Here is a 56,079-nt window from a genome sequence, read left to right as displayed (position 1 = left end):
CCCGGCGCCAGGGAAGACTTGACCCAGGGCTTGCGGGTCAGGCCAAGGCGGTTGGCATTGCGTGCCAGCAACCCGGCGGCAATCACGTTGCGCGGGTTACTGGTGTTAGTGCAACTGGTGATGGCAGCGATGATCACCGCGCCGTCGGGCATTTGCCCCGGCACTTCGGTCCACTGCCCGGCAATGCCCTTGGCCGCCAGATCGCTGGTCGCAACCCGCGCGTGAGGGTTGGACGGACCCGCCATATTACGCACCACGCTGGACAGATCAAAGCTCAGCACGCGCTCGTACTGGACGTCTTTGAGGCTATCGGACCACAGCCCGGTTTCCTTGGCGTACAGTTCTACCAGGGCGACCTGCTCGTCTTCGCGGCCGGTGAGCTTGAGGTAGTCGATGGTCTGCGAATCAATGGAGAACATCGCCGCCGTGGCGCCGTACTCAGGGGCCATGTTGGAAATGGTCGCGCGGTCACCCAAGGTCAGGCTTGCCGAACCGGTGCCGTAAAACTCCAGCCAGGCGCCGACCACTTTCTGCTTGCGCAGGAACTCGGTCAGGGCCAGGACCACGTCCGTGGCGGTGATGCCGGGCTGACGCTGGCCCGTCAGTTCGACGCCGACAATGTCCGGCAGGCGCATCCACGAGGCGCGGCCCAGCATCACGTTCTCGGCTTCCAGGCCGCCGACACCAATAGCGATCACTCCCAGGGCATCGACATGCGGGGTGTGGCTGTCGGTGCCGACCAGGGTGTCGGGGAACGCCACGCCTTCACGGACCTGCACCACCGGCGACATTTTCTCCAGGTTGATCTGGTGCATGATGCCGTTGCCGGGCGGAATCACTTCGACGTTCTTGAACGCCAGTTTGGTCCAGTCGATAAAGTGGAAGCGGTCTTCGTTGCGACGGTCTTCAATGGCGCGGTTCTTGGCGAAGGCATCCGGATCGAAGCCGCCGCATTCCACAGCCAGGGAATGGTCGACGATCAGTTGCACCGGCACGACAGGGTTGACCTGGGCCGGATCGCCACCGCGCTCGGCAATGGCGTCGCGCAGGCCGGCCAGGTCGACCAGGGCGGTCTGGCCGAGAATGTCGTGGCACACCACCCGGGCCGGAAACCACGGGAAGTCCAGGTCGCGCTTGCGCTCGATCAACTGGCTCAGGGACGCCTTGAGCGTCGTCGGATCACAGCGGCGCACCAGGTTTTCCGCCAGTACCCGGGAGGTGTAGGGCAGGGTGGCATAGGCGCCGGGCTTGATCGCCTCGACTGCCGCGCGGGCGTCGAAGTAATCCAGGCGGGTGCCGGGCAGCAGCTTGCGGTATTCAGAATTCATGGCACAGGGCTCGATCACGGTAGTGGCAGAGGATGGATGGAGAGTGCCGTGGTTCGCAGCGCTCCCCTCCCCCGGTCAGCGACGTTCGATGGGCACGAACTTGCGCTGTTCGACGCCGATGTATTCGGCGCTTGGACGAATGATGCGGTTATTGGCACGCTGTTCGAAAACGTGGGCGGCCCAGCCGGTCAGGCGCGAGCAGACGAAGATCGGCGTGAACAGCTTGGTCGGGATCCCCATGAAGTGGTACGCCGAGGCATGGTAGAAGTCGGCGTTGGGGAACAGCTTCTTCTGTTCCCACATGGTCTTGTCGATGGCTTCGGAGACCGGGAACAGCACGGTATCGCCCACTTCGTCAGCGAGTTTTTTCGACCAGCCCTTGATCACCTCGTTGCGCGGGTCGGAGTCTTTGTAGATCGCGTGGCCGAAGCCCATGATCTTGTCCTTGCGCTCGAGCATGCCAAGGGTGCCCTTGACCGCGTCTTCGGCCGAACTGAAGCGCTCGATCATCGCCATGGCCGCTTCGTTGGCGCCGCCATGCAGCGGGCCGCGCAAACTGCCGATGGCGGCGGTGATGCAGGAAAACAGGTCCGACAGGGTCGAAGCGCACACCCGAGCGGTGAAGGTCGAAGCGTTGAATTCGTGCTCGGCGTAGAGAATCAGCGAGACGTCCATGACCTTGCTATGCAGCTCACTGGGTTTCTTGTCCAGCAACAGGTGCAGGAAATGCGCGCCAATTGAGGGTTCGTCAGTCACGCACTCGATGCGCTTGCCTTCGTGGCTGAAGCGATACCAGTAGCACATGATCGCCGGGAACGCCGCCAGCAGACGGTTGGTCGCGGCCAGTTGCTGGCTGAAATCCTCTTCAGGCTCCAGATTGCCGAGCATCGACGCACCGGTACGCATGACATCCATCGGGTGGGCGCTGGCAGGAATCCGCTCCAGCACTTCCTTCAAGGCTTGCGGCAGGTCACGCAGACCCTGCAGTTCATGCAGATAGGCATCCAGCTGGGCCTGACTCGGCAGATCGCCATAGAGCAGCAGATAGGCGACTTCTTCGAAACGTGCTTCGGCGGCCAGTTCACGGACGTCGTAGCCACGATAGGTCAATCCGGCACCGGCCTGTCCCACGGTGGACAACGCCGTCTGCCCGGCGACCTGGCCCCGTAGACCAGCGCCGCTCAATACTTTTGCTTCAGCCATTGCTGTCTCCAATCTTGAATTTGTTAGGGAATCGGCAATTCATTTTTTCAAACTATTTTGATTTGAAATGCACCCTGTGGGACCGGCTTCAGCCGGGAATAGGCCTTCCCGGCTAAAGCCGGTCCCACAGGGTTACGCTTACTTCTTCTGCGCAAACAACGCATCGAGCTTCTGCTCGAAGGTGTGGTAATCGATAGCGTCGTACAGTTCCATGCGGGTCTGCATGGTGTCGATCACGTTCTTCTGCGAGCCATCGCGGCGGATTGCGCCGTAGACATTTTCCGCCGCCCTGTTCATGGCGCGGAACGCCGACAGCGGATACAGCACCAGGGACACATCCGCGCTACGGAGTTCGTCCACGGTGTACAGCGGCGTGGCGCCGAATTCGGTGATATTGGCCAAAATCGGCGCGCGGACGCGGGCGGCGAACAGCTTGTACATGTCCAGTTCGGTGATGGCTTCCGGGAAGACCATGTCGGCACCGGCCTCGATGCAGGCTTCGGCCCGCTCCAGCGCTGATTCCAGGCCTTCCACGGCCAGAGCATCGGTGCGCGCCATGATCACGAAGCTGTCATCGGTGCGGGCATCGACGGCGGCCTTGATGCGGTCGACCATTTCCTGCTGGGAGACGATCTCCTTGTTAGGACGATGGCCGCAGCGCTTGGCGCCGACCTGATCCTCGATATGAATCGCCGCCGCACCGAACTTGATCATCGAGCGAACCGTGCGTGCAACGTTGAATGCCGAGGAACCAAAACCGGTATCGACATCCACCAGCAGAGGCAGATCGCAGACATCGGTAATGCGTCGCACATCGGTGAGCACATCATCGAGGCCGGTAATGCCCAGGTCCGGCACCCCCAGCGACCCGGCTGCGACGCCGCCACCGGACAGATAGATCGCCTTGAAACCGGCACGCTTGGCCAACAGGGCGTGGTTGGCATTGATGGCGCCGACGACTTGCAGGGGCTGTTCGCTGGCGACGGCGTCACGGAAACGCTGGCCGGGAGTGCTTCTGGTCATTTTTCACCTCGGTCTGGAACGGCCTGGTAATGCCGCTCGATATTGCGTTTGGAAGCGCCGATGTGGCGGCGCATCAACAATTCGGCGAGTTCGCCATCACGGTCGGCGATGGCGTCGAGAATGCGGTGGTGTTCGGCAAAAGCCTGGCGCGGGCGGTTGGGCGTGTTGGAGAACTGAATGCGGTACATGCGCACCAGTTGATACAGCTCGCCGCAGAGCATCTGGCTCAGGGTGCGGTTGCCGCTGCCCTGGATGATCCGGTAGTGGAAGTCGAAATCGCCTTCCTGCTGGTAGTAGCCCAGCCCGGCCTGGAACGCCGCGTCGCGCTCATGAGTGTCGAGGACCCGGCGCAACTCGTCGATTTCTTCAACGGTCATGCGCTCGGCGGCCAGGCGGCAAGCCATGCCTTCAAGGGATTCGCGGATTTCGTAGAGTTCGATCAGCTCAGCGTGGCTCAAGGACACTACCCTGGCGCCGACATGGGGGACCCGCACCAGCAGACGCTGGCCTTCCAGACGATGGATCGCCTCGCGCAACGGCCCGCGGCTGATACCGTAGGTGCGCGCCAGTTCGGGTTCAGAGATCTTGCTGCCGGGGGCAATCTCGCCCTTGACGATGGCTGCCTGGATACGGCGGAAGACGTTTTCGGAAAGCGTCTCCGATTCGTCATGGCCGTTTAACGGGCTTTCTACCTCACCCAACATATTGTCGACACCTTGAAGATCAATACCGACAAATCTAGCCATATCACCCGAATCAGTCAAAGCAAAAATCAACATTGTCGACAATCGTCTAATGCCGGGGCTTTTCAGGAGAAACTTTTATAAACACTTGGGCACCCGCAGAAACTGGCAGCCCGGCACCACCGTGCTAGAATCCGGCCCGCTTCGATCGAGCCAAATGAACGGTATAACCGATCACTATCGAGGGCTGCGCCCCTCACCGCGCCAGGATCTATGAGACTCATAACCCCCTTTTCGCTGCTCTGCCTGATGCTGCTGGCCGGCACCGGCGAAGCCGCCGACAAGACCGTTTACGGCCTGAATGAATACGCAGAACTCGCCGATATCGATCTGCAGGTCGCCGCCAAGCTCGACACCGGCGCCCACACCGCCTCCCTCAGTGCCCGGGATATCACCCACTTCACTCGCGACGGCGAAGGCTGGGTGCGCTTCTATCTGGCCATCGACGACGCCCACCAGCACCCCATCGAACGCCCGCTGCAGCGCCTGAGCAAGATCAAGCGCCGGGCCGACGACTACAGCCCCGATGACGAGAAAAAGTACAGCGCCCGCCCGGTGATCAGCCTGGATGTATGCATGGGCAAAGTTTTACGCACCCTGGAAGTGAACTTGACCGACCGAAGTGCATTCCAATACCCGCTTTTGATTGGCTCCGAGGCGCTCAAGCGCTTCGACGCCCTGGTCGATCCCAGCCTGAAATATTCAAAGGGCAAACCGAGCTGCCCTCCTGTTGCCAGGCCCAAAGAGTAAATCCATGCGTTCTCTCAACCTGCATCTGAAAATCCTGATTGCCGTCCTGGTCACCCTGGGCATCGCCATCACGGCCTATCAGATCGTCGTGCTGGGCATTCCGGTGACCGAAGACGAAACCGACGACCTGTGGAACATCGACGCCAAAGTCGAGTTCGTCGCCAGCGCCAAGGACCCGGTGAAGATCCAAATGTTCGTGCCACCCCTGGCCCGGGATTACATCAGCCTCAACGAAAGCTTCATCTCCAATAACTACGGGGTCAGCGTCAACCGCATCGACGGCAACCGCAAGGTCACCTGGTCGGCACGGCGCGCCAGCGGCAACCAGACCCTTTATTACCGTCTGGTCCTGACCAAGCGCTATAACGGCGACAAGCCGCGCACCAAGGGGCCGATTTTCCGCGACAGCATGGTCATCGACGGCCCGGAAAAAATCGCTGCCGAAGCCCTGCTCGCCCCGATCCGCCAGCACTCGGCGGACGTCGAGACCTTCATCGGCGAAGCCATTAAGCGGGTCAACACCCTCAGCGACGACAACGTCAAGCTGCTACTGGCCGGGGACACCTCGACGCCGAACAAGGCGCGTATCACCGAACTGCTGCTGTCCATCGCCCACGTGCCGATGGAAAAAGTCCACACTATCCGTCTGGTCGCCGACCAGCCGCAGACCCCGGAACTGTGGCTGCGCAGCTTCAACGGCAAGGACTGGCTGTACTTCAACCCGGACACCGGCGCCCAGGGCCTGCCCGAAGACCGCCTGCTGTGGTGGGTCGGCGACGAAAACCTGATCACCGTCGAAGGCGGCAAGAAAGCCACGGTCAACTTCAGCCTCAATAACAGCGAAATGAACGCCATCCGCCTGGCCAAGCTGACCGACGACAACTCCGACGCCGACTTCCTCTCCTATTCGCTGTACGGCCTGCCGCTGCAGACCCAGCAGACCTTCATGATCATGGTGATGATCCCCATCGGCGTGCTGGTGATCCTGATCCTGCGCAACCTGATCGGCCTGCAGACCCTGGGCACCTTCACCCCGGTGCTGATCGCCCTGGCCTTCCGCGAGACCCAACTGGGCTTCGGCATCGTGCTGTTCACCCTGATCACCGCCCTGGGCCTGTCACTGCGCTCGTACCTGGAACACCTCAAGTTGCAGATGCTGCCGCGCCTGTCGGTGGTGCTGACCTTTGTCGTAGTGCTGATCGCCGCCATCAGCCTGTTCAGCCACAAGCTGGGCCTGGAGCGCGGCCTGTCGGTGGCACTGTTCCCCATGGTGATTCTGACCATGACCATCGAACGCCTGTCCATCACCTGGGAAGAACGCGGCGCCAGCCATGCCATGAAAGTCGCCATCGGCACCCTGTTCGCCGCGTCCCTGGCGCACCTGATCATGAGCGTGCCGGAACTGACCTACTTCGTCTTCACCTTCCCCGCTGTGCTGCTGATTCTGGTGGGCTTCATGCTGGCCATGGGTCGCTATCGCGGCTACCGCCTCACCGAACTGATGCGCTTCAAGGCCTTCATCAAGGAAGAGGAAGGCAAATGATCGGCTGGTGGAAGACCTGGAAGGCCCTGGAGGCCAAGGGCATCATGGGCATCAACCGGCGTAATGCCGACTACGTGCTCAAGTACAACAAGCGCAGCCTGTACCCCATTGTCGACGACAAGATCACCACCAAGCTGCGCGCCATCCAGGCCGGGATCCGCGTACCGCAGATGTACGGGGTGATCTCCACGGAAAAGGAAATCGACCGTCTCGACCAGATCATCGACGGCCACAATGATTTCGTGATCAAGCCGGCCATGGGCGCAGGCGGTGATGGCATCCTGGTTATCGCCGACCGCTTCGAGGAGCGCTTTCGCACTATCTCCGGGCGCATCGTCAGCCACAGCGAAATCGAACACCAGATCTCCAGCATCCTTACCGGCCTGTATTCCCTGGGCGGCCACCGCGACCGCGCGCTGATCGAATACCGCGTCACTCCGGACCCGATCTTCAAGAGCATCAGCTACGAAGGTGTGCCGGACATCCGCGTCATCGTGCTGATGGGCTACCCGGTCATGGCGATGCTGCGCCTGCCGACCCGCCAGTCCCACGGCAAGGCCAACCTGCACCAGGGCGCCATCGGCGTCGGTGTCGACCTGGCGACCGGCATCACCCTGCAAGGCACCTGGCTCAACAACATCATCCGCAAACATCCCGATACCGCCCAGACCGTGGACGGCGTGCAACTGCCTGACTGGGACGGCTTCATGCAGCTGTCCGCTGAATGCTTTGAGCTCTGTGGCCTGGGCTATATCGGTGTCGACATGGTGCTGGACCAGGAAAAAGGTCCGCTGATCCTCGAGCTCAACGCCCGCCCCGGCCTGAATATCCAGATTGCCAACGACTGCGGCCTGACCCACAGGACCCAGGCGGTGGAAGCGCGTATTGAGCAACTGGCTCTGGAAGGCCGTACGGAAACGCCGCAAGAGCGGGTCAGGTTTGTGCAGGAGCTGTTTGGGCATGTGCCCCATCTCACTGGCTAAACACCGAGATTTCCCGATCCCGCCCAAGCGGACTACAATCGCCACCCGCGCTCTGCTGACCGATTTTGCCTAAATGCCGACCTGCTCCGTCCATCCGCTGCCCTATCACAGCAACCCCGCCGATTATTTCTCGCGAGTGCGCCATGCGCCGGGTGCAGTGCTGCTCGACAGTGGTCGGCCAGCGGCTGAACGTGGTCGCTACGATCTGCTCAGCGCCTGGCCCGAAGAGCAACTGAGTGTCGACAATGACGAGAGCGGCGCCGGCTTTCTCCAGCGCCTGCGCCAGGCCCTGGCTCTACTGGGCGAAGCGCAACTGCCCGAGCACTGCAAGCTGCCCTTCGCCGGCGGCCTGATCGGCTATCTGAGCTATGACTTCGGCCGACGCCTGGAACCGCTGCCGAGCAAGGCCGTGGATGACTTGCAACTGCCGCAGGCGCGGCTTGGCCTGTACGCCTGGGCCTTGATCAGCGATCACCAACAAGGCACGTCCCAGCTGGTATTTCACCCGAGCCTGGCCGAGACCGAGCAGCAACGCCTGTTAGCGCTGTTCGGTGCACCCGCGCCCCTTGATCAAGCCAGCTTCCAACTCGACGGCCCGTTCCAGACCAGTATCAGTGCTGACGACTACCGTGCCGCTTTTGAACGCATCCAGAACTATATCCAGTCCGGCGACTGCTATCAGGTCAATCTGACCCAACGCTTCCAGGCCAATTGCCAAGGTGATCCGTGGGCAGCCTACTGCGCATTGCGCGTGGCCTGCCCGACGCCCTTCTCCGGTTATATGGCCCTGGAAGGTAATGATGCGGTGCTGAGCCTGTCGCCAGAGCGCTTCGTCAAAGTCGCCCAGGGCCAGGTCGAGACCCGGCCGATCAAGGGCACCCGCCCCCGTGGCCGCGATGCTGCGCAAGACGCCGCCTATGCCGTCGAGCTGCTGGCCAGTGCCAAGGACCGCGCGGAAAACCTGATGATCGTCGACCTGCTGCGCAACGACCTGGGCCGCAGCTGCCGCATCGGCTCGGTGAAAGTGCCCGAGCTGTTCAGCCTGGAAAGCTATCCCAACGTGCATCACCTGGTCAGCAGCGTGACCGGCACACTGGCCGCCGATCACGACGCCCTGGACCTGATTGCCGGCAGCTTTCCCGGTGGTTCCATCACCGGCGCACCGAAAATCCGCGCCATGCAGATCATCGACGAACTGGAGCCCAGTCGCCGTGCCCTGTATTGCGGATCATTGATCTATCTGGATGTGCGTGGCGAAATGGACAGCTCCATCGCCATCCGCAGCCTGCTGGTCAAGGACGGTCAGGTGTCCTGCTGGGGAGGCGGCGGTATCGTCGCCGACTCGGACTGCGAGGCCGAGTATCAGGAGTCGTTTACCAAGGTGCGGATACTGCTGGAAACCTTGCAGAACCTCTGAGTCAATGTGGGACCGGCTCTAGCCGGGAAACCCTATGACAGACGATAGAAATGTATCGCTCCTGCCAACGCCTTCCCGGCTAAAGCCGGTCCCACAGAAGATGCGGACCTTCTGTTACAGAGCCAGATCCCGATTCGACGCCTTGATGAACTCCTTCTTCAGGTCTTCAAACGTATGCACCGCCGGGAATTGCGGGAATTCGCGGATCACGTTATCCGGGGCATGGAACAGAATGCCCGCATCGGCCTCGCCTAGCATGGTGGTGTCGTTATACGAATCGCCTGCGGCGATCACCCGGTAGTACAGGCTCTTGAAGGCCAATACCGACTGACGCTTGGGATCTTTCTGACGCAGTTGATAGCTGATAACCCGGTCGGTTTCGTCAGTGATCAGACGATGGCAGAGCAAGGTCGGGAAGCCCAACTGACGCATCAGCGGTTGCGAGAACTCGTAGAAAGTGTCCGACAGAATCACCACCTGGAAGCGCTCACGCAGCCAGTTGACGAACTCGATGGCGCCGTCCAGCGGCTTGAGGGTGCCAATCACTTCCTGAATGTCGGCCAGTTTCAGGCCATGCTCGTCGAGGATGCGCAGACGCTGCTTCATCAGCACGTCGTAGTCGGGAATGTCCCGCGTGGTTGCACGCAGAGACTCGATACCAGTTTTCTCAGCAAAGGCGATCCAGATTTCCGGGACCAGCACACCTTCCAGGTCGAGACAGGCAATTTCCACAAGACACTCCTTGGTTGAATCAGCAGGCTGAAAAAAGAGGCAGCACTTTAGCCTAGAGACGGCAAGTCGGCCAAATCAGCGAAGGATTTTGTTACCATCGTCGGCATATCGAGCGCTTAAGCGCCGCTTCTCGACCAGGAAACCGCCTGATGAACCAGCCATTCGACGTCGCTGAACTCGCCGCGACTTACGCCAACCAATCCCCCCAGGACATCCTCAAGCTGGCCTTCCAGCATTTTGGCGATGAGTTGTGGATCTCCTTCAGCGGCGCCGAAGACGTCGTGCTGGTGGACATGGCCTGGAAAATCAACAAGAACGTCAAGGTCTTCAGCCTCGACACCGGCCGCCTGCACCCGGAGACCTATCGCTTCATCGAGCAGGTGCGCGAGCAGTACAAGATCGCCATCGAGCTGATCTCGCCGGACCAGACCAAGCTGGAGCCTTTCGTCAAGGAAAAGGGTCTGTTCAGTTTCTACAAGGACGGCCATGGCGAATGCTGTGGCGTGCGCAAGATCGAGCCGTTGCGCCGCAAGCTGTCCACGGTGAAAGCCTGGGCCACCGGCCAGCGCCGCGACCAGAGCCCGAGCACCCGCAGTGAAGTGGCGGTACTGGAAATCGACGGCGCCTTCTCGAGGCCCGAGCGCCCGCTGTACAAGTTCAACCCGCTGGCGCAGATGAGCAGTGAAGACGTGTGGGCGTATATCCGCATGCTGGAACTGCCATTTAACAGCCTGCACGAACGCGGCTTCATCAGTATCGGCTGCGAACCCTGCACCCGTCCGGTACTGCCGCGCCAGCATGAGCGCGAAGGTCGTTGGTGGTGGGAAGAAGCCACCCAGAAGGAATGCGGTCTGCATGCCGGGAATATGATTGCCAAGGGCTGATTGCGGTCAGCAGTGGAACCCATTGTGGGACCGGCTTCAGCCGGGAAGGCGCAGGTACATCCGATAGAGATACGTCGGTTGCTATGCCCCATTCCCGGCTAAAGCCGGTCCCACAGTGTTTGCATCAGGGTTGCAGGATCAATGCACCGGCAGTTCAACCCCGTCGAACAGCTCTTCCAGTTCCTGCTTGTTATGGCACTGGATGGCCTTGGACATGACCTCGCGGGTCAGGTGCGGGGCAAACTTCTCGATGAAGTCGCACATGAAGCCGCGCAGGAAAGTGCCACGGCGGAAGCCGATCTTGGTCACGCTGGACTCGAACAGGTCGCTGGCGTCGAGTACCACCAGGTCGGAATCGAGCTTGGCGTCCACCGCCATCTTGGCGACGATCCCCACGCCCAGACCCAGACGAACGTAAGTCTTGATCACGTCAGCATCGGCGGCGGTGAATACTACTTTTGGCGTCAGGCCGCGATGACTGAAGGCTTCGTCGAGCTTGGAGCGCCCGGTGAAACCGAATACGTAAGTCACGATCGGGTATTCGGCCAGCACTTCCAGGGTCAGTTTCGGCAGTTTGGTCAGCGGGTGGCCCTGGGGCACGACCACGCAGCGGTTCCAGCGGTAGCACGGCATCATCACCAGATCGCCGAACAGCTCCAGCGCCTCGGTGGCAATGGCGAAATCAACGGTGCCATCAGCGGCCATCTCGGCAATCTGCATCGGCGAACCCTGGTGCATGTGCAGAGCGACGTCAGGGTATTGCTTGATGAAATTGCTGATCACCGGCGGCAGGGCATAACGCGCCTGGGTGTGGGTAGTGGCGATGGACAGCGTGCCTTTTTTCTCGTTGGAGAATTCCTGGGCAATCTGCTTGATGCTCTCGACCTTGCGCAGAATCTCGCCGGCGGTGGTGATGATGCGCTCACCGGCCGGTGTCACGCGGGTAAGGTGCTTGCCGCTGCGGGCGAAGACCTCGACCCCCAGTTCATCTTCGAGCAAACGGATCTGCTTGCTGATGCCGGGCTGAGAGGTGTAAAGGCTCTGAGCCGTCGCGGAGACGTTGAGGTCATGGTGCGCCACTTCCCAGATGTAGCGCAGTTGTTGAAGCTTCATATGTATCCCTCAAAGCAGGTAGACGCCAGGGGCATCAGCGACGGTATATAACTGGATTAATGGTCAGAAGAATAAATCTAGAACTTTTTATCATCTTTACGGCGTAATGGCACGCCCGATTTCACTTCTGCTCTCGACTATCCGCGCATCCGGTTCTGCACCATGGGCACCATGTAGACCGGAACTTCCGAAAGCTGCAGAACCCTGGCAGCCGTACGCCCGATCGGTGTATCTCCTTCCGTGCCGTGACTGTGGCTGCCGACGACCAGCAAATCCACGGCCAGACGGCTTACCTGTTCAAGAATGACCTTCGACGGATCGCCCTGCACGACCCGCACACTGCGAATCAACTCAAGGTCCTGATGGCCATCCCCCAACTCGTCGCGAAAACCATCCAGAACCTGTTGTTCGATCCCTTCCAGCACCGTGCTCAGACCCTGGCTGCGCAACTCCTTGAGCGCATCCTCGCTCAGGTAGCTCTGCAGGACCGATTCGGCGAACAACCCCATGGGTTCGACCACATGAATGACGTACAGCTCGGCCTTGAAGGTTCGTGCCAGTGCCAGCGCGTGCTGCATGACATACGGCGCATACAGGCCAAGGTCCGTGGCATACAGCATCGAACGAATCATACGACCTCCCAGACAGCCAGATTTGGCGGAGATTGCTTCAGCTTAGCAGCGCCCAACCAACTGCGACGGCCCGTGCCGCCGAGCTTTGACGCACTTCAAACCTTGATTTCATTACTGATGCCGTGGGGCACATGACCGGTAGCAACCACCTCGCGGGCGCGCTCGCAGTGGCCGGGCTGATCGTCGAAAAACACGTCGGCGGCGAAGGCTTCGAGAAACGGCGATTTATCCAGACCACCGAGGAACAGCGACTCGTCCAGGCGGATATCCCATTCACGCAGGGTGCGAATGACCCGTTCATGGGCCGGCGCCGAGCGAGCCGTGACCAGGGCGGTACGGATCGGCCCGGAGTCTTCGGGAAACTCACGCTGCAAATGATTCAGTGCCGCCAGGAACGGCTTGAACGGCCCGCCACGCAACGGCTCCCGGGCCGACTCACGTTCGCTGAGCTGGAACGCTGCCAGACCATCACTTTGATAGACCCGCTCCGACTCATCGGAAAACAGCACGGCATCGCCATCGAAGGCAATGCGCAGCTCATCGCTGGCCGCCCGGCGAGCGCCACCGGAGAGAATGGTTGCCGCAGCAAAACCGGCATCCAGGGCGCTGCGCACATCTTCGGCATGGGTCGACAGAAACAGATGGCAGCCAAAGGCCGCCAGATACGGATAGGGACTGCGCCCGCCGACAAACGCCGCGCGGGAAATATCCAGACCGTAGTGCTGGATCGAGTTGAACACGCGCAGGCCGGTGTCGGCGCTGTTGCGTGAAACCAGAATAACCTCGACCCGTGCCTGCTTCAGGCGCTTATTGAGGTTAAGCAGTTTTTCCACCAACAGAAAGGCATCGCCCGGTTGCAGGATCTCGTCTTCATGCTCGATCTGATACTGGCGGTAGGCCTCGACGCCATCAGCCATATACACCCCATGGCTGGCGCCGAGGTCGAACAAGGCCCGGGAGGAAATCGCCAGGATCAGTTTGTTGCCTGATACCGTTGCCATAAGCATTCCTCCCGTGCGCCCATGAAGCGAGGCGCCTCAGATATTGTGAAAGTCGATAAAGGCCAGAGTCTGGAACAGGGCGCGGATTTTCGGCATGTCACGCCCGGCGTCCAGGGCCGCTGCCAGGGGCCGGGAATAGATGGCGTCCAATTCAAGGGGACGCTTCTCGCGGAAGTCGTGGTACATGCTCGGCCAATAGTCCGGCATCTGCTCGGTGGTGGCAAACAGCTTGGCCGCGTAGCCCTCGGGCATGCTGTGGCCGCAGGCTTCGGCACCGGCCACCACTTCGTTCATCAGGTCCAGAATCAGCTCGCGGCTGTAGCTGTCAGTCATCAGGGCCGAGGTACTGGCCTGCAACAAGACCGACAGGCCGTTATACGGCACGTTCCACACCAGTTTCTGCCAGCGCGCCTGCTGCAGGTCCGGCATGGCCTGTGAGTCGATACCCGCCGCCTTGAACAGCGCCGCGCCCTCTTCGACAATCGCCTGACGGGCGTCGGCATTCGCCGTCGGCCCGCTGTGATAGCCCATATTGACTGCACCAAAAGCCTGATGCGCAACCACGCCGGGAGCCAGACGGTGTACACAGATAAAGCACAGGCCACCCAACACATGCAGGGAGTCCGGCAAGGCGGCGCGCAGGCGGTCCTCCACGGCCAGACCGTTCTGCAGGACCAGTACCTTCGCATCCGGGGCCGCAGCCTCGGCGATCAGCGGTGCCAGTTCGACATTGGCGGTAGATTTGGCGCCGACCAGCAGCCAGTCGCAGGGCGGCATGTCAGCGGTCGATGCATAAGCCTGAACCGGATTGAGCAGCAGTTCGCCATGCACCGTGCTCTCGACCCGCAGGCCGTTCTGCGCCACGGCCTCGAATTCGCTGCGCAGAAGGAAATGCACGTCAAATCCGGCCCTGGCCAGCATCACCCCATAAAAGCCGCCGATGGCGCCCGTACCGATGATGCCAATACGCGGCTTCCTGCTAGCAGTCGTCATGTCACTCATTCCTTAACCTGTTCGGTGCCCCTCAGGGCAGTTCGTCCGGCTCGGCCTGCAATACCTCGCGCAGGCCCTGATCGATACCCTGGGCCGTCAGTGGCGCACGCAGTGGACCATAGAAGTCGCCGTCGCGAATGACGAACAGCGCTGGCAGATGAAACACTTCATAGCGCTCCACAGCACCGCCGTTGTCGGCGGCGTCGATCCAGCACAGGCGTTCAAGCGGCAGCGCCAGGGTTGGCAGATACTGTCGTGCCCATCGGCAGCTGGTGCAACCCAGACTTGTAAAAACAAGCAACGAGGTGCCCGGCAGGTCCAACAATTGACGATCGATGTTGAGGTCGGTCAGTTCCAGCTGTTTCAACGGTGAGACTCCCCGGATTGAACCGCTACTATCCGTTGCCGGGGTTACGGTTGTAAATACTGGCGCCAATGCCTTGCCGTTGGCGCAAAAGCCGAGCTTGCCCATTGAAGAGCAATGGGGTAACGCGCTAAGGTTCCGCTCCCCGCTGCGCTCAATCATGCTGGGCTCCACCGCAGGGGTCCCTTGTCGGCCAGCACCCGTGACCTGATGAGTAACACGATGGCCGATCTACCGATTAACGACCTTAACGTCTCGTCCAACGAGACGCTGATCACCCCGGACCAGCTCAAACGCGAGATCCCGCTGACCGACGCCGCCTTGCACACTGTGAGCAAGGGTCGCGAAGTGATCCGCAACATCCTCGATGGCAAGGATCATCGCCTGTTCATCGTGATCGGCCCGTGCTCGATCCACGATATCAAGGCAGCCCACGAGTACGCCGAGCGCCTCAAGGCCCTGGCGGCCGAGGTGTCCGACACCCTGTACCTGGTCATGCGCGTGTACTTCGAAAAACCGCGCACCACCGTGGGCTGGAAAGGCCTGATCAACGATCCGTATCTGGATGACTCGTTCAAGATCCAGGACGGTCTGCACATCGGCCGCCAACTGCTGCTGGACCTGGCTGAAATGGGCCTGCCTACCGCCACCGAAGCCCTCGACCCGATCTCCCCGCAATATCTGCAGGACCTGATCAGCTGGTCGGCCATCGGCGCGCGCACAACCGAATCCCAGACCCACCGGGAAATGGCTTCCGGCCTGTCCTCGGCCGTCGGCTTCAAGAACGGCACCGACGGTGGCCTTACAGTGGCGATCAACGCCCTGCAATCGGTTTCCAGCCCGCACCGTTTCCTCGGCATCAACCAGGAAGGTGGCGTGTCCATCGTCACCACCAAGGGCAATGCCTACGGTCACGTGGTCCTGCGCGGCGGTAACGGCAAGCCCAACTATGATTCGGTCAGCGTCGCCCTCTGCGAGCAGGCCCTGAACAAGGCGAATATTCGCCCGAACATCATGGTCGACTGCAGCCACGCCAACTCCAACAAGGATCCGGCCCTGCAACCGCTGGTCATGGAAAACGTCGCCAACCAGATTCTGGAAGGCAACAACTCGATCATCGGCCTGATGGTTGAAAGCCACCTGAACTGGGGCTGCCAGGCGATTCCCAAGGATCTGTCCGAGTTGCAGTACGGCGTCTCCGTTACCGATGCCTGCATCGACTGGGACAGCACCGAGAAAACCCTGCGCGGCATGCACGCCAAGCTCAAGGACGTTCTGCCCAAGCGCGAACGCACCTGATCAACGCGCACACAAAAACGCCGAGCATCTGCTCGGCGTTTTTCATTCAGTTGCAGCCTGCAATCAATATGTCAGATCTTCGCCGCCTGACGCTGATTACGCTCCATGTAACGCTCGACATACGAACACGAAGGAATGACGGTGTAGCCCATGCTCTCGGCATAGTCCAGGGCCTGTTCGGTCAGCGCCGCCGCGATCCCCCGGCCCCGCAGAGCGTTGGGGACAAAGGTTCGATAGATGTCCAGGGTCTGCTTGCCCAGGTCCATATAAGTCAGGTAGGCACGATGACCATCTATGCTGATTTCGAACTGGTGACCGGTCTGATCATGGTGGATCGACAGCGCCTCGCTCATCATTACTCCTCGCGGGTCTTGGATTTTGACCCCTACCTTACCGATGTTTTTCCGGCGAAGGAACATCTACGCCACCCCGTGCCTGTTTTGGACACCGAGACGAGCCTGTGAATCTCCAACAAAACAGCACCTGCAAATAGTAGGCGTCATTTGTGAATATGCTCAAGCGCAGCGATCGTAAAAAAGCACGACCGAATATCCGATTGACCGGACACTTTGCAACGAACATTGCCGGGATTGCCGATTGAGACGCTACGCTGATTTGAAAGTCACCGATTGTTCAGCTAAACAGGGAAAGTCTGTTCATGCGCGCACGCCCGGAACTCATGGCGTGGGGCAATGACTAATGCACATTGCCACTATTTAGCACGTTCCTTCCAGACACCCGTGCCGGGCGGAGCAAGCTGGATATTTTTCATACAAAGCGCATGAAAAGTCTGTCGGAAGGCTTTCAAACCCAAGAAATTATGGGCTTCTTGCGCTTCGTCAGTTTACTTACTACAAACAATGGGTAGTATGTACGCCGGTCATTTTCTCACTTTCGAGAGATGACTAATTTGATTGAAAAGTCCTTGAAGGGGAACACGATGAACAACGTTCTGAAATTCTCTGCTCTGGCTCTGGCCGCAGTTCTGGCCACCGGTTGCAGCAGCGTATCCAAAGAAACCGAAGCTCGTCTGACTGCTACCGAAGACGCAGCAGCTCGTGCACAAGCCCGTGCTGATGAAGCCTATCGTAAGGCCGATGAAGCTCTGGCTGCTGCTCAGAAAGCTCAGCAAACTGCTGACGAAGCCAACGAGCGCGCTCTGCGCATGCTCGACAAGGCTAGCCGCAAGTAAGAATCCCTCGGGATTATTGCTGATAAGCCGACCCGTTTACGGGTCGGCTTTTTTTTGCCCGGCTTTTACTGCCCGCCGACATTCATGTGGGACCGGCTTCAGCCGGGAAGGCGGCGGTACAGACGCCATATAAATATCGACTGCGCCAACCTCTTCCCGGCTGAAGCCGGTCCCACAAAGGCGAATCCCGGGCGGCAGCGCTACTGCAGAATCACCTGCGGCTGTGCCGCAACAGCAGCGCCCGGCTCACCGATTTCAACCGGCATGCCGTCCTCGGCCGCCACCACGTCACGCACCTGATCCCAGTTCATGCGCAGGTTGGTGGACAGGTCTTCGCGCTTGAGCAGGGCGTTGATCACTGCCGTGTGCTTGTCGACAATCGATGGGTTGCCGTTGTCATCCAGCGGCGCATGGGCTTCAAGGAAGACCTTGCCGCCACTGCGACCGAACTTGTACGGCTCGCTCATGATGCGCACGGTAGTACCGACCGGAACCATGTCAGCCATTTCCAGTACATTGTTGTTGTACATGCGGAAGCAGCCGTGACTGGTGCGCATGCCGATACCGAACTTCTTGTCGGAACCGTGGATCAGGTAACCCGGCAGGCCCAGGCCGAATTTGAACGGGCCCAGCGGGTTGTCCGGACCGGCCGGCACCACCGCAGGCAGGATATCGCCATCGGCAGCGTGCTCGGCGCGTACCGAAGCCGGCGGAGTCCAGGTCGGGTGCGGGGTCTTGGCGGTGATCTTGGTGGTGGAAACCGGCGAACCCCAGCCCTCGCGACCGATGCCGAGCGGGAAGGTGTACACCACGTTCCGCCCTTTCGGGTAGTAGTAGAGGCGGTATTCAGCCAGGTTGATGACGATGCCTTCACGCGGCCCCGGCGGCAGGATGAAACGGGTCGGCAGGACGATCTGGGTCCCTGCGCCCGGCAGCCAGGCATCGACGCCGGGGTTGGCGGCGATCATTTCCAGGTAGCCCAGGTCATACTTAGTGCCGATATCGGCGAAGGTATCTTCGTATTTCGCGGTAATTGTCTGGACCTGGCCGATGATGTCTTCACCGGGCGGCGGCAGCGGGAATTCCAGGGCCGAAGCGGGACCGACCGCACACAGTGCAGCGAACGACAGACAGCGGGTAACGGCTGGAATGCGCGACAACATCCGGGAAATCCTTGGGACAAAAGAGGGAAAAGTAGCGAATTGTACACCGCCTCTCGCCCGCAGGGAGACAGCAAAGTGTTGCCTGACAAGAGTTTCATGATGGGCCCGGGCTCTGGAGCTAGAGTTCCGGCCAGATCGGGTTCATGCCGCGGCGCTGGGCATCGAGAATCGCCTTGCACAACGGGCAGAAACGCTCGTCGCGCAGGGCTTCGGCAGCCACCCCGGACCAGCGTGGCTGTGCGGGCAACAGGGTGCCACACAACGTGCGATCCACCGAACCACCCAGCTCCAGCTGTCGCGCCACCACATGCACCTTGATTTCCTGGCAGGCGAACAGGTCGAGCTGCTCATCAGGCTCGATCAGTTGGTAGGCATACAGGGACCAGGCGGGACGTGGCATCAGGAGCTCCAAATCGGGGCGCCACATTATCCGAAAGCCCCCGACTAGAAAAGCCTGCAGACGTGTTAAAGCAGGGGTTTAAGCGTCGGCCAGACGTTATCCAGCAACTTGCCCTGGGCCGCCACCGCCGGATGCAGCCCATCGGCCTGCATCAACTCGGGAATCCCGCCAATGCCCTCGAGGAAAAACGGCACCAGAGCGATCTTCTTCTCTTCAGCCAGACTGCCGTACACCGCCGCAAACGCCTGGGTGTAACGGGCACCGTAATTCGGTGGCAAACGCATGCCTAACAACAGCACTTTGGCTCCCGCGGCCTTGGAGCTGTCGATCATCGATGAAAGGTTTTGTTGCAATTGTGCAGGCGGCTGCCCGCGCAGGCCGTCATTGCCACCCAGTTCGAGGATCACCAGGTCCGGCTTGTGTTCTGCAAGCAGCGCTGGCAGCCGCGCCTGGCCTCCGCCGCTGGTATCGCCACTGACCGAGGCATTGATCACCTTATCGTCGAAGCCTTGCTGCTTGAGCCGCTGCTCAAGCAGCGACACCCACCCAAGGCGGGTATCCAGGCCGAAAGCCGCGCTGATACTATCGCCAACGATCAGCACCGTGCCCGCCGCCGCTGTTTGCGATAACAGCCATAACATCAGGCCTGCACTTAAAAACCACGCACGCATCGGATTCTCCATGAGTGAAAGTATTCTCAGTGCCCGAAACCTCAGCAAAGTGGTTCCCAGCACCGAAGGTGATCTGACCATCCTGCACGAACTCTCTCTGGAACTGAACAAGGGCGACTCTTTGGCCATCGTCGGCGCCTCGGGTTCCGGCAAGTCGACGCTGCTCGGCCTGCTCGCCGGTCTCGACCTGCCCAGCGCCGGTTCCGTGATACTGGCCGGGCGTGATCTCAGCCAGCTGGACGAAGACCAGCGCGCCCGGGTACGGGCCGAAAATGTCGGTTTCGTGTTCCAGTCGTTCCAACTGCTCGACAGTCTGAACGCCCTGGAGAACGTCATGCTGCCCATGGAACTCGAGGGCCGCAAGGACGCCCGGGAACACGCGCGCAATCTGCTGGAACGGGTCGGCCTAGGCCAACGCCTGACCCACACCCCGCGCCAGCTGTCCGGTGGCGAACAACAGCGCGTCGCCCTGGCCCGGGCCTTTGCCGCTGATCCTGCAGTATTGTTTGCCGACGAACCCACCGGCAACCTCGACAGCCATACCGGCGAACGGATCAGCGACCTGCTGTTCGAACTGAACAAGGAACGCCAGACCACTCTGGTACTGGTGACCCACGATGAGCGCCTGGCGCACCGTTGCCGCCGCCTGATCCGCCTTGAAGGTGGCCGCCTGGCCACCCCACTGGAGCCCTGATGGCCCGCTTGCCGTTGCTGCGCCTGTTCACCCTCGCTTGCCGCCAGTTGTTGCGCGATGCCCGCGCAGGGGAACTGCGGGTGCTGTTTTTCGCCCTGGTCGTGGCTGTGGCTGCCAGTACCGCCATCGGCTACTTCGGTGCCCGGCTCAATGGCGCCATGTTGCTGCGGGCCACTGAGTTTCTCGGCGCCGATCTGGTGCTGGAAGGCTCCAGCCCGGCAAAAGCCGAGCAGATCGAGGCCGGTAGCAAACTTGCCCTTGATCATGCGCAAACGGTGGAGTTTTCCAGCGTAATCGCCACCGATACCGGTATTCAACTGGCCAGCGTCAAGGCCGTGGACAAGGCCTATCCGTTACGCGGCGAACTGAAAAGCGCCCCGGCGCCGTATCAAGAAGAAACTGCCGGTGGCGAGCCGCTGGCCGGGGAAGCCTGGGCCGAATCGCGCCTGTTCGCCGCGCTGAACCTGAAAGTCGGCGACAGCATCGACGTCGGCTCCAAGACCCTGACCCTGACCCGGGTCCTCACCTACGAACCGGACCGCGCGGGCAATTTCTACAGCCTGACCCCGCGGGTGATGATCAACCTGGCGGATCTGCAAGCCGCAGGCGTAGTCCAGCCGGGCAGCCGGGTCAGCTTCCGCGAACTGTGGCGCGGCCCGGCCCCGGCGCTGGCGGCCTATAACAAGGCCATCGAGCCGGGCCTGGCGCCCAACCAGCGCCTGCGCGACGCCCGCGACGGCAACCAGCAGATCGGCGGCGCGCTGGGCAAGGCTGAGCGCTATCTGAACATGGCCAGTCTGGTCGCGGTGCTGCTGGCCGGTGTCGCTGTGGCGCTGTCGGCATCACGTTTCGCCAGTCGCCGCTTCGATGCCAGTGCCCTGCTGCGCTGTCTGGGCCTGTCCCGTGGCGAAGCCTTGACCCTGTTCAGCCTGCAACTGGCGATTCTCGGCGTCTTGGCCAGCCTCAGCGGCGCGATCCTCGGCTGGCTGGCGCAACTGGGCCTGTTCTATCTGCTCGAAGGCCTGCTACCCGCTTCCGTACCACCAGGTGGCCTGCTGCCTGCCCTGGCCGGGATCGGCACCGGCCTGGTGGCCCTGGCAGGGTTTGCCCTGCCGCCTCTCGCGGCTCTGGGGCGGGTGCCACCGCTGCGGGTGCTGCGTCGCGACATGCTGCCGATTCCGCCCAGTTCATGGCTGGTCTACGGCACCGCTCTGCTGGCTTTGGGCCTGATCATGTGGCGCCTGAGCCTGGACTTGGTGCTGACTTTCGCCCTGCTCGGTGGCGGCGTAGTCGCGGCACTGATTCTCGGCGGCCTGATGCTGCTCCTGCTCAAAAGCCTGCGCCGCCTGCTGATGGGCGCTTCCCTGCCTTGGCGCCTGGGCCTGGGGCAACTGCTGCGCTATCCGTTGGCGGCCGCCGGGCAATCCCTGGCATTCGGCCTGATCCTGCTGTCCATGGGGCTGATCGCCCTGTTGCGCGGCGAGTTGCTCGACACCTGGCAGAACCAGTTGCCCAAGGACGCGCCCAACTATTTCGTGCTGAATATCCTGCCTGCGGACAAAGACAGTTTCGCCGAGCGCCTGAGCCATCTTTCTACTCATTCGGCGCCGCTGTATCCGGTGATCCCGGGGCGACTGATCACCATCAACGGCACGCCGGTCAGCCAGTTCGTGACCAAGGATTCCCGTGGGGAGAACGCCACCCAGCGCGACCTCAGCCTCACCTGGGCCGCCGACCTGCCGGAAGGCAACACCATCACGGCAGGCAACTGGTGGAATGCCGCAACCCCGACGGCCGATGCAGTCCCTGGTGTATCGGTGGAGGCCAAACTGGCAGAAAGCCTCCAGCTCAAGCTGGGCGACCATATGAGTTTCGTCATCGGCGGCATGACCCGGGAAGTGGTGGTGACCAGTTTGCGTACAGTGAACTGGGATACCTTTCAACCGAACTTCTTCATGATCTTCCAGCCCGGCACCCTGCAGGATCTGCCGACCACGTACCTGACCAGCTTCTACCTGGCGCCAGGCAACGATCAGGCCATCGTCGAGCTGTCCCGGACCTACCCGGCGGTGACCATTCTGCAAGTACAGGCGTTGCTCGAACAGCTGCGCAGCATCCTCGGCCAGGTGACGCTGGCGGTGCAGTACGTGCTGTTGTTCGTGCTGGCGGCGGGTCTGGCAGTGCTGTTTTCCGGCCTGCAGGCGACCCTCGATGAGCGCATCCGCCAGGGCGCCCTGCTGCGTGCCCTGGGTGCCGAACGCACTCTGCTGATCAAGGCCCGGCGCATCGAGTTCGGCCTGCTCGGCGCGGCCAGTGGCCTGCTGGCGGCACTGGGCTGTGAACTGGTGAGCTTCGTGCTGTACCGCTTTGCCTTCGACCTGCACTGGCATCCCCATGCCTGGCTGCTGTTGCTGCCGGTGATCGGTGCCTTGCTGGTGGGTGGTGCCGGAGTATTCGGCACGCGTCGGGCATTGAATGTCAGCCCGCTGACCGTGTTGCGCGACGGTTGAAACACCCTGACTCTGTGGGACCGGCTTTAGCCGGGGGAGCGCCTTCCCGGCTAAAGCCGGTCCCACAGAACAGACCTCATTTCATTTCGGATAGGATATTTCATTAATCCACCACAGCATCTCCCCCGTCGGGATCTGCACCAGCGCCTCGTCGCCGACTTCCTTCTTCAGCAACGCACGGGCCATGGGTGAGTCGATGGAGATGTAGTCGTTACGCCCGTAGATCTCGTCATAGCCGACGATCCTGAATTTCTTGATCTCACCCTCTTCGTTCTCCACCTCGACCCAGGCGCCGAAGAAAACCTTGCCTTCCTGCTCCGGCGAATAGGCGACCACCCGCACATCTTCCAGGCGCTTGCGCAGGTAGCGCACGCGGCGGTCGATCTCCCGCAGCAGTTTCTTGTTGTACTGGTAATCGGCGTTTTCGCTGCGATCCCCCAGGGACGCGGCCCAGGTCACCTTGCGGGTGGTATCCGGGCGTTTCTCGCGCCACAGGTAATCCAGTTCCTGCTTGAGGGCGGCATGCCCTTCCTGAGTGATGATGTTGGTACTCAAAGGTCTTTCCCCAGCCTGGCAACGCAGGCCGACATAGTATTTCGAGAAAGAACAACGTCAACCGCGGGTGATCAAACCCTGACGCGCGATGCGCACCAGTTGGCGAACCACTTCTTCCAGATGCTCGGGCTGCGGCGCCTGGATCACCGCCAGGTCGAACTGGTCGTTGGCGAAGTTGGCCAGAGGCTGCCAGTTATCGACGAACTGGATCAAAAAAGCGTGGGGACGGCCCTTGCGCTTGGGCCAGCCATCGAGATAGCGCAACAGCGTGGGCTGATGGGAGCCACCGAGAAGGATTTTCGGGTTGCGACGTTGCAGCGGAGAAGTGAACGGGGAAAGACGAACGAGGGGGCGCAGGGTGCTCATGTGTGGTTTCTCTGCCTCAGGGTTCCGCTGGGCAGCGGTGAGAGGCGACACCGGACCAACGCTTTAGCGGTATTTCGATGGGTTCTCACCCACCTGGCGCCCCGCAAGTAGTTGTTTAAATCGGCGCAAGATCAGCATCCTAGAGAAGGCGATGAGGGGTTGTCAAATGCACTGTCGAGCTCTTTTGGAGCGCAAAAACCTGTAGGAACTGCCGAAGGCTGCGAACGGGTATCACTGGGGACACCGCTTCGCAGCCTTCGGCAGCTCCTACATAAACGCATTCCAAGTCGCTGGATTGCGTTGCGGCCGACAGCAGCCTTACTTACTTGGCGATAACCCCATCCACCGAGAACCGACCAGCACCTTCGATAAGGATGGCCAGGGTCGCAGCCATCAGCGCCAGGCCGTATTCGTAGCCATTGTTGGCCATGAACAGACCGTTATGGATGTGTACGGTAAGAATCGCCACCGCCAGCATGATGGTCACCACCAGTGCCGCCGGGCGCGCCAGCAGACCGAGGAACAGGGCCAGGCCGCCGAAGAATTCGGCACTGCCGGACATCAGCGCCATCAGGTAGCCGGGATTGAGACCCAGACTGGCCATGTACTGGCCGGTGCCTTCCAGGCCGTAGCCGCCAAAGAAGCCGAAGAGTTTCTGGCTGCCGTGAGCCATCAGCAGGATGCCGACGATGATGCGCAATACCGTGATGCCGTAGCCGGCGCGAGTGTTCAGTACAGTTTTGATCAGAGTGTTCATGGCGTTAATTCCGTTTGTGTGCAGAGAGTGGCGCCACAATAATCGATTTAACTCATATGAATATCGCAAAAATCTTGGCATTATCATCGAATAAATCGATCATTTACGTACCAGTGCTTTTCCGGGCGGATCCGACTCCAGAGAGTCCCGTTCATGGTCGAAGGCCAAGTAGTACTTATTGACGCTATTGACGTAGCTGACCACACCCATCCCGGCCTGCTCCATGGCGACCCGTTCGGTCTGGAAAAACCACTGATTGGGATTGAGCCCGCGCTTGCGTGCTTCTTCACGCATGCCCTGGACCCGCTCCGGCCCAAGGTTGTAGGCGGCCAGAACAAAGGCCATGCGCTCACGCTCGTTGACCTTGGGGCTGGAGAAAAACTTGCGGCGAATCAGCGCCAGGTAACGGGCGCCGGCCTGAACGTTATCGTCGGCGCTCTGAATATTGCCCACGCCGACCCGCTGGGCCGCCGACGGGGTAATCTGCAGCAATCCGGTAGCGCCGCCACTGCCTCTGGCGCCGGGATCGAGTGCCGACTCCTTGAACGCCAGTGCCGCCAGATTCAGCCAGTCCATACCCTGCTCATCGGCATGACGCTGCAACATCGGGCGGATTTTTTCCAGCCGCGCACGATCCTCTCGGGCCAACGGGTTATGCACTTGATACAGGCGTTTGTAGACGCGCTCGAAGGCGACATCCTGATTGGCCGGGGCGTGATAGCCCTTGAGGAAGGTATCGATGGCGTCGCGCAATTGCGAGGCATCACGGCGTACGAACCAGCTCATGTTGGCGCTGGTGCCCAGGGTCAGCGCGCGATCGACCCGCAGCTTGGGCATGACCTTGGCCCAGCGCTCGGCAATCGGCTGCTCGACCACCGTCAAGTGATAGATCCCGGCCTGGACCATCTCCAGCACGTCTTCCACCGCCAGGCTCGGGTCGACCCATTCGATCTTGACCGGCGCCAGCTTGCGCAGGGCCAGCTTCTGATTCAACTGATGCACGGCCTCATCTGCCGCACTGCCGGTGGACAGGCTCAACGTCCGACCCGACAGCTGCTCGACGCGCTTGAATGACGCCTGGCCCTTAAGCCCCACCAGCACCATGGGGACGTGGCTGATGATTGGCGCACTGGCCTCGACGCCCTGGGCGGTGCTCACATCCAGCAGTTCGCCCGGTGCAACCAGATCGCCCTCGCCTCTTTCCAGTGCGCCAAGCAGTTGATTCTTGGCCTTGGGCACGACCTTGAAGGTCACGCGCTGACCATCACGGGCATGGCTGTTGAGGTATTGCTCAAAGGCCTGCAGGCGATGGTATTCGACGCCGATTTCCTGGCCCTGCACGTCACCGGAACTGTTGCGGCTCTGATTGACCAGCACCCGCAGTACCTTGCTGCTGCGAATGGCGGCAAGGTCTCTAACCTGAGTCGCATGCTGGGCCTGTACCGGGCCAGCGGTCACGGCGAAGGCAGGCAGCGGCAGTAAAAATGCCGAAAGACAAATCATGGGCAAAAGCGCGGCTCGGGTCATTCACTTCTCCAGGGAGATGCCGGACGGAAAAACAGGCAAAAAAGGGAACAAACGACTGGTGCACTTAGAGCGAAGTCTTGCGAGAGCGTTGCAACGGCTGTTTTCAATTCGTTGAATTGACAGCATTTTCTTGTTGTAACCCAAGCTCTGATATGCTTGGTGGCTCTAGGCCTGAGGTAGCACCATGCAACTGATCGACATCGGCGTCAACCTGACCAACCCCAGCTTTGCCTCCCAGCGACAGGCGGTACTCGACCGTGCCTATGCCGCCGGGGTCAGTCAGTTGGTGGTCACCGGCACCAGTGTCGAGGGCAGCGAACAGGCCTTGCAGGCTTGCCTGGAGCTGGACGAATCCGCTCTGCGACTGTTCTCTACGGCCGGTATCCACCCGCATTCAGCGAGCGATTGGACCGGTGAAAGCGAGAAACAGTTGCATGCCCTGCTAAAAGAAAATCGCGTGCGCGCCGTGGGCGAATGCGGCCTGGACTTCAACCGGGACTTTTCCCCGCGCCCGCAGCAGGAAAAAGTCCTCGAAGCGCACCTGGCCCTGGCCGTCGAGCTGCAATTACCGGTGTTCCTCCACGAGCGCGACGCCAACCAGCGCCTGCTGGAGATCCTGCGCGACTACCGCGACCGCCTGCCCGCCGCAGTCGTGCATTGCTTTACCGGCGAGCAAAAAGCCCTGTTCAGCTATCTGGACCTGGACCTGCATATCGGCATCACCGGCTGGATCTGCGACGAACGCCGCGGCACTCACCTGCACCCACTGGTGCGCGATATTCCCCGTGGCCGCCTGATGCTGGAAAGCGATGCGCCCTACCTGCTGCCGCGCACTTTGCGGCCAAAACCGAAGAACGGTCGAAACGAACCGGCCTACCTGCCCGAAGTACTGCGCGAAGTGGCACTGCATCGCGGCGAAAGCCTGGAAGATCTGGCCGAACACAGCAGCGCCTGCGCGCAGGCATTCTTTTTGCTGCCGAAACTGCCCGAGGGCAACAAATGACACCTTCTTGACGCAAATCAACAGATATCCTGAAGATTGCGTCACCCTGATGGCACCTTGCCGTATGTCTATCAATGCTTTATCAAAAGAAGACCAATTATGGGCTCATGGCTTAGCAACATTTCGCTGAAGTACAAGTTCTGGGCGGTCAACGCAGTCGCCTTCATCACGACCCTGTTGCTCGTGCTCTACGCCCTGCAGCTGGAACACAATGCCAGGTTCGATGATGCCCGCGACTCAGCCCAGTCCCAGGCCCGCCTGCTCGGCAGTTGGCCCGCCGCCCAGGCCCTGCCGACCGGCAGCAATATTCTGGTCTTCACCCAGGGCCAGGCGCCCAGCTTCAATAATCAACCCCTGACGGAACTGGCCAGCGGCCGGGACTGGATTGAGCTGGCTCAGCCGATCCACAGCGGCGATACCCATCTGGTCGGTGCCAATGTCATCAGCCGTGGCGACAACCAGCGCGTCGCCGTACTGGCCTTTGCCCCCAGCCTGAGCCAGGTCCTGGAGAACCGCTTCGTCAACTATGCGGTCTGCGTGTTTATCCTGATGCTGGCCATGCTCGGTGCTTCACAGTTGCTGATCCGCTTCCTGCTCAGCCATCTCAATACCCTCAAGGACGTGATGCTACACGTCGAGAAAAGCGGTGATCTTTCAGCTCGCGTGCCCCTGGCCAGCGAAGATGAGGTCGGCCAGATGGCCAAGGCGTTCAACGCCATGCAGGCCGGTTATCAGCGCGTGGTCAATACCGTGGCGCAGACCGCCTCGCGCCTCGACCAGGGTGCTGCACACCTGGCGTCGGGTATGAGTGATGTGCGTCGTGGCATGCTCGGCCAGCAGAGCGAGACCGATCAGGTCGCCACCGCGATCAATGAGATGAGCGCCACCGTCTTCCATATCTCCCAGCATGCCAACACCACCCGCGACCAGTCCCAGACCGCCGATAACCTGGCCGGGGGCGGCAAGGCCGTGGTCGACCGCGTGCGGTTGTCCATCGCCGGGCTGTCCAGCGGCGTACAACAGACCGCCGAGATGATCCAGCGCCTGGCCGAAGACAGCCAGAAGATCAATGGTGTGGTTAACGTGATTCACAGCATCGCCGAGCAGACCAATCTGCTGGCCCTCAACGCCGCCATCGAAGCTGCACGCGCCGGGGAAATGGGCCGTGGCTTTGCCGTGGTCGCCGATGAAGTGCGCAACCTGGCCAAACGTGTGCAGAGCTCCACCGACGAAATCACCACCATGGTTTCGGCGCTGCAGGCCGGTACGAGGGATGCCGTGGATTTCATGCAGGACAGCTCGTTCAAGGCCGACGAATGCGTACAACAGGCCAAGGAAGCCGGGGAAGCCCTGGCCGCCATCGCCGGTGCGGTGGCGCAGATGCGCGAGAGCAACACACAGATCGCCGTTGCCGCACAGCAGCAGAGTCAGGTGGCCGAAGAGATGAACCGCGCCGTGGTCAGTATCCGTGACGTGACTGAACGCACCGTGACCCAGACCGTCGACTCAGCCAATACCAGTGGCGAACTGGCCACCCTGGCCGGTGAGCTGAGCAAAGCCATCGGCCAATTGAAACTCTAATCGCGACGATAGTCAGGCTCGATTCGCGACGAATGAGAATCATGCGTATTCTTCAAGGCATCACTCGATGTCTTGAAGAGAACTGCCATGGCCATGCTATTTTTCAACTCCCGCAACCCGCTGGCAGTGCCACTGCTTGCTCTCGCCATCCTGTTGCTGGCCGACGGGGCACTGTCGCGTAGCCTGCCGTCGCTGGCTATTGGTTTGATCAGTCTGGCGGCGGCGCTGGGTGCCCGGCGCGACGAAACAAATACTTCGAACTAAACCGAACCTGACGCATTACCTGTAGGAGCGGCTTTAGCCGCGAGAACGCCCTCCCGGCTAAAGCCGGTCCTACGGTGTGCTTTAAATACTAGCCAAACACTGTCACCGTCTGCCGACTGATCGCAATCTGCTTGCCATTGGGCGCCCACAGTCCGGCTGCGGTGTGGCCATAGCCATGGCGTGAATGCTCGATCACGGCCTGGTACTGGCACCAGTCATGGGTATCCAGAGCCGGCATCGGCTGGAGGAATTCGATGGTCCAGGTCAGGGTACTGCCCGGCGCCGGGCGCTTGAGATGGGGCAAGGTTGCCGGTGGCCAGGTGTCGACCAGGGCCAACAGATGGGCCACCGTCATGGGCTGCTGTTCGATTTCGCGAAAGCGCACGTAGCCACCAATGGCCGGCGACGGGGTGTTGCTGAACGGCACGCCGCCCAGCCCCCAGCGCACGTCCATGAAGCGCAGATAGGACGGCATCACCCCTTCGATAAAGGGCAGCTGGAAGCTCTCTTCCAGACTTTTGAAAACGGGCGCCGCCACGGAGTCGACCTCAATCTCTGATTCGCGCGGTGAGCCGAAGCTGCCCTGAATCAGGGTCATCACCTGACCGTTCTGCATCGCCCGGCCGAGCAAGGTGCTGACCGCCTTACCCTCGCGCAATACGTCCACCTCAAAAGCGATCGGCACACCCGGTTCGGCCGGACCGACAAAGGTAATTGCCAGGGAGCGTACCGGCCGGTCCTCGGCCACCTGCAGACGCATGGCTTCGTATTGCAAGGCCGCCATCAGCCCTCCGAAACTGGCCCTTCCCTGCCCCCACTCGGCGGGCACGGTAACGTCCAACGGGTTCTGGCGTACGGCATCGATCAATTCGGAAAACGTCATGGGCACCCCAAGGCGGACAGGTTTGTAGGATTATTCCCATGATCTTAACCGCTGACCTGCCCGGCCATAGGTTCCATATCCGCCAATCAATCGGCAAAACACGCCTTGTGCAAACGTTTCAGAGCCTCATCGGCCTTGCCTTCGGCCCGCACAATACCCAGCTGCCAGCCAGCAATGCAGGGCGCCAGATCGCGTTGCTGCCCGGCCTGGGCCAGCCACTGCAAATGATCGTGCCAGTCGCCCAGGGCGCTCTGGGCGGCCTTGAGGCGGGTCGTAATGGCTTTGGATGAGTGACTGAGTTCGGGATAGGCCTCGGCGGCATAGCGTACGCGCTTGATCAACAGGCGCAGGCGATGGCGGTCGTGGGCCGGGTCAACGATCGCCTGTTCCAATTGCTTCCACTGCTTGTGCAGACGCTTGCCGATTCGCTTGCCCAGGCCACGCGTCAGGCCCTGGCGCTGCTGCACCCGGACAAAGCCGGGGAACTGATCGAGCATGCCGAGCAGGCGATTCAATTCGGCTGAAGTCGCCACCGCCGGGCAGGCCTGGCGTAGAAAGTCATGGCGCCGTTGTGCAGCCTCGTTCAGGCCCTTTTTTGCCAGAAAAGCTTCGAGCACCTGCATATCGCGCAGCGGCGTAGTCACTTGGCCGACAGCCTTGGCGGCCTCCTCCAGTTGATCGACGCCGGGCAACCCGCGCAGTGGTCTCAGCACGCTGCGCAGGCGGCGCACGGTGGTGCGCAGATCGTGCAGCGCCTCGCTGTCGGTGGACGCGGCCAGGCGGGCATGACACGCCAGCAGCTTGACCTCGAGCGCGACGAATTCGGCGACCAGATGGTCAACCCGTGAAGACATTTTCGATACCCCTTATCGCAACGATAAACTCCCGTGGGAGCGTGGCTTGCCCGCGAAGAACGATAACGCGGTTTACCCGGCAAATCGCAGTGAAGCGTTCGCGGGCAAGCCTCGCTCCAACAACCTGACATTCATACTCACTTAACGACCGAACGCCGCCACGGCAACCGCCGCCGCAACCGTTTCAGGCTGCGCCGCAGTTGCGCCGCCGATGCCGATTGCCCGGCGTAGCGCTGGGCCTGGAACTCGTCGACAAAATCCTCGATGGCATCGGCCTGCTGCGGAAACTGCGCAACGGCACGGCGGGCGAAGGCTTCGGCGCCTTCCCCCGGTAAACGATGCAGACCATGGCGCGCCAGCAAGCGTTCAAACGCATTGAACAGACGCAACTGCGAGTCGCTTTCACGCTGCCAGGGTTTGAGCAGCCACAGCGCCATAGCCCCGAGGATCAGCAGCGCCCCTGCGCCGAACACCGGCGCATCGAAGCCGGAGAACCAGCGGCTGAGCACCTGCAGTTGCTGCTGCCCCTGATAACCCAGTACCCAGCGTTGCCAACCGTAATTGAGACTGTCCCAGTTCATGCGCAAGGCGTTGAGCCAGGCCACGTTGCGATAGCGCAAGGCCGACATGGGCGAGTCCTGCAGAAAGTCCTCGTCCGCCGCCAGAGCCTGTTCCAGACCCTGCTCGATACGTTGCGGGGCAACGACAGCCGTTGGATCGACGCTGCGCCAGCCAACCCCGGCCTGCCAGTATTCGACCCAGGCATGGGCGTCGTACTGGCGCACGGTCAGGTACTGCCCGCCTTCGTTCCATTCGCCGCCCTGATAACCGGCCACCACCCGCGCTGGAATCCCCGCAGCACGCAGGACGAAGGTCATGGCCCCGGCATAGTGGGCACAGAAACCGGCGCGACTGTCGAACAGGAAGCTGTCCACCGTATCGGCGCCCAGGGTCGGCGGTTTGAGGGTGTAGTGATAAGGCTCACGATTGAAATACTCGAGCATGGCGTTGACCAACGCATCCGGCTTTGGATAGCGGCGCAACAGGTCAGCGGCCCACTGTCGGGCCTGAGGGTTGCCCTTGACGGGCAATTGCAGGTCCTGGCGCTGGATATTCTCGGTCAGTTGCGCATCCCGCACGGCGTCGGGCCAGGAACGCAGGTCGTACATCAACGCCTGGTCCACCGGGCGCCTGCGCTGCAGACGGAAGTCGCTCATTTGCCGGACATCGGCCTGGGCGTTTTCGGCGGTATCCAGAGCCAGCAGCCAGGGTCGCCCGGATGGCTCCAGGACGATGTTATAGCTCAGGGGGTCGCCATACTTGCGCCAGTCCGGCAGTTGCACGGTCTGCGCCCGCGCCGACTGTGACCAGCGCCGACCGTCGAATTGCTCCAGGGTCAGGGCCCGCCAGTACAGCTGATTACGGGGCGGCAACGGGCCGCTGAAACTGGCACGCATGACCAGCGCCGGCGATTTGCTCAGCTCGGCAACATCCGCAGGCGTCATGCTGTCGGACAACCCGGTCAGCGCCTTGCCACCGGGTTGCGGCAACGACCACAGCGGCTCCAGGCGCGGGAAGAACAGGAACAGCAGCAACATCAATGGCACGGCCTGCACCATCAGCTTGGCCGCCAGCTTCAGAGTGCTGCTCGCGCCACTGGACAGGTCGGACTGATGCAGGCCGATCAGCGCCGCCAACAAGGTGCAGACCGGCAGCAAAGTAAACACGCCCCAGAGCAGCTCACTTTCGAACAGATAGCCCACGGCCACGCAGAAGAAGCCGAGAAAGATCAGCACCAGAGCATCGCGACGAGTCTGCATTTCCAGCATTTTCAGGACGAACGCGGCAATCAGCAGCGCGGCCCCGGCATCCAGGCCGATCAGGCTGCCCCGAGCCAGATACACACCGCCTGCGGTCCCTACCAGCAGCCCCGATTTGACCCAGGTCCCGGGGTGGCGCGCGCGCATGCGAAAAATCTGCACCCGCCAGAAGGTGCAGCCCAGCCACAGCAGGATTATCGACACAGGCAAGTGCTGCAAAAACGGCACGATGACCAACGCCTGTGCCAACAGCAGCCAGGTCAGGCTGGTGCGGGGAATCGGCGTGCCCTGGCTGGCCTTGGTGTTCACGAGCGCACCCCGTATAGCGCCAGAGCACGCAAGCAGGCTTCGCGATGGGCGTCGCCGCTGTCAACCCGTGACAAGAAGTCAGGCAGACGCAGGGCAAACGGCTGTTGCCGGTGGGACAGTTCCAGCACCCAGTAGCTCAGGCGCGACAAGCGTTCTTCGATATCACCGGCCAGCGCCATGAAATCCAGGCACAGGTCATGACCACTGAGGTCGGCGAAATCCTTGATATACAAGCCCTGCCCCCGGGAATAAGCCTTCCAGTGCAGGCGGCGGCGACTGTCCCCCGGCTGATAGGCCCGCAGGCCCTGGTAGTCATCGACGCCCTGCCCCGGAGTGGCCTGGCCTTCGTCTTCGCTATGGGGCTGGGCTCCCTTGAGCAGGGGCATGGTCCCGGCCAGGGGACGCGGGTAGATAAGCACCGTCTGCTCCAGATCCAGCCAACTCCAGGCGCGCAGGATACTCAGGGGAAAAACACTCTCGACCCGCAGACGTGGCGCCCGCAGCCAGCCACGACGCAGGGCTGGCAGGGTTATCTCCACTTCGGTCAGGCCCTTGGCCGAGACATCGGCCTGCTGCAACTGTTCGGTACTCCAGCCAAGGGCAATGGCCTGATGGGCCTGCCCGGCGCTTTCCAGGCGCAGGCGCAGTTGCACCGGCTCGCCGACGAACACCGAACGCGCCGCCCCGGCACTGAGCACCAGACCACTGAGATTGCGGTAGGTGTGCAGGATCGCCAGCAGGCCCACGGACATCAGCAGAAATGTCAGGGCGTAAGCCAGGCTGCTCTGGTAGTTGATCGCCACCAGCAGCATCAGAAACAGCACCAGTGCATAGGTGCCACCCACCCGCGTCGGCATGATGAAAATCCGCCGATGGTTGAGTTCGATGCGTGACGCCGGGGGAATACGCCGAACCAGCCAGCGTTGCCAGCGCGGTTTGAACTGTTCGATCAAAGCACTGACACCTCACGCAGCAGCCACTGCACCAGCGCTCCGCCACCATGCCCGGTCGGGTCGGAACGCTCGCGCAGGCGATGGCCGATCACCGCGGGCAAAATCGCCTGGACATCTTCGGGAATCACATAGTCGCGCCCGGCCAGCAAGGCCCACGCCCGCGCCGCCGCCAGAATCGCCAGGCTGGCGCGGGGTGACAGACCATAAGCGAACTGCGGCTGGCTGCGCGTGGCATCGACCAGACGCAACACATAATCGACCAGCGCATCGCTGGCACGTACCTGCCGCGCCTGGGCCTGCAGGGCTGCCAGTTCGGCATGGTCGAGCAATGGCTGCATGCGTGGCAGCAGATCGCGCCGGGACTCGCCCAGCAGCAGTGCCTTCTCGGCGGCCCGGGCCGGGTAGCCCAGAGACAAGCGCATCAGGAAGCGGTCAAGTTGCGATTCGGGCAAGGCAAAGGTACCGCCCTGGCTGAACGGGTTCTGGGTAGCAATGACGAAGAACGGATCGGGCAGCAACCGGGTCGCCCCTTCGATGGTCACCTGGCCCTCTTCCATGGCTTCGAGCAGCGCGCTCTGGCTCTTCGGAGTGGCGCGGTTGATTTCATCGGCCAATACCAGTTCGGCGAAGATCGGCCCCGGATGAAAGATGAACTGTCCAGTTTCCCGGTCAAATACCGAAGTGCCGAGAATATCGCCAGGCAAAAGATCAGAAGTAAATTGAATACGCTGGAAGCTCAGGCCCAGCACCCGCGCCAGCGTGTGGCTGAGGGTGGTCTTGCCCATGCCGGGCAAGTCTTCGATCAACAAGTGTCCGCCGCCGAGCAGACAGGTCAACGCCAGGCGCACCTGAGGCTCTTTGCCTAGCACCACCTCATTGATGGCGTTCAGACATTCATCGAGTTTTCTGCCCATCGCTAAACCTCTACAGGCGACTGCCGTGGAAAATGCCAGACCACTTTAAGGTCAGCGTAGGCGTTTTCACCAGAGCAACGATGGAAATGATGGCAGAAGGATAAGCGACAGCTGTTTGTAGGAGCTGCCGAAGGCTGCGATTGCGGTGTATCAGGTAAAAACCCTCGCAGCCTTCAGCTCCTACAGGGGTACGGCGTAAAATCGACGATCAACGCCCGGCGCGGGACTCCTTGATGTAGAAGCGCGCTTTCTCGGCCTTGGCCGTGCAGCCTTCAAAGGCTTCGAACTGCTGCTGGGTCTTGGCGCCGGTCAACAGTGACAGGGCCTTGGAGTAGCTGACAGTACCGGCGAAACCCTCGGCCTTGGCCAGATCCAGCTCATGCCAGGCGGCATCCAGTTGCGAACCACAGCTCTCACGGTAACCGGTTTTTCCGGCGCATCCGGCCAGGGACAGAAGAATGAGTGGCAGGCAGATCCAGGCTTTCATGGGGTGTTCCTCAACGAATAAAAATCCAGTGTGCGAGTTTGACGATGCCGCCACGCAAAAGTGCCGTGATAACAGCCGCCAAGAGTAACCGTTTTCATGGTCGGTCGCGCTCTATTACGGGTATGGTGGGCCGACAGCAAAAGGAGAGGACCGATGAGCAAACGAATAGCCTTGGTACTGGGCTCCGGCGGCGCGCGTGGTTATGCGCATATCGGTGTGATCGAAGAGCTGGAACGGCGTGGTTATGACATTGCCTGTATTGCCGGTTGCTCCATGGGCGCCGTGGTCGGCGGCGTCTATGCCGCTGGAAAACTGCGTGAATACCGTGAGTGGATCGAGAGCCTGGACTACCTCGACGTGCTGCGTCTGGTGGACGTCAGCTTCCGTCTGGGAGCCATCCGTGGGGAAAAGGTTTTCGGGCAGATTCGCGAGATCGTCGGCGAGATCAATATCGAAGACCTGCGCATTCCCTACACGGCCGTGGCCACGGACCTGACCAACCAGCAGGAAATCTGGTTCCAGGAAGGCAACCTGCATCAGGCCATGCGTGCCTCGGCGGCCATTCCCAGCCTGTTTACCCCGGTCATTCAGGGCAATCGCACCCTGGTCGATGGCGGCCTGCTCAACCCGCTGCCGATCGTGCCGGTGGTTTCAGCCCATTGCGACCTGATCGTGGCGGTCAATCTCAACGCCACCAATCAGGGCCAGTACCAGTTGCCGGTGATCGAGCGCACCCCCGCCGTCAAGCGACGCTTCGACAGCCTGATGGGCTCACTGGGTTCGCGCCTGCCGTTCCGGCGCAAGCTCGACCCGCTGAACCCGGAGCTGTTGCAGATAGAAACGGTGGCCGCCACCTGGCCCGGCGAGGACTCAGCCGACCCACTCGACCAGCAACCCGCCGCCGCCCCGCAAGCTGCTGGCGCGCCGAGGTCGGCTGCGGGCTCGTTTATCGTCGATAACGTCGGCCCGGCGTCCCTGCTGGATCTGATCAACCAAAGCTTCGAGGTCATGCAGACGTCCCTAGCGCAATACAAGATCGCCGGTTATCCGCCAGATATCCTGATCAACGTGCCAAAACGAGTGTGCCGATTCTTCGAGTTCTACAAGGCGCCGGAATTGATCGCCCTGGGCCGGGAGATTGCCAGCGATACCCTGGATCGGTATGAGAAGGAGCATGGGCGCTGAACAATTGATTTGAAACGCGCTCGGCGGGATCTAGTGCTCCAACAACCGATAACCCACTCCCGCCTCAGTGACGATAAAGCGTGGCGCCGCCGGATCATCGGCGAGTTTCTGCCGCAGATGGCCGACGACGATTCTCAGGTAGTGGGTATCTTCGGTATGGGTCGGGCCCCAGATATCCTTGAGCAGTTGCTGCTGGGTAATGACCCGCCCCGGATGCCTGGCCAGTTGCGCCAGCACCGCGTATTCCTTTCGGGTCAGGCTGACTTCGACGCCATCGAGCAGCACCCGGCGAAAGGCCAGGTCCACCGTCAGCGGGCCGAACACTGAAGCCGACGGCACCTGCTCGCCCCCGCCGACCTGACGCAGCAGTGCGCGGATCCGCGCCAGGAACTCCTGAATCCCGAAAGGTTTAGTCACGTAGTCGTTGGCACCACTGTCCAGCGCCTGAACTTTCTCGGCTTCGCTGGCCCGCACCGACAGCACCAGCACCGGTATCGCCGACCATTCGCGCAGTTCACGCAGCACCTGTTGGCCGTCCATGTCCGGCAGGCCGAGATCAAGCACCACCAGATCGGGCTTGTTCAACGCCGCCACGCTCAAGCCTTCGATGCCGGTGGCGGCTTCGAGCACTTTATAGCCCTGTGACGCGAGGCTGATGCGCAGGAATTTGCGGATCTGCGGCTCGTCGTCGATCACCAGAAGGGTGGAAGTCTGGCTCATGCTGGCCGTGCTCTTGTCAGTCGAAAAAGAGTCGCTAGCCTAACGCAATCACGGCTCATGAATGGCTTTCCGTTTCATCTTCCGGCTGAGTCGGCAAGGGCAGGTGCAGAGTGATGCAGGTGCCGCGCCCATCGATGCCTTCTGCCACGCTGATCCGACCGCCGTGGGCGCCGACCATGCCCTGGCAGATCGCCAGACCCAGCCCCGTGCCCTGGCCGCCGCGATCACCACGGGCAGCGGTGTAGAACATATCGAAAATCTTCGCCCGCTCGGCTTCGGGAATGCCCGGCCCTTCATCGCTGACGGCAAAGGACACCTCGCTGTCATTGACCGCCACTTCAACGGCCAGCCGTCCGTGCACTGGCGAAAAGCGCGCAGCGTTTTCCAGCACATTAACCAATGCCTGCTCGATCAGCGCAGCGTGTACATAAAGCAGCGGCAAGTCTTGGGGCAAGCGCGTCATCACCTGTAATGGCGCGAGCACCGCGCGCAGGCGATTGAGCGCGCTGCCGACGATATCGCCGGGCGACACCCAGTCACGGGCCAGCTTCAGGGCGCCGTGGCCCAGACGGGTCATGTCCAGCAGGTTCTGGATATAGCGATCCAGACGCTCGGCTTCGTCGCGGGTGCCTTCCAGCAACTCGATACGGTCCTCCCGTGGAATCGCCTCGCCCAGAGCCAGCAGGCTGTCGATGCTGCCACGCATGGCGGTCAGCGGCGTGCGCAGATCGTGGGAGACCGAGGCCAGCAACGCACTGCGCAGCTGTTCTGTCTCACCGTGCAACCGCGCGGCTTCAAGTTCCTCGGCCAGCTGTGCCCGCGCCAGAGCCTGGGCCAGTGGTTGGCTGAGGGCGGTGAGCAGGCGACGGCGTTGCGCGGTGAACGCCTGACCATCACGGGGGCAGACTCCCAGCAGCGCCAGCGGCCCCTCCTCCGCCGACAACGGCCACCACCACCAGCGCCCGGACGGCAAGGTGCCGGTGCCATGGCCGGCGGCCTGATCGTGCTGCCAGGCCCAGTCGGCGGCGGCGCGTTCAGGCTCGGACAGTTGCAGTGAGGCGTCGCTTGCCGACTTCCAGCCACCCTGACCATCGCGCTCCAGCAGGCACACCTGCAATTCCTGCCAACCACCCAGATGCTGCGCCGCTGCGCTCAATACCGCCTGGCGGTCCGTAGCAGCGGTGAGTTTGCGTGACAGATCGAGCAACTCGCTGGTTTCCTCCTGAGTATCGCGCAGGGCCTGCAGCTGGCGGCGCTGGCGAGCGGCCAGATTACCGGTCAGGGCCGCCATGAGCAGGAAGAACAGCAGGGTCAGCACGTCTTCTTCGCGCTGGATGCTCAGGGAAAAGGTCGGCGGAATGAACAGGTAGTCATACGCCAGAAACGACAGCGCCGCACAGGCCAGGGCCGGCCCCAGGCTGCTGCGCACCGCCACCAGCAGCACGGCGGCGAGGAACACCAGAGAGATATTCGGCAACGCGAGAAATTCCGCCACCGCCTTGGCCAGACAACTGGCCAGCACCGTGGCGATCAGCGCCAGGGCATAGTCGAACCAGACCAGCTGCCGCGCCGAGCGCGCCACTGGCTGGTCCGCGCGCGTCTCGCTGTCGAGCACATTGATTTCCAGGCCATGGGCATCGCGCAACAGCCGCGCCGCCAGACCACCGCCGAACAGCCGCCGGCGCAGACGTGGTCGTGACTGACCGACCAGCACCAGGCTGGCGCGGCGTTCAGCGGCGTGCTGGATCAGGGTTTTCGCCACCTCTCCCGCACGCAGCAGAATCACCTCGCCACCGAGGCGTTCGGCCAGTTGCTGAGCATTTTGCAGACGCATGCGCGCCACTTCGTCCAGGACCCGGCCATTATCCACATGCACCAGACTCCACGGCAGATGCCGTCGCTGCGCCACCCGGCTGGCATGGCGCACCAGACGCTCGGCCTGGGCATCGCCGTCGATCCCCACCAACAGCCGTCCGCGCACGGCCGGAGCGTCCTGCCCCAGCTGCCGATAACCCTGAGCCAGATCGTCATCGACCTGAGCCGCCGCCGTCTGCATCGCCAGCTCACGCAGGGCGGTGAGATTGGTCTGGGTGAAAAATGCGTCGATGGCCGCCCGCGCCTGCTCCGGCACGTAGACCTTGCCCTCGCGCAGCCGCTCCAGCAGTTCGCGGGGCGGCAGGTCGATCAGCACCAGTTCGTAGGCTTCCTGCAACACCCAGTCGGGCAGGGTTTCGCGCACCTGCACGCCGGTGATGCCGCGCACCTGATCGTTGAGGCTTTCCAGATGCTGGACGTTGACCGTGGTGTAGACGTCGATGCCTGCCGCGAGCAGTTCCTGAATATCCTGCCAGCGCTTGGCATGGCGACTGCCGGGGGCGTTGCTGTGGGCCAGCTCATCCACCAGCACCAGTTTTGGCGCGGCCTTGAGCAGGCCGTCCAGGTCCATTTCTTCCAGGGTCACGCCGCGGTATTCCGAACGCAGCAAGGCTTGTTGCGGCAAGCCACCGAGCAACGCCTCGGTCTCCGCGCGGCCATGGGTTTCGACGACACCGGCGATGATCCGCGTGCCCTGGCGCAACTGGGCGTGGGCGGCCTGGAGCATGGCGTAGGTCTTGCCTACCCCTGGTGCTGCGCCGAGAAACACCTTGAGCCGCCCACGGCCCTCCCTGGGCAGGTCCGCCAACAAGGCATCGGCACGGCCGGAATCACTCAACTTGATGCTCTCCATTGATTACAGCTGGGCGCTACGTTGCGCAGACGGTAACTCATCCAGCTGCTTATTCAAGGTCAGCACATTGACCACCGGTGGCCCGATCAGGGGACGATAGGTGTTGTCGTCGATCAGATCCTGCACACGGGCCAGGGGCAGATGCCGGGCCGCAGCGACGCGGGCGCTCTGATAGGCCACGGCGGCCGGCGTCAGATGCGGGTCGAGACCGCTGCCGGAAGTGGTCAACAGGCTCAAGGGCACCGGGCCCTGCTCCGCTACGAAGGCACTGGCGGCATCATCGGCAACGCGCTTGGCCAGGGCCGGATTGCTCGGTGCCAGGTTACTGGCCCCGCTGGCAACGGTGGCAAAAGCCCCGGCCGATGGCCGTGAATGGAACCATTCATCACCGGTAAAAGCCTGGGAGATCAGCTCGGAGCCACGGACCTTGCCGCTGGCATCATGGATCAGGCTGCCGTTGGCCTGTGCGGGGAACGCCACCTGGGCTATTCCGGTCACCACCAGCGGATAGGCCACGCCGGTAATCAGGGTCATCAACACAATCAGGCTCAGGGCCGGACGCAGTACAGTGGACATGATGGAACTCCTATAACACTTGTTGGAGCGAGGCTCGCCCGCGAGGGCGACAGACCTGACTCGAAGAATATGTTGAATGTACGGGCCTCTTCGCGGGCAAGCCTCGCTCCAACGGATCGGGGATTGCCGCACGAAAACGGCTGGCCTCAGACCAGATGCAACCCGGTCAACAGCATATCGATCAGCTTGATCCCCACGAACGGCACGGCAATCCCGCCCAGGCCGTAGATCAGCAGGTTGCGCCGCAGCAGTGCCGCCGCACTCGCCGCCTGCACCCGCACGCCGCGCAGGGCCAGGGGGATCAGCACAACGATGATCAGGGCGTTGAAGACGATGGCCGAGAGGATCGCACTCTGCGGGCTGGCCAGTTGCATGATGTTGAGCACGCCCAGTTGCGGATAAATCGCCGCGAACAACGCCGGCAGGATGGCGAAGTACTTGGCCACGTCATTGGCAATCGAGAACGTGGTCAGGGCGCCGCGGGTAACCAGCAGTTCCTTGCCGATCTGCACCACATCCAGCAGCTTGGTCGGATCGCTGTCGAGATCGACCATATTGGCCGCTTCCCGCGCCGCCTGGGTGCCGTCGTTCATGGCCATACCGACGTCCGCCTGGGCCAGGGCCGGGGCATCGTTGGCGCCGTCGCCGCACATGGCGACCAGGCGACCGTCGTTCTGCTCCTGACGGATGCGCTCCAGTTTTTTCTCCGGCGTGGCTTCGGCCAATACATCATCGACCCCTGCCTCGGCGGCGATGGCCGCAGCAGTCAGCGGGTTGTCACCGGTGACCATGACCGTGCGGATACCCAGCTTGCGCAGCTCGGCAAAGCGCTCGCGAATGCCGGGCTTGACCACGTCCTTGAGGTGAATGGCGCCCAGCAGCTTGTGCCCGACACAGACCAGCAACGGCGTGCCGCCGGTCTTGGCGATCTTGTCGATCTCCCGGGACAGGGGCAATGGCAGATCGCTGCGCTGCATGCTGACAAAACTCAGCAGCGAATCCACTGCGCCCTTGCGATAGATGCGCTCGCCATGGTCGACGCCGGACAGCCGTGTCTCGGCGCTGAACGGCACGGCAGTCAGTTCCTGCAACGATGGCTCGTTGAAGCTGTGCAGTTCGCGCAGGTACTCGACAATCGACTTGCCCTCGGCAGTGTCATCAGCCAGGGACGCCAACAAGGCACCCTCAGCCAGCTCCTTGGCGGTCACACCGGGCGCGGCATACACCGCGCTGCAACGGCGGTTGCCGAAGGTGATGGTGCCGGTCTTGTCCAGCAACAGCACATGCACGTCCCCCGCCGCTTCCACGGCGCGGCCGGACTTGGCAATCACATTCAGGCGTACCAGGCGGTCCATCCCGGCGATGCCGATGGCCGAGAGCAAACCACCGATGGTGGTAGGAATCAGCGTGACCAGCAGCGCCACCAGAAACACCAAGGGCAGGCTGCCACCGGAGAAACGGGCGAACGGCTGCAGAGTCACCACCACCAGCAGAAAGATCAGGGTCAGACCGATCAGCAGGATATCCAGCGCCACTTCATTGGGCGTCTTCTGCCGTTTGGCACCTTCGACCAGAGCGATCATGCGGTCCAGGGTCGACTCGCCGGGATTGCTGCTGATGCGTACCAGCAACCAGTCCGAGACCAGCCGGGTATTGCCGGTGACCGCCGAGCGATCGCCCCCCGACTCGCGGATCACCGGCGCCGATTCCCCGGTAATCGCAGCTTCGTTGACCGCCGCGATGCCTTCGATGACTTCGCCGTCGCCGGGGATCATTTCCCCGGCTTCGACCCGTACCACATCGCCCTTGCGCAAGGTCGTGGCATTGACCACCCGGAATGCCCCAGTGCTTTCGCGCAGCCGCGCTTTCAGGCCTTCGCTGCCAGCCTTGAGGCTGTCGGCCCGGGCCTTGCCGCGACCTTCGGCCAAGGCTTCGGCGAAGTTGGCAAACAGCACGGTGAACCACAGCCACAGGGCTATCTGCACGGCCACCGAGGTCGGCACGGCCGGGTCGGGGATGGCGCACAGCACCGTGGTCAGGATCGCCGTCAGCTCCACCACCAGCATCACCGGCGAACGCTGCAGCTGCCGCGGGTCGAGCTTGACGACGGCCTGGATCAGCGCCGGGCGCCACAGGTCGGCGATGGCAGTCTTGGCTGATGGAGCAACAGCGGGTTGCTCAGGTTGTTTCGCAACAGGAATCTGCATATTCATCATCGTGTCCTCAGAAACCCAGGCTCAGGTGTTCAGCAATCGGCCCCAATGCCAGGGTCGGCAGGAAGGTCAGGCCGCCGACCAGCAAAATGGTCACGGTCAGCAGGGTGACGAACAGCGTGCCGTGGGTCGGGAAGCTGTTCAGGCCCAGCGGCGCGGGTTTCTTCAGCGCCAGGCTGCCCGCCAGGGCCATGACCGGCAGGATGTAGCCGAAGCGGCCGAGGAACATGCCCAGGCTGAGCATCAGGTTATGAAAGGTGGTGTTGGCGCTGAAACCGCCGAACGCCGAGCCGTTGTTGGCCGTGGCCGAGGTGTAGGCATACAGCAACTGACTGAAACCATGGGCGCCAGGGTTGCTCACCGCGCCGGCCGGACCGGGCAGGCTTGCTGCGACGGCACCCAGCACCAGCACGCCCACCGGCATTACCAGCAGGGTCGCGACCAGTAGCTTGACCTCGTAGGCCTGGATCTTCTTGCCCAAGTATTCCGGGGTGCGGCCGATCATCAGGCCGGCGAGAAATACTGCGATCAGCACGTTCAGCAACATGCCGTTGAGGCCCACGCCGACGCCACCGAAGATCACCTCGCCGACCATCATATTGGCCAGGGCGACCATGCCACTGAGGGGGTTGAGGCTGTCATGCATGGCATTGACCGAGCCATTGGACGCGGCGGTGGTCGCCGTGGCCCAAAGCACAGTGGCTGTAGTGCCGAAGCGGGTTTCCTTGCCTTCCAGCGGTGCAGTCTGCTCGACATTGGCGATGTTCAGGGTCGGGTTGGGCTGGTATTCCGCCCATAGCGACACAGCGCCGCCAATGGCCAGCAACAGCACCATGCAGGCGATGATCGCGCGACTCTGACGCAGGTCCTTGACGTAATGACCGAAGGTGAACACCAGGGCCGCCGGGATCAGCAGGATCGACACCAGTTCGAACAGGTCGCTCCAGGCCGTAGGGTTCTCGAACGGATGCGCCGAGTTGACGCCGAAGAAACCGCCACCGTTGGTGCCCAGTTGCTTGATGGCAATCTGGCTGGCTGCCGGGCCCAGAGGGATGCTCTGGTCGGCGCCTTGCAGGGTCACGGCATCGACATAGTGAGCGAAGGTTTGCGGCACACCCTGCCAGACCAGGAACAGCGCCAGCATGATGCAGATCGGCAGCAGGCCATACAGCGTGGCACGGGTCATATCGGCCCAGAAGTTACCCAGGTGCTGGGTCGAACGACGACCGATCCCGCGACAGAACGCTACCAGTACGGCAATGCCCGTGGCGGCGCTGACAAAGTTCTGCACGGTCAGGCCGGCCATCTGGCTCAGGTAGCTGAGCGACGCCTCGCCGCTGTAGCTCTGCCAGTTGGTGTTGGTGACGAAACTCATGGCGGTGTTGAACGCCAGCGACCACTCCATGCCCGGCAGTTTCTGCGGGTTGAGCGGCAGCACGTCCTGCAACAGCAGAATGGCGAACAGCAGGACAAAGCCCGCCAGGTTGAAGATCAACAAGGCCAGGGTATAGGTTTTCCAGTTCTGCTCGACCTTGGGATCAACCCCCGACAGCCGATAGCACACCCGCTCCACTGGCCCAAGCAGCGGCGTCAGCAACGTGCGCTCGCCTTCCATTACCCGGAACCAGAAGCGCCCGAGCCAGGGCGCGGGCAGCAATACCAGGGCGAGAAAGGCCAGGATCAACAGATAGTCATAACTGTGCATGGCGCCTCCTAGACCCGGCCGGCGCGCAGCAGCGCCACCAACAAGTACACGAACAGCCCTGCCGCCAACAGCAGTGACACCCCATCCAGAACGTTCATCGAAACTCTCCGTCGCTGCGGCGATTGCCGCGTATGAGCAATTGTCCGCAGCAGGGGCGTAAAGGAACGAGAGCGAGACCCCGGACGGGGCGTAAAGAAGGCGTAAATATCCGCGTTACAACACGTTGATCGGCCGGATGGAGGGCTTGGCCCCGGTTCGGAAAAGCGGACTAGACTTGCCGTGTACAGGTAGTTTCCGGCCCTGGTCGAGCAACGCCATCATTGTGCCTCCTGATAGTTTTGACAGGTTTCAAGATCGTTACGTGGCGTTATCGTGTGGGCCTTTTCCCCCGGCGCAGGACAAGCCATGAACACTTATCAGAGAAAAACCGGCGCATTCGATATCGCCTGGCAGGCGAAGCAGACCGAGACCACCCCCGCTGTGCAATTAACCGTCAAGGAGCAGGAAGTCATACGATGGGCCGCCCTGGGCAAATCCGCCTGGGAAATCTCCCGGATACTCGGTAGAACCGAAGCAGCGGTAAACTTTCACTTATGCAATATTCGACGCAAGTTCGGGGTTAACTCGTTGCGGGCCGCATTGGTGAAGGCGATTGATCAGGGGTTGATTGTGTTGCATTGAAAGCAATGCAACGGCGGTATGCCTGAAGAATTGCAACCCTATTCGGTACTTTCTCGCAGATGCTCCCCCTTGTACCAATATCGATACATTTCCAACATACCGCCGACACCTTGAAGAATCAGCCTTTCGCCGCGCCTGCTGGCGAACTAATATGCCAGCAGCGTTGATCTTCAATAGCGGCCAGTGATGGCGGCATCACCAGGCAGCAGTCCCAGCATGCAGACACCTTCCGATTCGCCCACCGACGACAACACGCCCCTCACCGAGCCGCGCTGGAACACCCGCGCCCTGATCGTCGATGACGACGTGCCGATCCGCGAGCTGCTCTGCGACTACCTGGCTCGCTTCAATATCCAGAGCCGTGGCGTGACCAATGGCGAGGAAATGCGCCAGGCCCTGGAAGAGGAAGTGTTCGACGTGGTGGTGCTGGACCTGATGCTACCCGGCGAAGACGGCCTGTCACTGTGCCGCTGGCTGCGCAGCTCCTCGGATATCCCGATCCTGATGCTCACCGCTCGCTGCGAACCCACTGACCGCATCATCGGCCTGGAACTGGGCGCCGACGATTACATGGCCAAGCCGTTCGAACCACGGGAACTGGTGGCGCGCATTCAGACCGTACTGCGCCGAGTCCGCGACGACCGTAGCGAACAGCGCACCATCATCCGTTTCGATGCCTGGCGCCTGAACAGCGTGTTGCGCCAACTGACTTCGCCCGAAGGCCTGGTGGTGCCGTTGTCCAACGCTGAATTCCGCCTGCTGCGGGTATTCATCGAACGCCCGCGGCGGGTACTGACCCGCGAGCAACTGCTGGACGCCGCCCGTGGCCGCTCCATCGAAGCCTTCGACCGCAGCATCGACCTGCTGGTCTCGCGCCTGCGCCAGAAGCTCGGCGATGACCCGCGCTCACCGCAGCTGATCAAAACCGTGCGCGGCGAAGGTTACCTGTTCGACGTCAGGGATATCGGTTGATACGCGCCTTCGACACCCTGTTCGCTCGCCTGTTTGGCGGGGCGATGCTGGCGATCGTGCTGGCACACATCATGGCATTTATCTGGTTCGTCAATTACGGCCCGGGCTTTCCGCCACAGGGACCGCCACCGCGACATATGTCGGGCAATCCGCCGCCACGCCCCTTCGATCCCTCACGCCCGCCACCGCCCAGGGAAGGCACTTGGCTGATGGCTATCCGCGGGCCGTTGGTGCCCTTTGGCTTCCAGTTGGTGACGCTGGTGGTGGTCGCCTGGTTTGGCGCCAAGGCCCTGAGTCGGCCGTCCCGGCGCATCAGCGAGGCTGCCGAGCGCCTCAGCGAAAACCTCGACAGCCCGCCCCTGGAAGTCAGCGGCCCGAGGGAGATACGCCAGGCTGCCCTGGCCTTCAACCTGATGCAGGAACGGATCCGCGACCAGGTACAGCAGCGCGGACGCATGCTCGCGGCGGTGTCCCATGATTTGCGCACGCCCCTGTCGCGCCTGAAGCTGCGGGTCGAACAGATCGACGACCTGCGCCTGCACGACCAGATGAGCCAGGACCTCAACGACATGATCGGCATGCTCGATGCCACCCTCACCTACCTCAACGAGCAACGCACCAGTGAAGTCGTGCAGTTGTTCGATATCCAGGCGCTGATCGAGTCCCTGGCCGAAAACGCTCAGGACAATGGCAACGATGTCCAATACAGCGGTGAATGCAAACCGCTCAAGACCCAGCCCATGGCCCTGCGCTCGTGCCTGAACAACCTGATCGACAACGCCCTGCGCTACGCCGGCAATGCCAATGTCGAGATCCAGGACAGCGCCGAGCGGTTGCGGGTGATCGTCAGCGACAACGGCCCCGGCATCGCGCTGGAGTTTCATGAAACCGTGTTCGAACCCTTCTACCGCCTGGAAGGCTCACGCAACCGCAATTCCGGTGGCGTCGGCATGGGCATGACCATCGCCCGCGAAGCCGCACGGCGCATGGGCGGTGACTTGCACCTGAGCCAGACGCCAGGCGGCGGACTGACCGTGACCCTGGATCTGCCACGGTTCTAGCCCGGTAACATCCGCGATACAAAATCCCCATACGCAGGACAACTCCCGGACAGATTCTGCATAAGCCGGTGGACTCGCGCCGGTCCATTTTTACTCTGAGGGGAGTCAGTCTTATGATCAGCGGCGTCAGTGGTAGCAGTGGCTACTCGAACTACACCCGTTCAAGCACGAGTTCGACCACAAGCGTGGACAGCAAGAAGTTCCAGGAACAATTGCTGGCAAAACTCGATACCGATGGCGACGGCAGCATCAGCAAGGACGAGCTCAGCGCGTCCCTGTCGTCCAATCCCAAGGATGGCATCACGGTCAGCCTGAGCAAGGCGTTCAGCAGCCTGGACAGCGATGACGACGACAGCCTGAGCAGTGACGAACTGGCTGCCATTGAGCCACCGCAACAGGGCGGCAACGGCCCGGCCACCGATATGGCCGACGACCTGCTCAGTTCGCTGGACAGCGACGGTGACGGTTCGATCAGCAGCGACGAACTGACCGCCGGCCTGACCAGCGCGGGCAGCAGCGCTGACAGCTCGCAAGTGTTCGATGCCCTGGACACCAATAAGGACGGCACCGTCAGCCTTGACGAACTGACCGCCGCCCTGCAACCGCAGGATCCACCGCCACCGCCGCCATCGGGCCAGGGTGACGCCTCGCAGCTGTTCAGCGCCATCGACAGCGACGGTGATGGCAGCATCACCAGCAGCGAATTGACCAGCGCCCTGAGCAGCGCCAGTTCGAGCAGCGCAACCAGCAGCACCAACTCGACGAGCTCGACCAGCAGCACCGATGCCGACAACCTGTTCAGCGCTCTGGATGCCGACAGCAGCGGCAGCGTCGATCTCAACGAACTGCTGACCGCACTGCAACCCAATCAGACCGGCAACACCAGCTCGACCGCTGCCAGCACGTCTGACTCAAGTAACAGCGCCAGCAGCAAGGACGCCGCCGCCCAGGCCCTGAGCCGGATGGTCGCGGCCCTGAGCCAGCGCTATGACACTGAAGGCGGCAAGCCGGTGGGCAAGTACTTGAATACTGCAGCCTGACAAATCCATTGAAACGGTAACGCTCACCTTGTAGGAGCTGCCGAAGGCTGCGAACGGTTTCTGGCTGACATACCGCTTTCGCAGCCTTCGGCAGCTCCTACAGGTGGGTACCGACTCAAATGCCTGTCATTTCAGCGGCCTTTCGCTGTGCACCCAATCGATCAGCAGGCTATAAGCCACGGCCAACAGCGTCGGGCCGATAAACAGACCGATGAAGCCAAAGGTCAGCAGACCGCCAAACACTCCGAGCAGCACGATCACCAATGGCAGGTTGCCGCCCCGGCTGATCAGGTACGGCTTGAGCACGTTGTCCACGCCGCTGATGATGAACATGCCCCAGATCCCGAGAAAAATCGCCATCCCGTAGTTGCCCTGCCAGGCCAGCCAGGCCGTGGCCGGAATCCACACCAGTGGCGGGCCCATGGGCACCAGGCTGAGCAGAAAGGTGACGATCCCCAGCACCACGGCCCCCGGCACCCCGGCAATCAGGAAGCCGATCAGCGCCAGCAGCCCCTGGGCCGCCGCCGTGCCGATCACGCCGTTGACCACCCGCTGCACCGTACCGGCCACCAGCTCCAGGTAATACTCGGCGCGCTCGCCGATCAGGCGTTGCAACAGGCTCAGGACGAACGCCGACAAGCGCGGACCGTCACGATAAAAGAAGAAGGCAAAGATGACACTCAGGGTCAGCTCGACGATGCCGCCGCCAATCTGCGCACTGCGCGCCAGCAGCCAGTTACCCACTTCGCCCAGATACGGCTTGATACTGGCCATCAGCGCCGCGCCTTGCTGGTCGATGCTGTTCCAGTAACCGACCAGGCGCTCGCCGACCAGCGGAATGCTGCCCAGCCATGAGGGCGGATCCGGCAAACCGTCGACCTGAACGTTTTTGATAAAGACGGTGGCGTCGCGCACATGGTCGGCCAGATTGAAGCCGAGCCACACCAGAGGCAGCGCCACCAACAGGATCCAGCAGAGAGTCAGAATCAGCGCGGCCAGGGACTCACGGCCGTTCAACCAACGGGTCAGAACGCGCATCAGCGGCCAACTGGCAAAGGCCAGCACCGCTCCCCAGATCAACGCCGACCAGAACGGCAGCATGACCCAAACACAGGCCCCGAGCAGCCCCAGCAGCAGAATCTGCACCAGCAGGCGATCATTATTGAACATGGGGATTCCATTCAGAGGGCGTAGACAGAGAGCATAACGGCAAATGCAAAAGGCAGGAGCCAAGGTTTTCGCGAGGGCATAAACCTGCGGGAGCCGGCTTGCTGGCGATGGCGTCGAATCAGTCGCCGACGCTATTGCGAGCGCTTCGCACTCGATCGCCACCAAGGCGGCTCCCACAAGAGCTCATTCCAGGGCAAAAAATGTATCCTGTTTTACGGAATCACCTGTAGAACCAACCCCGGCTTGTCAGCGCTGCCCAGCTCAAGCCGCGCAGCACGTACGCCCTTGGCCACCAGCGCTTCCCGCCACGCTGGCGCCTGGGCTCCGGCCACAGTGATGCGCAGGGTGCTGTCCAGATTCAGGCCACGGGACAGCAAGGTCGCCCAGGTGTCGGAAGGCGCGCCGTCCAGCCGCGGCAACGGCAGGCTGCCGGTGCTCTTGAGCTGGCGCAGCAGGGTCGCTGAAGTTGGCAGCAATTCACCCAAAGGCGCAGAAGCGACGAATTGTTCGACATGCAGGTAAGCCCGGCGATTACCACGGGTAATGCTGTAGAGCGCTACCAGGGTGTTGTCCTGAGGCGCAGCCAGACGCAGCAGCAGGTAGGCCTGCTCATTGTCGGAGCCAAACAGCTTGGCATTGCCGAAGACCTCGTTGGCCAGCAGGCTGCTTTCCCCGCAATCGCGCGCCTGACACCAGAACAGCAACTCGGCGCCCTGGGTGTGCAAGGCCTGCCGGGCCAGGGTAAAGGCCTCATCGGCACTGTGCTCGACCGGTAATTGGTAGGTCACGGAAGTAAGGCTGCCATGGGCGCTGACCTGGCCGTCGAAACGCAACTGGCCGCTGATCTTGCGCACCGAGCCCATGGGGTAGATGCGCTCCAGCTCGGTCGGCGCGCGGTAGTCGACGATTTCAGCGTCGCTCAGGCGGGGAATATTGGGCAGATCCTGACTGCCGGGCAGATCGGCGGCCCAGAGTGTCGGGCTGAACAGGGCCAGACACAGGAGCATGCGCACTCTCTTTGTAGGAGCGAGGCTTGCCCGCGAAAGCGATGTCTGTTTCACAGAAACTGTGTTGAAAAAAAGACCCTCTTCGCGGGCAAGCCTCGCTCCAACAGCGGTACGGCAGCGCGTAATAAATGTGTTCATAACGAGGACAAGCAAAAAAGGGAATGGGCGTAAGCGTGGGGGTGATCCATCAGGGCAGTCTCCAATATCAACCCGCCCAGCCTCGACAGTTGCCCGGTGCAAGTCAAGGAGTGGCAAAGAAGCGATTGAAACAGTCTGCAACAGAGCGTGCGCCCTCCTCTTCATTCAGGTGCAGATGGTGCCCGCCAGGCAGGGTCGAGACGCTGAAAGGCAACCCCGCGAGCAGCGCCTGGTTCTGCGCCAGAATGCCTTCGGCGGCGACGATCAACTGGGTCGGGCAACGCACGCTATCAATAAAAGACAGCGCCTGCTCGCGGGTCAGACGAATCGCCGACGGCAGCGTCAGACGGCTGTCGCTGCGCCAGGTATAACCACCGGGCACCGGCATCAGGCCGCGCTGGGCGAGCAGCTGCGCCGCCTCGCGACTGACCGCCACCACGCCGCGCATACGCACTTCAGCGGCATGGCTCTGATCGCGGTAGACCGGTTTGCGCTTTTGCGCCAACGCCGCCTGGGCTTGCAACGCCCGGCCCATGCGCTCGGCCATGCTGTCGGCCTCGCCGGTCATGGGCATCAGGCCATCAATCAGCGCCAGACGGGTGACTCGCTCAGGCAGTGAAGCGGCGAGGATCACCGAGATAATCGCGCCGAGGGAATGACCCAGCAGGGAAAACTGCTGCCAGCCCAGTTGCTCGGCGACCTGAACGATGTCGTAGGCATAATCGGCCAGATTGTAAGTCACACCCGGCGGACGATGACCGGAGTGCCCGTGCCCGGCCAGATCCAGGGCAACGATGCGCAGGCCCTTGAGGTGAGGCGCCAGGCGCGCAAAGCTGTTGGCGTTATCCAACCAGCCATGCAGGGCGATCACCGGCTGACCGTCTTCAGGGCCGAACAGATGGGCGGCCAGCTCGATATGCCCCAGGTTCAGGCGTACTTCTTCGACGACCAGGCTCATGCGCTGCGCGCCTGTTTACGCGCTTGCGCACGATCATCCCAGCGACTGAACAGCATCTTGAGCATGGTCGCGGTGTCCTCGGGGCATTCCAGGGGGAACATATGGCCGCCGGGCATCGACAGGTATTCGCCGCCGGGCAGGCGTTTCACCGAGCCGGCATGATGGGGCAACACCACGCGGCTGTTTTCGCCGCGGACCATCGCCAAGGGCACTTTGAGCTGCTGAGCGCTCGCCGGGCGGTTGTGGGGCACGCTGCGGTAGATGCTGATTTCCGTGGCCGGGTCGAAGCGCAGGCGCAACTGATCACCATCGGCCTGCAAGCCATGTTGCAGATAGGCATCGAAGCATTCGGGATCGAACCGGCGGAACAGGGTTTTACCGGCAAAATAGCGCCGGGCCGATTCCAGGTCGGCAAAGGCTTCACGTCGCCCCAGGGTACGCCCGGCCGGAGTGATGCGGTCGATAAAGCCAAAGCGCTTGGCCATGCGAATCATCAGTTGATCGGCCAGGGTCAGCACCGGCGAGTCCAGCATCACCACCCCGCGATACAGCTCCGGGCAACGCAGCGCCGCATGAAAGTGCAGAACCCCACCCAGAGAATGGCCCACGCCCCACACCGGCCCAGGTTGCTCGCGCAAATGATGAATCAGCTCGTCGACCAGGTTGAGCCAGTTGTCGTCCACCGGAAAACGCGGATCGTGGGCGTGCTGATCGAGATGGGCGACCCGATAGTCAGGCGCCAGAGCAGCGAACAGCTTGCCGTAAGTGGCCGAGGGGAAGCCGTTGGCGTGGGCGAAAAATACTTGCTGCGACATGCTGGCACACCCGATTGCTGAATCTGTGGCGATTGTGCGCAGCCGCCTGAAGCACGGCAATGACTGGAAGTGCCATCAATGACGACACTCCGGCCATTACCTGTCCTGTTTGCAGCTTTTATCGGGAGGGCGGCTCTTCGCCCAGCGGCACCACGGCAATGGTCAGCCGGGAGATACAGCTGGTCTTGCCGTCATCGCTGGTCAGGCGGATATCCCAGACGTGGGTCATGCGACCGATGTGCACCGGCCGCGCCACTGCCGTGACTCTGCCGCTGCGCAGGCCACGCAGGTGGTTGGCATTGACTTCAAGGCCTACGCAATAGAAGCGACTGGTGTCGATGACCAGATAGCTGGCCGTAGAGCCAACCGTCTCGGCCAGCACCACCGAAGCACCGCCGTGCAACAGCCCGTAAGGCTGATGGGTACGCTGATCGACCACCATGCTGGCGGTCAGGGAGTCATCGGTGACGGATTCGAAACGGATATCCAGCACTTCGCCGATGGTGTTCTTCTGCATCGCGTTGAGCTGGTCGATGTCCGGGGTTTGACGCCATACACTCATGTTCAGTCCTTTCTTGTTTTATGCGCCCTTACCGTGGGCGCATTGATCGAGTCAGCAAAACTATCCCGCGTGGCGGACGCTAAGCAACTGCATTGCACCAGCAAGGGGAAAATCGCCCTCAAGTTCGGCCAGACTGGCGGTACCCATGGGTTGGGCGTGCTGAAAACTGCCGTGGACAAGCAAGCCGATCAGCACGCCCACCAGCGGCTGGTGACTGACCAGCAGAATCTGTTCGTCGGCGTACAGGTCCAACTGCTGCAGGACCTTTTTCGGGTCGCTTTCCGGAGTCAGCCAGGGCACCGTACTGATCGGATCACTGAAACCCAGGGCCTGCCTGACCAGCTCGGCGGTCTGCTGCGCCCGCACGTAGGGGCTGGCGATGATCCGGTCCAGCGGCTTGCCCAGCAGGTGGGCGGCGCTGGCGATCACCTGAGAACGGCCATGCTCGGTCAGCTCACGCTCGGCATCACTGCGGGCATTGGCCTGGGCTTCGCCGTGGCGCAAGACCCAGACTTTCACAGCTTAGGCTCTTCGTCGCGCACCGGATGCGGCGCGGGCGGCACACGATGCGGTGCTTCACCTTCCGGCGCACGTGCAGTCGGCCAGTCAGCAAACGGCCAAGGCTTCTGCTCGGTGTGGAAGGTGCCGAACCGGCCGATCTGGGCCATGAACTGGCTCAGGCTATCACCGAAGCTCATCAGGCTGGCGCTGGGTGCGCCGTAGAACAGGCGATAACCCAATTGCACCACTACTACGACACCGAGGACCAGATTGGCCAGGTACCAGACCACTAGAAATACCAGCATCCAGACGATGCGCAGCAGGACCGATTCGTGCTGCTTGAATTTCGACTCGTTCAAGAGTGTCTCTCCCTAGGATTGCAACCGGCTCAATTGAAACCGGCAGTGGAAATGAAATCGACGTCAGTCTTGGGTTCGGCGCGCATCAACAGCTCGATGACCTGATTGAGCGTACGACCTTCGAATAGAATGGCATGCAGCCCCGCGACCAGCGGCATATAGACATTAAGCTCCTGCGCCTTGGCCTTGAGCACCTTGAGAGTGTTGACGCCCTCAGCGACCTCACCCAGGCGGCTGACGGCTTCATCCAGACTCAGCCCTTCGCCCAGGGCGAAACCCACCTGATAGTTGCGACTTTTGGGCGAAGAACAGGTAACGATCAAGTCCCCGACACCGGCCAGGCCAAGAAAGGTCATGGGATTGGCGCCCTGGCTGACAGCAAAGCGAGTCATTTCCGCCAGCGCACGGGTAATCAGCATGCTCTTGGTGTTCTCACCCATGCCCAGTGCCACCGCCATGCCGGCAATGATCGCGTAGACGTTTTTCAGCGCCCCGCCCAGCTCGACGCCAAAGCGGTCAGCGCTGGCATACACGCGAAAGGTACGGCCATGCAGCGCGGCCTGGACCGCCTTGCACAGGCCTTCGTCTGCACTGGCGACCACGGTGGCCGTCAGCGCGTGCTCGGCGATTTCCCGCGCCAGGTTAGGGCCGGACAGCACACCGATGCGCGCCTTGGGCACGATCTCTTCAAGGATTTCGCTCATCAGCTTGAAGGTTTTCGCTTCAATGCCCTTGGTCAGACTGACCAGCATCTTGCCTTCGAGCCTGTCGACATGGGCATCTAGCACCGCGCGCAGGGCGCTGGACGGCAGGGCGACGAAAATCAGCTCACAGGCGTCAAGGGTCGCAGGCAGGTCAGTGACCGGCTCGACTTCCAGGCGCACGGCGATGCCCTTGAGGTAGCGCGGGTTCTCGCGATTGACGCGGATCGCCTCGGCCTGCTCGGGGTCGCGCATCCATTGCCGGACCTGATGACCATTTTCCGCGAGCAGATTGGCTATCGCCGTGCCGAAACTGCCGCCGCCCAGAACCGCTACAGGTTGTTGTGTGGTCATGAACCACTCCATCGTGAGCCAACTCATCTGGCGATGCCGCATTATACGGAGCATGGCTGCGGCAGCCAGCGCAAACGTTGCCAAGGCAGGTGTCGCCTCGGGTAACATGCAGGGCAAACTCCTACAATGAAAGTGCTGCCCTCTTTGTGCGAATGTTCCCTTATGACGCGATGGCAATGACACAATTCCCTTGGCGCAAGCGCCTGAGCAGCTTCATTGCACACCACAGCCCGGCTTTGGTCCTCGTCGCCACGTTGCTTCTGGGCAGCTCGCCGACAATCGCTGCCGACATATTGCTCATCAGTGCCGAGGACAGCCCCCAGGTGCAGAACTTTGTCGCCGAACTGCGCCAGCACCGTGACCAGGAAAAAATACGCTATGCCACGACCGCAGAATTGCCGCCCCCCGATCAGCTTCCCCCTGAGACGCGTCTGATCCTCCTTGATCCCGCCAGTCTTGACTGGCGCCTCAGTACATCAGCAGGCCCACCGACCCTGGTGCTGCGCATCAATCGTCTGCAGGCCCATCAGCGCCTGGAAGAGCGCCGTCCGGCAAACCTGACCCTGATGTGGAGCGATCCACCACCGGCCCGGCAACTGCGCCTGATCCGCCATCTACTGCCCGAGGTCCGGCTGGTCGGTGTGCTGTTCGGCAGGAACAGCCAGTTCATGCTCAAGGAACTGCGCCATGCCGCCACGGCCCAGGGTTTTCGCCTCATTTCCCAGGCCTGGGAAATCACGGACGACAGCCGCCCGGTGCAGGCCCTGCTCAAGCAAAGCGAGGTGCTGCTCGGGCTGGATGATGCCCAACTGTACAACCCGCTAACAGTCAAGAACCTATTGCTCAGCAGCTATGCCGATCAACAGGCCCTGATCGGCCCAACAAGCGGTTTCGTCAAGGCGGGTAGCCTCGCCAGCACCTACAGCGACCAGGCGGACTGGATCGACACACTGAGCGACCTTCTCGAACAAGCGCCCGAGCGCTGGCCCAAGGCGCTCTACCCCGCGCATTTCAAAGTCATGAGCAATCCCCAGGTGGCACGCTCCCTGGGCCTGGCGCCGATCAACGAGGCCGCCCTGGCAGCCAGCCTGGCTGAAGGAGAGCGTCGCCCATGACTTTGCAGCGAGGCCGGGACATCAATACCCGCACGCAAATCATCAGCCTCGGCCCGGCGCTGTTGCTGACCCTGTTGCTGATCAGTTTCTTTACCTTCGTGCGCATCCAGGACCTGCGCCAGGAGCTCAATCACACAGGTCAATTGATCGCCAACCAACTGGCCCCTGCGTCGGAATATGGCGTGATCGTCGGCAACGATGAAGTGCTCAACAGCCTGATGCGCGCCACCCTGTCCACTCCCCATGTGCGTTTCCTGGAAATTCAGGACCGGGCCAATAACGTGCTGGTGTACGTCGAACAGCCGAGCGTCGATGGCAGCAATCCCAAGCAGGTGGAAGTCTTCCAGGCGCCGATCCGCTCGCAACGGATCAAGCTCGGCAAAGACTTCCTCAGCAACGCGGGTTCAGACGAAACCGCCGGTTTGCCCGCAGGGGATTATCTGGGCCGAGTCCTGGTGGGCATGTCCAACGACGCCTTCAGCCAGCGCCAGCAGGAAATCCTGTTCAAAGCCGGGATCCTCGCGCTGTTCGCCCTGCTCTTTACCTATATCCTGGCGCGGCGCCTGGCTTTGAGCCTGTCGCAACCGATCAGCGATATGGGCGAAGC

The 56,079-nt window shown here is 61.7% G+C and carries 57 protein-coding genes (2 of these 57 only partly in view); 19 read left to right on the top strand and 38 right to left on the bottom strand.

Annotated elements, in window-relative coordinates:
* From acnD to AC1Z24_RS11510, 4 genes are all read right to left on the bottom strand, one after another.
* A protein-coding gene (acnD, locus tag AC1Z24_RS11525; protein ID WP_483745734.1) for a Fe/S-dependent 2-methylisocitrate dehydratase AcnD crosses the window boundary here: on the bottom strand, nt 1-1,328 show its 5' portion. 1,261 nt of this gene lie to the left of the window's left edge; only the first 1,328 of its 2,589 coding nucleotides appear in the window; the start codon lies at nt 1,326-1,328; its stop codon lies off the left edge, out of view.
* A 75-nt stretch (nt 1,329-1,403) separates the two neighbouring features.
* A complete protein-coding gene (gene prpC, locus AC1Z24_RS11520) occupies nt 1,404-2,531 on the bottom strand; it encodes a bifunctional 2-methylcitrate synthase/citrate synthase (RefSeq protein ID WP_483745733.1) in 1,128 nt (375 codons plus the stop codon).
* 138 nt (nt 2,532-2,669) lie between these two features.
* A complete protein-coding gene (gene prpB, locus AC1Z24_RS11515; RefSeq protein WP_483745732.1) occupies nt 2,670-3,554 on the bottom strand; it encodes a methylisocitrate lyase in 885 nt (294 codons plus the stop codon).
* A complete protein-coding gene (locus AC1Z24_RS11510; protein ID WP_259100236.1) occupies nt 3,551-4,258 on the bottom strand; it encodes a GntR family transcriptional regulator in 708 nt (235 codons plus the stop codon). The genes prpB and AC1Z24_RS11510 overlap by 4 nt, the downstream gene beginning before the upstream one ends.
* Nucleotides 4,259-4,510: 252 nt before the next feature.
* On the opposite strand from AC1Z24_RS11510, the gene rloA reads away from it, so the two are divergent.
* From rloA to pabB, 4 genes are all read left to right on the top strand, one after another.
* Complete coding sequence (gene rloA / locus AC1Z24_RS11505; RefSeq protein WP_259100239.1) at nt 4,511-5,047, top strand: retropepsin-like aspartic peptidase RloA; 537 nt, start codon at nt 4,511-4,513, stop codon at nt 5,045-5,047.
* Nucleotides 5,048-5,051: 4 nt separating this feature from the next.
* The gene (gene rloB / locus AC1Z24_RS11500) at nt 5,052-6,590 is read left to right on the top strand and encodes an osmotic stress tolerance membrane protein RloB (RefSeq protein WP_483745731.1); all 1,539 of its coding nucleotides are present in this window, start codon (nt 5,052-5,054) and stop codon (nt 6,588-6,590) included.
* Nucleotides 6,590-7,573 (top strand): alpha-L-glutamate ligase-like protein, encoded by a 984-nt coding sequence (locus tag AC1Z24_RS11495; protein WP_483746598.1) that lies wholly within the window; start codon nt 6,590-6,592, stop codon nt 7,571-7,573. Before rloB ends, AC1Z24_RS11495 begins: the two co-directional genes overlap by 1 nt.
* 73 nt (nt 7,574-7,646) lie before the next feature.
* A complete protein-coding gene (pabB, locus tag AC1Z24_RS11490; RefSeq protein WP_483745730.1) occupies nt 7,647-8,990 on the top strand; it encodes an aminodeoxychorismate synthase component I in 1,344 nt (447 codons plus the stop codon).
* A gap of 114 nt (nt 8,991-9,104) precedes the next feature.
* Here the strand turns inward: pabB and thrH are convergent, their stop codons facing one another.
* Entirely contained in the window at nt 9,105-9,722 is a 618-nt protein-coding gene (thrH, locus tag AC1Z24_RS11485; protein ID WP_483745729.1) for a bifunctional phosphoserine phosphatase/homoserine phosphotransferase ThrH, read from the bottom strand.
* Between the two features lie 149 nt (nt 9,723-9,871).
* Here thrH and AC1Z24_RS11480 point away from each other — a divergent pair, with 149 nt between their 5' ends.
* Nucleotides 9,872-10,606, top strand: a complete 735-nt coding sequence (locus AC1Z24_RS11480) for a phosphoadenylyl-sulfate reductase (RefSeq protein ID WP_483745728.1) — start codon at nt 9,872-9,874, stop codon at nt 10,604-10,606.
* A 138-nt stretch (nt 10,607-10,744) separates the two neighbouring features.
* Here AC1Z24_RS11480 and cysB read toward each other — a convergent pair whose 3' ends face one another.
* The 5 genes from cysB to AC1Z24_RS11455 form a co-directional block, all read right to left on the bottom strand.
* Nucleotides 10,745-11,719 (bottom strand): HTH-type transcriptional regulator CysB, encoded by a 975-nt coding sequence (gene cysB / locus AC1Z24_RS11475; RefSeq protein ID WP_259100252.1) that lies wholly within the window; start codon nt 11,717-11,719, stop codon nt 10,745-10,747.
* Between the two features lie 137 nt (nt 11,720-11,856).
* Nucleotides 11,857-12,351, bottom strand: coding sequence for a universal stress protein (locus AC1Z24_RS11470; RefSeq protein WP_259100254.1), 495 nt, complete (start codon nt 12,349-12,351; stop codon nt 11,857-11,859).
* 95 nt (nt 12,352-12,446) lie between these two features.
* Nucleotides 12,447-13,352 (bottom strand): 5'-nucleotidase, encoded by a 906-nt coding sequence (locus AC1Z24_RS11465; RefSeq protein WP_259100256.1) that lies wholly within the window; start codon nt 13,350-13,352, stop codon nt 12,447-12,449.
* A 36-nt stretch (nt 13,353-13,388) separates the two neighbouring features.
* Nucleotides 13,389-14,345: a putative 2-dehydropantoate 2-reductase gene (locus AC1Z24_RS11460; protein WP_483745727.1), complete on the bottom strand. Its 957-nt coding sequence runs from the start codon at nt 14,343-14,345 to the stop codon at nt 13,389-13,391.
* Between the two features lie 31 nt (nt 14,346-14,376).
* Nucleotides 14,377-14,712, bottom strand: coding sequence for a YbbN family protein (locus tag AC1Z24_RS11455; protein ID WP_483745726.1), 336 nt, complete (start codon nt 14,710-14,712; stop codon nt 14,377-14,379).
* A gap of 219 nt (nt 14,713-14,931) precedes the next feature.
* On the opposite strand from AC1Z24_RS11455, the gene AC1Z24_RS11450 reads away from it, so the two are divergent.
* On the top strand, nt 14,932-16,008 hold the full coding sequence (locus AC1Z24_RS11450) for a 3-deoxy-7-phosphoheptulonate synthase (RefSeq protein WP_483745725.1): 1,077 nt from the start codon (nt 14,932-14,934) through the stop codon (nt 16,006-16,008).
* 71 nt (nt 16,009-16,079) lie between these two features.
* Here the strand turns inward: AC1Z24_RS11450 and AC1Z24_RS11445 are convergent, their stop codons facing one another.
* Entirely contained in the window at nt 16,080-16,361 is a 282-nt protein-coding gene (locus tag AC1Z24_RS11445; RefSeq protein ID WP_259100265.1) for a GNAT family N-acetyltransferase, read from the bottom strand.
* Nucleotides 16,362-16,948: 587 nt separating this feature from the next.
* Between AC1Z24_RS11445 and oprI the strand changes: the two genes are divergently transcribed.
* On the top strand, nt 16,949-17,200 hold the full coding sequence (gene oprI, locus AC1Z24_RS11440) for an outer membrane lipoprotei OprI (protein WP_045491971.1): 252 nt from the start codon (nt 16,949-16,951) through the stop codon (nt 17,198-17,200).
* 200 nt (nt 17,201-17,400) lie between these two features.
* On the opposite strand, the gene AC1Z24_RS11435 is transcribed toward oprI, so the two are convergent.
* The 3 genes from AC1Z24_RS11435 to AC1Z24_RS11425 form a co-directional block, all read right to left on the bottom strand.
* The gene (locus AC1Z24_RS11435; RefSeq protein ID WP_483745724.1) at nt 17,401-18,363 is read right to left on the bottom strand and encodes a L,D-transpeptidase family protein; all 963 of its coding nucleotides are present in this window, start codon (nt 18,361-18,363) and stop codon (nt 17,401-17,403) included.
* A 118-nt stretch (nt 18,364-18,481) separates the two neighbouring features.
* Nucleotides 18,482-18,763, bottom strand: a complete 282-nt coding sequence (locus AC1Z24_RS11430; RefSeq protein ID WP_259100275.1) for a hypothetical protein — start codon at nt 18,761-18,763, stop codon at nt 18,482-18,484.
* Nucleotides 18,764-18,828: 65 nt separating this feature from the next.
* Nucleotides 18,829-19,434, bottom strand: coding sequence for an arylesterase (locus tag AC1Z24_RS11425; protein ID WP_483745723.1), 606 nt, complete (start codon nt 19,432-19,434; stop codon nt 18,829-18,831).
* Nucleotides 19,435-19,444: 10 nt separating this feature from the next.
* Here AC1Z24_RS11425 and AC1Z24_RS11420 point away from each other — a divergent pair, with 10 nt between their 5' ends.
* Both AC1Z24_RS11420 and AC1Z24_RS11415 read left to right on the top strand, forming a co-directional pair.
* Nucleotides 19,445-20,128: an ABC transporter ATP-binding protein gene (locus AC1Z24_RS11420; RefSeq protein ID WP_259100282.1), complete on the top strand. Its 684-nt coding sequence runs from the start codon at nt 19,445-19,447 to the stop codon at nt 20,126-20,128.
* Nucleotides 20,128-22,638, top strand: coding sequence for an ABC transporter permease (locus AC1Z24_RS11415; protein WP_483745722.1), 2,511 nt, complete (start codon nt 20,128-20,130; stop codon nt 22,636-22,638). Before AC1Z24_RS11420 ends, AC1Z24_RS11415 begins: the two co-directional genes overlap by 1 nt.
* Before the next feature lie 81 nt (nt 22,639-22,719).
* Here the strand turns inward: AC1Z24_RS11415 and greB are convergent, their stop codons facing one another.
* The 4 genes from greB to AC1Z24_RS11395 form a co-directional block, all read right to left on the bottom strand.
* Nucleotides 22,720-23,193: a transcription elongation factor GreB gene (greB, locus tag AC1Z24_RS11410; protein WP_413309845.1), complete on the bottom strand. Its 474-nt coding sequence runs from the start codon at nt 23,191-23,193 to the stop codon at nt 22,720-22,722.
* A 57-nt stretch (nt 23,194-23,250) separates the two neighbouring features.
* Nucleotides 23,251-23,559 (bottom strand): class I SAM-dependent methyltransferase, encoded by a 309-nt coding sequence (locus tag AC1Z24_RS11405; RefSeq protein WP_259100291.1) that lies wholly within the window; start codon nt 23,557-23,559, stop codon nt 23,251-23,253.
* Between the two features lie 322 nt (nt 23,560-23,881).
* A complete protein-coding gene (locus AC1Z24_RS11400; RefSeq protein WP_259100293.1) occupies nt 23,882-24,316 on the bottom strand; it encodes a DoxX family protein in 435 nt (144 codons plus the stop codon).
* A 99-nt stretch (nt 24,317-24,415) separates the two neighbouring features.
* Entirely contained in the window at nt 24,416-25,843 is a 1,428-nt protein-coding gene (locus AC1Z24_RS11395) for an MltF family protein (RefSeq protein WP_483745721.1), read from the bottom strand.
* 184 nt (nt 25,844-26,027) lie between these two features.
* On the opposite strand from AC1Z24_RS11395, the gene AC1Z24_RS11390 reads away from it, so the two are divergent.
* The 3 genes from AC1Z24_RS11390 to AC1Z24_RS11380 all read left to right on the top strand — a co-directional run bounded on the left by AC1Z24_RS11390 (nt 26,028) and on the right by AC1Z24_RS11380 (nt 28,691).
* The gene (locus AC1Z24_RS11390; RefSeq protein WP_483745720.1) at nt 26,028-26,846 is read left to right on the top strand and encodes a TatD family hydrolase; all 819 of its coding nucleotides are present in this window, start codon (nt 26,028-26,030) and stop codon (nt 26,844-26,846) included.
* A 99-nt stretch (nt 26,847-26,945) separates the two neighbouring features.
* Nucleotides 26,946-28,427 (top strand): methyl-accepting chemotaxis protein, encoded by a 1,482-nt coding sequence (locus AC1Z24_RS11385; protein WP_483745719.1) that lies wholly within the window; start codon nt 26,946-26,948, stop codon nt 28,425-28,427.
* An 87-nt stretch (nt 28,428-28,514) separates the two neighbouring features.
* The gene (locus AC1Z24_RS11380) at nt 28,515-28,691 is read left to right on the top strand and encodes a hypothetical protein (protein ID WP_483745718.1); all 177 of its coding nucleotides are present in this window, start codon (nt 28,515-28,517) and stop codon (nt 28,689-28,691) included.
* 88 nt (nt 28,692-28,779) lie between these two features.
* Here the strand turns inward: AC1Z24_RS11380 and AC1Z24_RS11375 are convergent, their stop codons facing one another.
* From AC1Z24_RS11375 to AC1Z24_RS11350, 6 genes are all read right to left on the bottom strand, one after another.
* Nucleotides 28,780-29,574 carry an acyl-CoA thioesterase gene (locus AC1Z24_RS11375; RefSeq protein WP_483745717.1) on the bottom strand — a complete coding sequence of 265 codons (795 nt, stop codon included), beginning with the start codon at nt 29,572-29,574 and terminating at the stop codon, nt 28,780-28,782.
* A gap of 86 nt (nt 29,575-29,660) precedes the next feature.
* Nucleotides 29,661-30,428 carry a CHAD domain-containing protein gene (locus AC1Z24_RS11370; RefSeq protein WP_483745716.1) on the bottom strand — a complete coding sequence of 256 codons (768 nt, stop codon included), beginning with the start codon at nt 30,426-30,428 and terminating at the stop codon, nt 29,661-29,663.
* Nucleotides 30,429-30,565: 137 nt separating this feature from the next.
* Complete coding sequence (locus AC1Z24_RS11365; protein WP_483745715.1) at nt 30,566-32,557, bottom strand: transglutaminase TgpA family protein; 1,992 nt, start codon at nt 32,555-32,557, stop codon at nt 30,566-30,568.
* Complete coding sequence (locus AC1Z24_RS11360; protein WP_483745714.1) at nt 32,554-33,510, bottom strand: DUF58 domain-containing protein; 957 nt, start codon at nt 33,508-33,510, stop codon at nt 32,554-32,556. The genes AC1Z24_RS11365 and AC1Z24_RS11360 overlap by 4 nt, the downstream gene beginning before the upstream one ends.
* Nucleotides 33,507-34,424 carry an AAA family ATPase gene (locus tag AC1Z24_RS11355; RefSeq protein WP_483745713.1) on the bottom strand — a complete coding sequence of 306 codons (918 nt, stop codon included), beginning with the start codon at nt 34,422-34,424 and terminating at the stop codon, nt 33,507-33,509. Before AC1Z24_RS11355 ends, AC1Z24_RS11360 begins: the two co-directional genes overlap by 4 nt.
* Before the next feature lie 208 nt (nt 34,425-34,632).
* Nucleotides 34,633-34,911, bottom strand: coding sequence for a hypothetical protein (locus tag AC1Z24_RS11350; RefSeq protein WP_259100315.1), 279 nt, complete (start codon nt 34,909-34,911; stop codon nt 34,633-34,635).
* A 153-nt stretch (nt 34,912-35,064) separates the two neighbouring features.
* On the opposite strand from AC1Z24_RS11350, the gene AC1Z24_RS11345 reads away from it, so the two are divergent.
* Nucleotides 35,065-36,096 carry a patatin-like phospholipase family protein gene (locus AC1Z24_RS11345; RefSeq protein WP_259100317.1) on the top strand — a complete coding sequence of 344 codons (1,032 nt, stop codon included), beginning with the start codon at nt 35,065-35,067 and terminating at the stop codon, nt 36,094-36,096.
* A gap of 30 nt (nt 36,097-36,126) precedes the next feature.
* On the opposite strand, the gene AC1Z24_RS11340 is transcribed toward AC1Z24_RS11345, so the two are convergent.
* The 6 genes from AC1Z24_RS11340 to kdpF form a co-directional block, all read right to left on the bottom strand.
* The gene (locus AC1Z24_RS11340; protein ID WP_483745712.1) at nt 36,127-36,816 is read right to left on the bottom strand and encodes a response regulator; all 690 of its coding nucleotides are present in this window, start codon (nt 36,814-36,816) and stop codon (nt 36,127-36,129) included.
* A 55-nt stretch (nt 36,817-36,871) separates the two neighbouring features.
* Entirely contained in the window at nt 36,872-39,529 is a 2,658-nt protein-coding gene (locus AC1Z24_RS11335) for a DUF4118 domain-containing protein (protein WP_483745711.1), read from the bottom strand.
* Nucleotides 39,530-39,547: 18 nt separating this feature from the next.
* Nucleotides 39,548-40,120 (bottom strand): potassium-transporting ATPase subunit KdpC, encoded by a 573-nt coding sequence (gene kdpC / locus AC1Z24_RS11330; protein WP_483745710.1) that lies wholly within the window; start codon nt 40,118-40,120, stop codon nt 39,548-39,550.
* A gap of 146 nt (nt 40,121-40,266) precedes the next feature.
* Nucleotides 40,267-42,336 carry a potassium-transporting ATPase subunit KdpB gene (gene kdpB, locus AC1Z24_RS11325; RefSeq protein WP_483745709.1) on the bottom strand — a complete coding sequence of 690 codons (2,070 nt, stop codon included), beginning with the start codon at nt 42,334-42,336 and terminating at the stop codon, nt 40,267-40,269.
* A 7-nt stretch (nt 42,337-42,343) separates the two neighbouring features.
* The gene (gene kdpA, locus AC1Z24_RS11320) at nt 42,344-44,038 is read right to left on the bottom strand and encodes a potassium-transporting ATPase subunit KdpA (protein ID WP_483745708.1); all 1,695 of its coding nucleotides are present in this window, start codon (nt 44,036-44,038) and stop codon (nt 42,344-42,346) included.
* Nucleotides 44,039-44,046: 8 nt separating this feature from the next.
* Nucleotides 44,047-44,136, bottom strand: a complete 90-nt coding sequence (kdpF, locus tag AC1Z24_RS11315; protein WP_259100328.1) for a K(+)-transporting ATPase subunit F — start codon at nt 44,134-44,136, stop codon at nt 44,047-44,049.
* 307 nt (nt 44,137-44,443) lie between these two features.
* On the opposite strand from kdpF, the gene AC1Z24_RS11310 reads away from it, so the two are divergent.
* The 4 genes from AC1Z24_RS11310 to xopAW all read left to right on the top strand — a co-directional run bounded on the left by AC1Z24_RS11310 (nt 44,444) and on the right by xopAW (nt 47,792).
* The gene (locus AC1Z24_RS11310; RefSeq protein WP_483745707.1) at nt 44,444-44,719 is read left to right on the top strand and encodes a response regulator transcription factor; all 276 of its coding nucleotides are present in this window, start codon (nt 44,444-44,446) and stop codon (nt 44,717-44,719) included.
* Between the two features lie 216 nt (nt 44,720-44,935).
* Complete coding sequence (locus AC1Z24_RS11305; protein WP_483745706.1) at nt 44,936-45,691, top strand: response regulator; 756 nt, start codon at nt 44,936-44,938, stop codon at nt 45,689-45,691.
* Nucleotides 45,688-46,752, top strand: coding sequence for a sensor histidine kinase (locus AC1Z24_RS11300; RefSeq protein ID WP_483745705.1), 1,065 nt, complete (start codon nt 45,688-45,690; stop codon nt 46,750-46,752). The genes AC1Z24_RS11305 and AC1Z24_RS11300 overlap by 4 nt, the downstream gene beginning before the upstream one ends.
* A gap of 113 nt (nt 46,753-46,865) precedes the next feature.
* On the top strand, nt 46,866-47,792 hold the full coding sequence (gene xopAW, locus AC1Z24_RS11295) for a XopAW family type III secretion system calcium-binding effector (protein WP_483745704.1): 927 nt from the start codon (nt 46,866-46,868) through the stop codon (nt 47,790-47,792).
* A 126-nt stretch (nt 47,793-47,918) separates the two neighbouring features.
* On the opposite strand, the gene AC1Z24_RS11290 is transcribed toward xopAW, so the two are convergent.
* From AC1Z24_RS11290 to AC1Z24_RS11255, 8 genes are all read right to left on the bottom strand, one after another.
* Nucleotides 47,919-48,962 (bottom strand): AI-2E family transporter, encoded by a 1,044-nt coding sequence (locus AC1Z24_RS11290; RefSeq protein WP_483745703.1) that lies wholly within the window; start codon nt 48,960-48,962, stop codon nt 47,919-47,921.
* Nucleotides 48,963-49,174: 212 nt separating this feature from the next.
* Nucleotides 49,175-49,969: a DUF4892 domain-containing protein gene (locus AC1Z24_RS11285; RefSeq protein ID WP_483745702.1), complete on the bottom strand. Its 795-nt coding sequence runs from the start codon at nt 49,967-49,969 to the stop codon at nt 49,175-49,177.
* Nucleotides 49,970-50,210: 241 nt separating this feature from the next.
* Nucleotides 50,211-51,065 (bottom strand): alpha/beta hydrolase, encoded by an 855-nt coding sequence (locus tag AC1Z24_RS11280; protein ID WP_483745701.1) that lies wholly within the window; start codon nt 51,063-51,065, stop codon nt 50,211-50,213.
* Nucleotides 51,062-51,880 (bottom strand): alpha/beta fold hydrolase, encoded by an 819-nt coding sequence (locus AC1Z24_RS11275; RefSeq protein WP_483745700.1) that lies wholly within the window; start codon nt 51,878-51,880, stop codon nt 51,062-51,064. Before AC1Z24_RS11275 ends, AC1Z24_RS11280 begins: the two co-directional genes overlap by 4 nt.
* 118 nt (nt 51,881-51,998) lie before the next feature.
* The gene (locus AC1Z24_RS11270) at nt 51,999-52,442 is read right to left on the bottom strand and encodes a hotdog fold thioesterase (protein ID WP_483745699.1); all 444 of its coding nucleotides are present in this window, start codon (nt 52,440-52,442) and stop codon (nt 51,999-52,001) included.
* Nucleotides 52,443-52,502: 60 nt separating this feature from the next.
* The gene (gene sixA, locus AC1Z24_RS11265; protein WP_483745698.1) at nt 52,503-52,961 is read right to left on the bottom strand and encodes a phosphohistidine phosphatase SixA; all 459 of its coding nucleotides are present in this window, start codon (nt 52,959-52,961) and stop codon (nt 52,503-52,505) included.
* Nucleotides 52,958-53,248 carry a DUF4389 domain-containing protein gene (locus AC1Z24_RS11260; protein ID WP_483746597.1) on the bottom strand — a complete coding sequence of 97 codons (291 nt, stop codon included), beginning with the start codon at nt 53,246-53,248 and terminating at the stop codon, nt 52,958-52,960. The genes sixA and AC1Z24_RS11260 overlap by 4 nt, the downstream gene beginning before the upstream one ends.
* 83 nt (nt 53,249-53,331) lie before the next feature.
* Nucleotides 53,332-54,357, bottom strand: a complete 1,026-nt coding sequence (locus tag AC1Z24_RS11255) for an NAD(P)H-dependent glycerol-3-phosphate dehydrogenase (protein ID WP_483745697.1) — start codon at nt 54,355-54,357, stop codon at nt 53,332-53,334.
* A 176-nt stretch (nt 54,358-54,533) separates the two neighbouring features.
* Here AC1Z24_RS11255 and AC1Z24_RS11250 point away from each other — a divergent pair, with 176 nt between their 5' ends.
* Nucleotides 54,534-55,472 carry an ABC transporter substrate-binding protein gene (locus AC1Z24_RS11250; RefSeq protein WP_483745696.1) on the top strand — a complete coding sequence of 313 codons (939 nt, stop codon included), beginning with the start codon at nt 54,534-54,536 and terminating at the stop codon, nt 55,470-55,472.
* A protein-coding gene (locus tag AC1Z24_RS11245; RefSeq protein ID WP_483745695.1) for an ATP-binding protein crosses the window boundary here: on the top strand, nt 55,469-56,079 show its beginning. It continues 1,324 nt past the right edge of the window; the window shows 611 of its 1,935 coding nt (coding positions 1-611); it begins with the start codon at nt 55,469-55,471; its stop codon lies off the right edge, out of view. The genes AC1Z24_RS11250 and AC1Z24_RS11245 overlap by 4 nt, the downstream gene beginning before the upstream one ends.

This window comes from Pseudomonas sp. JL23 (assembly GCF_056933585.1).
Note: the sequence above shows the minus strand (reverse complement) of the source record. Positions and strands in the feature narration are given on the sequence as shown.

Coding starts and splice junctions, on each gene's coding strand:
- prpC (WP_483745733.1), bottom strand. CDS start 2,531: ATGGCTGAAGCAAAAGTATTGAGCGGCGCTGGTCTACGGGGCCAGGTC.
- prpB (WP_483745732.1), bottom strand. CDS start 3,554: ATGACCAGAAGCACTCCCGGCCAGCGTTTCCGTGACGCCGTCGCCAGC.
- AC1Z24_RS11510 (WP_259100236.1), bottom strand. CDS start 4,258: ATGTTGGGTGAGGTAGAAAGCCCGTTAAACGGCCATGACGAATCGGAG.
- rloA (WP_259100239.1), top strand. CDS start 4,511: ATGAGACTCATAACCCCCTTTTCGCTGCTCTGCCTGATGCTGCTGGCC.
- rloB (WP_483745731.1), top strand. CDS start 5,052: ATGCGTTCTCTCAACCTGCATCTGAAAATCCTGATTGCCGTCCTGGTC.
- pabB (WP_483745730.1), top strand. CDS start 7,647: ATGCCGACCTGCTCCGTCCATCCGCTGCCCTATCACAGCAACCCCGCC.
- AC1Z24_RS11480 (WP_483745728.1), top strand. CDS start 9,872: ATGAACCAGCCATTCGACGTCGCTGAACTCGCCGCGACTTACGCCAAC.
- cysB (WP_259100252.1), bottom strand. CDS start 11,719: ATGAAGCTTCAACAACTGCGCTACATCTGGGAAGTGGCGCACCATGAC.
- AC1Z24_RS11470 (WP_259100254.1), bottom strand. CDS start 12,351: ATGATTCGTTCGATGCTGTATGCCACGGACCTTGGCCTGTATGCGCCG.
- AC1Z24_RS11465 (WP_259100256.1), bottom strand. CDS start 13,352: ATGGCAACGGTATCAGGCAACAAACTGATCCTGGCGATTTCCTCCCGG.
- AC1Z24_RS11460 (WP_483745727.1), bottom strand. CDS start 14,345: ATGACGACTGCTAGCAGGAAGCCGCGTATTGGCATCATCGGTACGGGC.
- AC1Z24_RS11450 (WP_483745725.1), top strand. CDS start 14,932: ATGGCCGATCTACCGATTAACGACCTTAACGTCTCGTCCAACGAGACG.
- AC1Z24_RS11445 (WP_259100265.1), bottom strand. CDS start 16,361: ATGAGCGAGGCGCTGTCGATCCACCATGATCAGACCGGTCACCAGTTC.
- oprI (WP_045491971.1), top strand. CDS start 16,949: ATGAACAACGTTCTGAAATTCTCTGCTCTGGCTCTGGCCGCAGTTCTG.
- AC1Z24_RS11435 (WP_483745724.1), bottom strand. CDS start 18,363: ATGTTGTCGCGCATTCCAGCCGTTACCCGCTGTCTGTCGTTCGCTGCA.
- AC1Z24_RS11430 (WP_259100275.1), bottom strand. CDS start 18,763: ATGCCACGTCCCGCCTGGTCCCTGTATGCCTACCAACTGATCGAGCCT.
- AC1Z24_RS11425 (WP_483745723.1), bottom strand. CDS start 19,434: ATGCGTGCGTGGTTTTTAAGTGCAGGCCTGATGTTATGGCTGTTATCG.
- AC1Z24_RS11420 (WP_259100282.1), top strand. CDS start 19,445: ATGAGTGAAAGTATTCTCAGTGCCCGAAACCTCAGCAAAGTGGTTCCC.
- AC1Z24_RS11415 (WP_483745722.1), top strand. CDS start 20,128: ATGGCCCGCTTGCCGTTGCTGCGCCTGTTCACCCTCGCTTGCCGCCAG.
- AC1Z24_RS11405 (WP_259100291.1), bottom strand. CDS start 23,559: ATGAGCACCCTGCGCCCCCTCGTTCGTCTTTCCCCGTTCACTTCTCCG.
- AC1Z24_RS11400 (WP_259100293.1), bottom strand. CDS start 24,316: ATGAACACTCTGATCAAAACTGTACTGAACACTCGCGCCGGCTACGGC.
- AC1Z24_RS11395 (WP_483745721.1), bottom strand. CDS start 25,843: ATGACCCGAGCCGCGCTTTTGCCCATGATTTGTCTTTCGGCATTTTTA.
- AC1Z24_RS11390 (WP_483745720.1), top strand. CDS start 26,028: ATGCAACTGATCGACATCGGCGTCAACCTGACCAACCCCAGCTTTGCC.
- AC1Z24_RS11385 (WP_483745719.1), top strand. CDS start 26,946: ATGGGCTCATGGCTTAGCAACATTTCGCTGAAGTACAAGTTCTGGGCG.
- AC1Z24_RS11380 (WP_483745718.1), top strand. CDS start 28,515: ATGGCCATGCTATTTTTCAACTCCCGCAACCCGCTGGCAGTGCCACTG.
- AC1Z24_RS11375 (WP_483745717.1), bottom strand. CDS start 29,574: ATGACGTTTTCCGAATTGATCGATGCCGTACGCCAGAACCCGTTGGAC.
- AC1Z24_RS11370 (WP_483745716.1), bottom strand. CDS start 30,428: ATGTCTTCACGGGTTGACCATCTGGTCGCCGAATTCGTCGCGCTCGAG.
- AC1Z24_RS11355 (WP_483745713.1), bottom strand. CDS start 34,424: ATGGGCAGAAAACTCGATGAATGTCTGAACGCCATCAATGAGGTGGTG.
- AC1Z24_RS11350 (WP_259100315.1), bottom strand. CDS start 34,911: ATGAAAGCCTGGATCTGCCTGCCACTCATTCTTCTGTCCCTGGCCGGA.
- AC1Z24_RS11345 (WP_259100317.1), top strand. CDS start 35,065: ATGAGCAAACGAATAGCCTTGGTACTGGGCTCCGGCGGCGCGCGTGGT.
- AC1Z24_RS11340 (WP_483745712.1), bottom strand. CDS start 36,816: ATGAGCCAGACTTCCACCCTTCTGGTGATCGACGACGAGCCGCAGATC.
- kdpC (WP_483745710.1), bottom strand. CDS start 40,120: ATGTCCACTGTACTGCGTCCGGCCCTGAGCCTGATTGTGTTGATGACC.
- kdpB (WP_483745709.1), bottom strand. CDS start 42,336: ATGATGAATATGCAGATTCCTGTTGCGAAACAACCTGAGCAACCCGCT.
- kdpA (WP_483745708.1), bottom strand. CDS start 44,038: ATGCACAGTTATGACTATCTGTTGATCCTGGCCTTTCTCGCCCTGGTA.
- kdpF (WP_259100328.1), bottom strand. CDS start 44,136: ATGAACGTTCTGGATGGGGTGTCACTGCTGTTGGCGGCAGGGCTGTTC.
- AC1Z24_RS11310 (WP_483745707.1), top strand. CDS start 44,444: ATGAACACTTATCAGAGAAAAACCGGCGCATTCGATATCGCCTGGCAG.
- AC1Z24_RS11305 (WP_483745706.1), top strand. CDS start 44,936: ATGCAGACACCTTCCGATTCGCCCACCGACGACAACACGCCCCTCACC.
- xopAW (WP_483745704.1), top strand. CDS start 46,866: ATGATCAGCGGCGTCAGTGGTAGCAGTGGCTACTCGAACTACACCCGT.
- AC1Z24_RS11290 (WP_483745703.1), bottom strand. CDS start 48,962: ATGTTCAATAATGATCGCCTGCTGGTGCAGATTCTGCTGCTGGGGCTG.
- AC1Z24_RS11285 (WP_483745702.1), bottom strand. CDS start 49,969: ATGCTCCTGTGTCTGGCCCTGTTCAGCCCGACACTCTGGGCCGCCGAT.
- AC1Z24_RS11280 (WP_483745701.1), bottom strand. CDS start 51,065: ATGAGCCTGGTCGTCGAAGAAGTACGCCTGAACCTGGGGCATATCGAG.
- AC1Z24_RS11275 (WP_483745700.1), bottom strand. CDS start 51,880: ATGTCGCAGCAAGTATTTTTCGCCCACGCCAACGGCTTCCCCTCGGCC.
- AC1Z24_RS11270 (WP_483745699.1), bottom strand. CDS start 52,442: ATGAGTGTATGGCGTCAAACCCCGGACATCGACCAGCTCAACGCGATG.
- AC1Z24_RS11260 (WP_483746597.1), bottom strand. CDS start 53,248: ATGCTGGTATTTCTAGTGGTCTGGTACCTGGCCAATCTGGTCCTCGGT.
- AC1Z24_RS11255 (WP_483745697.1), bottom strand. CDS start 54,357: ATGACCACACAACAACCTGTAGCGGTTCTGGGCGGCGGCAGTTTCGGC.
- AC1Z24_RS11250 (WP_483745696.1), top strand. CDS start 54,534: ATGACACAATTCCCTTGGCGCAAGCGCCTGAGCAGCTTCATTGCACAC.